This is a genomic window from Bradyrhizobium sp. Ses1 (assembly GCF_059512365.1).
Genome location: NZ_JCAMOQ010000058.1, coordinates 1 through 53,160, shown reverse-complemented (window position 1 = coordinate 53,160; position 53,160 = coordinate 1). Strand labels below are relative to the sequence as shown.

The 53,160-nt window shown below is 63.1% G+C and carries 52 protein-coding genes, 1 tRNA gene, 1 pseudogene and 1 riboswitch; of the genes and pseudogenes, 19 read left to right on the top strand and 35 right to left on the bottom strand.

The features are described from left to right. The first annotated feature begins 197 nt into the window (after window positions 1-197). Entirely contained in the window at window positions 198-422 is a 225-nt protein-coding gene (locus AC5ZG5_RS39140) for a DUF6429 family protein (RefSeq protein WP_456644779.1), read from the top strand. 232 nt (window positions 423-654) lie between these two features. Then, the gene (locus AC5ZG5_RS39135; RefSeq protein WP_130227381.1) at window positions 655-999 is read left to right on the top strand and encodes a hypothetical protein; all 345 of its coding nucleotides are present in this window, start codon (window positions 655-657) and stop codon (window positions 997-999) included. A gap of 179 nt (window positions 1,000-1,178) precedes the next feature. Here the strand turns inward: AC5ZG5_RS39135 and AC5ZG5_RS39130 are convergent, their stop codons facing one another. The 9 genes from AC5ZG5_RS39130 to AC5ZG5_RS39090 all read right to left on the bottom strand — a co-directional run bounded on the left by AC5ZG5_RS39130 (window position 1,179) and on the right by AC5ZG5_RS39090 (window position 9,563). Further along, entirely contained in the window at window positions 1,179-1,433 is a 255-nt protein-coding gene (locus tag AC5ZG5_RS39130; RefSeq protein ID WP_028168899.1) for a hypothetical protein, read from the bottom strand. 148 nt (window positions 1,434-1,581) lie between these two features. After that, window positions 1,582-2,145 carry a mismatch-specific DNA-glycosylase gene (locus AC5ZG5_RS39125; RefSeq protein ID WP_456644780.1) on the bottom strand — a complete coding sequence of 188 codons (564 nt, stop codon included), beginning with the start codon at window positions 2,143-2,145 and terminating at the stop codon, window positions 1,582-1,584. Further along, window positions 2,142-2,528, bottom strand: a complete 387-nt coding sequence (locus tag AC5ZG5_RS39120; protein ID WP_456644781.1) for a RidA family protein — start codon at window positions 2,526-2,528, stop codon at window positions 2,142-2,144. Before AC5ZG5_RS39120 ends, AC5ZG5_RS39125 begins: the two co-directional genes overlap by 4 nt. 1,494 nt (window positions 2,529-4,022) lie before the next feature. Further along, window positions 4,023-5,921, bottom strand: a complete 1,899-nt coding sequence (gene thiC, locus AC5ZG5_RS39115; RefSeq protein ID WP_456644782.1) for a phosphomethylpyrimidine synthase ThiC — start codon at window positions 5,919-5,921, stop codon at window positions 4,023-4,025. A gap of 137 nt (window positions 5,922-6,058) precedes the next feature. Beyond that, on the bottom strand, window positions 6,059-6,667 hold the full coding sequence (locus AC5ZG5_RS39110; RefSeq protein ID WP_456644783.1) for a thiamine phosphate synthase: 609 nt from the start codon (window positions 6,665-6,667) through the stop codon (window positions 6,059-6,061). Then, entirely contained in the window at window positions 6,654-7,436 is a 783-nt protein-coding gene (locus AC5ZG5_RS39105) for a thiazole synthase (protein WP_456644784.1), read from the bottom strand. The genes AC5ZG5_RS39110 and AC5ZG5_RS39105 overlap by 14 nt, the downstream gene beginning before the upstream one ends. A gap of 205 nt (window positions 7,437-7,641) precedes the next feature. Continuing rightward, a complete protein-coding gene (thiS, locus tag AC5ZG5_RS39100) occupies window positions 7,642-7,839 on the bottom strand; it encodes a sulfur carrier protein ThiS (protein ID WP_456644785.1) in 198 nt (65 codons plus the stop codon). Next, complete coding sequence (locus AC5ZG5_RS39095; protein ID WP_456644786.1) at window positions 7,830-8,843, bottom strand: FAD-dependent oxidoreductase; 1,014 nt, start codon at window positions 8,841-8,843, stop codon at window positions 7,830-7,832. The genes thiS and AC5ZG5_RS39095 overlap by 10 nt, the downstream gene beginning before the upstream one ends. Further along, a riboswitch (TPP riboswitch) is annotated at window positions 8,831-8,972 on the bottom strand. It overlaps the preceding gene by 13 nt. A 54-nt stretch (window positions 8,973-9,026) precedes the next feature. After that, window positions 9,027-9,563: a transglycosylase SLT domain-containing protein gene (locus AC5ZG5_RS39090; protein ID WP_456644787.1), complete on the bottom strand. Its 537-nt coding sequence runs from the start codon at window positions 9,561-9,563 to the stop codon at window positions 9,027-9,029. 282 nt (window positions 9,564-9,845) lie between these two features. On the opposite strand from AC5ZG5_RS39090, the gene AC5ZG5_RS39085 reads away from it, so the two are divergent. After that, complete coding sequence (locus AC5ZG5_RS39085; RefSeq protein WP_456644788.1) at window positions 9,846-10,046, top strand: hypothetical protein; 201 nt, start codon at window positions 9,846-9,848, stop codon at window positions 10,044-10,046. Window positions 10,047-10,048: 2 nt separating this feature from the next. On the opposite strand, the gene AC5ZG5_RS39080 is transcribed toward AC5ZG5_RS39085, so the two are convergent. Beyond that, window positions 10,049-11,377: an ATP-binding protein gene (locus tag AC5ZG5_RS39080; protein ID WP_456671222.1), complete on the bottom strand. Its 1,329-nt coding sequence runs from the start codon at window positions 11,375-11,377 to the stop codon at window positions 10,049-10,051. Between the two features lie 2 nt (window positions 11,378-11,379). After that, window positions 11,380-12,132: a response regulator gene (locus AC5ZG5_RS39075; protein ID WP_456644790.1), complete on the bottom strand. Its 753-nt coding sequence runs from the start codon at window positions 12,130-12,132 to the stop codon at window positions 11,380-11,382. 172 nt (window positions 12,133-12,304) lie between these two features. Here AC5ZG5_RS39075 and AC5ZG5_RS39070 point away from each other — a divergent pair, with 172 nt between their 5' ends. The 3 genes from AC5ZG5_RS39070 to AC5ZG5_RS39060 all read left to right on the top strand — a co-directional run bounded on the left by AC5ZG5_RS39070 (window position 12,305) and on the right by AC5ZG5_RS39060 (window position 14,130). After that, the gene (locus AC5ZG5_RS39070; protein WP_456644791.1) at window positions 12,305-12,865 is read left to right on the top strand and encodes a hypothetical protein; all 561 of its coding nucleotides are present in this window, start codon (window positions 12,305-12,307) and stop codon (window positions 12,863-12,865) included. A 209-nt stretch (window positions 12,866-13,074) separates the two neighbouring features. Next, entirely contained in the window at window positions 13,075-13,452 is a 378-nt protein-coding gene (locus AC5ZG5_RS39065; RefSeq protein WP_456644792.1) for a PRC-barrel domain-containing protein, read from the top strand. Window positions 13,453-13,596: 144 nt separating this feature from the next. Further along, window positions 13,597-14,130, top strand: coding sequence for a PRC-barrel domain-containing protein (locus AC5ZG5_RS39060; protein ID WP_130227369.1), 534 nt, complete (start codon window positions 13,597-13,599; stop codon window positions 14,128-14,130). 168 nt (window positions 14,131-14,298) lie between these two features. Here AC5ZG5_RS39060 and AC5ZG5_RS39055 read toward each other — a convergent pair whose 3' ends face one another. The 3 genes and pseudogenes from AC5ZG5_RS39055 to AC5ZG5_RS39045 all read right to left on the bottom strand — a co-directional run bounded on the left by AC5ZG5_RS39055 (window position 14,299) and on the right by AC5ZG5_RS39045 (window position 16,639). Next, window positions 14,299-15,600, bottom strand: coding sequence for a serine hydrolase domain-containing protein (locus AC5ZG5_RS39055; RefSeq protein WP_456644793.1), 1,302 nt, complete (start codon window positions 15,598-15,600; stop codon window positions 14,299-14,301). Next, window positions 15,584-15,737: pseudogene (locus AC5ZG5_RS39050) on the bottom strand (serine hydrolase); the annotation flags it as partial. The pseudogene AC5ZG5_RS39050 and the gene AC5ZG5_RS39055, both read right to left, overlap by 17 nt. Before the next feature lie 53 nt (window positions 15,738-15,790). Beyond that, complete coding sequence (locus AC5ZG5_RS39045) at window positions 15,791-16,639, bottom strand: DUF1499 domain-containing protein (RefSeq protein WP_130227368.1); 849 nt, start codon at window positions 16,637-16,639, stop codon at window positions 15,791-15,793. Between the two features lie 799 nt (window positions 16,640-17,438). On the opposite strand from AC5ZG5_RS39045, the gene AC5ZG5_RS39040 reads away from it, so the two are divergent. Next, window positions 17,439-18,254: a hypothetical protein gene (locus tag AC5ZG5_RS39040; RefSeq protein WP_456644794.1), complete on the top strand. Its 816-nt coding sequence runs from the start codon at window positions 17,439-17,441 to the stop codon at window positions 18,252-18,254. A gap of 230 nt (window positions 18,255-18,484) precedes the next feature. On the opposite strand, the gene AC5ZG5_RS39035 is transcribed toward AC5ZG5_RS39040, so the two are convergent. Continuing rightward, a complete protein-coding gene (locus AC5ZG5_RS39035) occupies window positions 18,485-20,113 on the bottom strand; it encodes a fatty-acid--CoA ligase (RefSeq protein WP_456644795.1) in 1,629 nt (542 codons plus the stop codon). An 82-nt stretch (window positions 20,114-20,195) separates the two neighbouring features. Between AC5ZG5_RS39035 and AC5ZG5_RS39030 the strand changes: the two genes are divergently transcribed. After that, window positions 20,196-21,344: an extensin family protein gene (locus AC5ZG5_RS39030; protein WP_456644796.1), complete on the top strand. Its 1,149-nt coding sequence runs from the start codon at window positions 20,196-20,198 to the stop codon at window positions 21,342-21,344. Between the two features lie 20 nt (window positions 21,345-21,364). Here the strand turns inward: AC5ZG5_RS39030 and AC5ZG5_RS39025 are convergent, their stop codons facing one another. After that, window positions 21,365-22,048, bottom strand: coding sequence for a L,D-transpeptidase (locus AC5ZG5_RS39025; protein ID WP_028168284.1), 684 nt, complete (start codon window positions 22,046-22,048; stop codon window positions 21,365-21,367). A gap of 345 nt (window positions 22,049-22,393) precedes the next feature. Here AC5ZG5_RS39025 and AC5ZG5_RS39020 point away from each other — a divergent pair, with 345 nt between their 5' ends. Further along, on the top strand, window positions 22,394-23,371 hold the full coding sequence (locus AC5ZG5_RS39020) for a magnesium transporter CorA family protein (protein ID WP_028168285.1): 978 nt from the start codon (window positions 22,394-22,396) through the stop codon (window positions 23,369-23,371). Window positions 23,372-23,534: 163 nt separating this feature from the next. Continuing rightward, window positions 23,535-23,753, top strand: a complete 219-nt coding sequence (locus AC5ZG5_RS39015) for a hypothetical protein (RefSeq protein WP_028168286.1) — start codon at window positions 23,535-23,537, stop codon at window positions 23,751-23,753. 361 nt (window positions 23,754-24,114) lie between these two features. Here AC5ZG5_RS39015 and AC5ZG5_RS39010 read toward each other — a convergent pair whose 3' ends face one another. Both AC5ZG5_RS39010 and pdxH read right to left on the bottom strand, forming a co-directional pair. Further along, window positions 24,115-24,867, bottom strand: coding sequence for an SDR family NAD(P)-dependent oxidoreductase (locus tag AC5ZG5_RS39010; protein ID WP_028168287.1), 753 nt, complete (start codon window positions 24,865-24,867; stop codon window positions 24,115-24,117). A gap of 117 nt (window positions 24,868-24,984) precedes the next feature. Further along, window positions 24,985-25,626 carry a pyridoxamine 5'-phosphate oxidase gene (pdxH, locus tag AC5ZG5_RS39005; protein ID WP_208825588.1) on the bottom strand — a complete coding sequence of 214 codons (642 nt, stop codon included), beginning with the start codon at window positions 25,624-25,626 and terminating at the stop codon, window positions 24,985-24,987. Between the two features lie 123 nt (window positions 25,627-25,749). Between pdxH and AC5ZG5_RS39000 the strand changes: the two genes are divergently transcribed. After that, on the top strand, window positions 25,750-26,154 hold the full coding sequence (locus tag AC5ZG5_RS39000) for an RT0821/Lpp0805 family surface protein (protein ID WP_130227363.1): 405 nt from the start codon (window positions 25,750-25,752) through the stop codon (window positions 26,152-26,154). Window positions 26,155-26,260: 106 nt separating this feature from the next. Beyond that, window positions 26,261-27,235: a DnaJ C-terminal domain-containing protein gene (locus tag AC5ZG5_RS38995; protein ID WP_456644797.1), complete on the top strand. Its 975-nt coding sequence runs from the start codon at window positions 26,261-26,263 to the stop codon at window positions 27,233-27,235. Between the two features lie 390 nt (window positions 27,236-27,625). On the opposite strand, the gene AC5ZG5_RS38990 is transcribed toward AC5ZG5_RS38995, so the two are convergent. Continuing rightward, complete coding sequence (locus tag AC5ZG5_RS38990; protein ID WP_028168291.1) at window positions 27,626-28,399, bottom strand: anti-sigma factor family protein; 774 nt, start codon at window positions 28,397-28,399, stop codon at window positions 27,626-27,628. A gap of 76 nt (window positions 28,400-28,475) precedes the next feature. Next, window positions 28,476-28,967, bottom strand: coding sequence for a sigma-70 family RNA polymerase sigma factor (locus AC5ZG5_RS38985; RefSeq protein WP_028168292.1), 492 nt, complete (start codon window positions 28,965-28,967; stop codon window positions 28,476-28,478). Between the two features lie 184 nt (window positions 28,968-29,151). Between AC5ZG5_RS38985 and fabI the strand changes: the two genes are divergently transcribed. From fabI to AC5ZG5_RS38965, 4 genes are all read left to right on the top strand, one after another. Then, complete coding sequence (gene fabI, locus AC5ZG5_RS38980; RefSeq protein ID WP_028168293.1) at window positions 29,152-29,970, top strand: enoyl-ACP reductase FabI; 819 nt, start codon at window positions 29,152-29,154, stop codon at window positions 29,968-29,970. Window positions 29,971-29,981: 11 nt separating this feature from the next. Further along, entirely contained in the window at window positions 29,982-30,581 is a 600-nt protein-coding gene (locus tag AC5ZG5_RS38975) for a histidine phosphatase family protein (RefSeq protein WP_456644814.1), read from the top strand. A 188-nt stretch (window positions 30,582-30,769) separates the two neighbouring features. Continuing rightward, complete coding sequence (aroC, locus tag AC5ZG5_RS38970) at window positions 30,770-31,855, top strand: chorismate synthase (protein ID WP_130227360.1); 1,086 nt, start codon at window positions 30,770-30,772, stop codon at window positions 31,853-31,855. Between the two features lie 23 nt (window positions 31,856-31,878). Then, complete coding sequence (locus tag AC5ZG5_RS38965) at window positions 31,879-33,060, top strand: adenylate/guanylate cyclase domain-containing protein (protein WP_456644798.1); 1,182 nt, start codon at window positions 31,879-31,881, stop codon at window positions 33,058-33,060. A 15-nt stretch (window positions 33,061-33,075) separates the two neighbouring features. Here AC5ZG5_RS38965 and AC5ZG5_RS38960 read toward each other — a convergent pair whose 3' ends face one another. Together AC5ZG5_RS38960 and clpS are read right to left on the bottom strand one after the other, a co-directional pair. Then, window positions 33,076-33,834 carry a hypothetical protein gene (locus tag AC5ZG5_RS38960; protein WP_456644799.1) on the bottom strand — a complete coding sequence of 253 codons (759 nt, stop codon included), beginning with the start codon at window positions 33,832-33,834 and terminating at the stop codon, window positions 33,076-33,078. A 99-nt stretch (window positions 33,835-33,933) separates the two neighbouring features. Further along, the gene (clpS, locus tag AC5ZG5_RS38955) at window positions 33,934-34,239 is read right to left on the bottom strand and encodes an ATP-dependent Clp protease adapter ClpS (protein ID WP_028168298.1); all 306 of its coding nucleotides are present in this window, start codon (window positions 34,237-34,239) and stop codon (window positions 33,934-33,936) included. A gap of 267 nt (window positions 34,240-34,506) precedes the next feature. Between clpS and AC5ZG5_RS38950 the strand changes: the two genes are divergently transcribed. Further along, window positions 34,507-35,358: a DUF1194 domain-containing protein gene (locus AC5ZG5_RS38950; RefSeq protein ID WP_130227358.1), complete on the top strand. Its 852-nt coding sequence runs from the start codon at window positions 34,507-34,509 to the stop codon at window positions 35,356-35,358. Window positions 35,359-35,549: 191 nt separating this feature from the next. On the opposite strand, the gene AC5ZG5_RS38945 is transcribed toward AC5ZG5_RS38950, so the two are convergent. The 12 genes from AC5ZG5_RS38945 to AC5ZG5_RS38890 all read right to left on the bottom strand — a co-directional run bounded on the left by AC5ZG5_RS38945 (window position 35,550) and on the right by AC5ZG5_RS38890 (window position 50,016). After that, entirely contained in the window at window positions 35,550-36,644 is a 1,095-nt protein-coding gene (locus AC5ZG5_RS38945) for an Acg family FMN-binding oxidoreductase (protein WP_456644800.1), read from the bottom strand. Between the two features lie 315 nt (window positions 36,645-36,959). Continuing rightward, complete coding sequence (locus tag AC5ZG5_RS38940) at window positions 36,960-38,204, bottom strand: class I SAM-dependent RNA methyltransferase (protein ID WP_456644801.1); 1,245 nt, start codon at window positions 38,202-38,204, stop codon at window positions 36,960-36,962. Continuing rightward, window positions 38,197-38,949, bottom strand: coding sequence for a TlyA family RNA methyltransferase (locus tag AC5ZG5_RS38935; protein WP_028168302.1), 753 nt, complete (start codon window positions 38,947-38,949; stop codon window positions 38,197-38,199). The genes AC5ZG5_RS38940 and AC5ZG5_RS38935 overlap by 8 nt, the downstream gene beginning before the upstream one ends. Beyond that, window positions 38,946-39,515, bottom strand: coding sequence for a nucleoside 2-deoxyribosyltransferase (locus AC5ZG5_RS38930; protein ID WP_456644802.1), 570 nt, complete (start codon window positions 39,513-39,515; stop codon window positions 38,946-38,948). The genes AC5ZG5_RS38935 and AC5ZG5_RS38930 overlap by 4 nt, the downstream gene beginning before the upstream one ends. Window positions 39,516-39,541: 26 nt before the next feature. Then, entirely contained in the window at window positions 39,542-41,467 is a 1,926-nt protein-coding gene (gene dxs / locus AC5ZG5_RS38925) for a 1-deoxy-D-xylulose-5-phosphate synthase (RefSeq protein ID WP_130227722.1), read from the bottom strand. A gap of 356 nt (window positions 41,468-41,823) precedes the next feature. Beyond that, a complete protein-coding gene (locus AC5ZG5_RS38920; protein WP_456644803.1) occupies window positions 41,824-43,122 on the bottom strand; it encodes a hypothetical protein in 1,299 nt (432 codons plus the stop codon). Window positions 43,123-43,300: 178 nt separating this feature from the next. After that, window positions 43,301-43,570: an exodeoxyribonuclease VII small subunit gene (locus tag AC5ZG5_RS38915; RefSeq protein ID WP_456644804.1), complete on the bottom strand. Its 270-nt coding sequence runs from the start codon at window positions 43,568-43,570 to the stop codon at window positions 43,301-43,303. Between the two features lie 88 nt (window positions 43,571-43,658). Next, entirely contained in the window at window positions 43,659-44,585 is a 927-nt protein-coding gene (locus tag AC5ZG5_RS38910) for a histone deacetylase family protein (RefSeq protein ID WP_130227725.1), read from the bottom strand. A 198-nt stretch (window positions 44,586-44,783) separates the two neighbouring features. Then, complete coding sequence (locus AC5ZG5_RS38905) at window positions 44,784-46,448, bottom strand: bifunctional metallophosphatase/5'-nucleotidase (RefSeq protein WP_456644805.1); 1,665 nt, start codon at window positions 46,446-46,448, stop codon at window positions 44,784-44,786. A gap of 46 nt (window positions 46,449-46,494) precedes the next feature. Further along, a complete protein-coding gene (locus AC5ZG5_RS38900; protein WP_456644806.1) occupies window positions 46,495-47,256 on the bottom strand; it encodes an enoyl-CoA hydratase-related protein in 762 nt (253 codons plus the stop codon). 170 nt (window positions 47,257-47,426) lie between these two features. Further along, a complete protein-coding gene (locus tag AC5ZG5_RS38895) occupies window positions 47,427-47,990 on the bottom strand; it encodes a DinB family protein (RefSeq protein ID WP_456644807.1) in 564 nt (187 codons plus the stop codon). 244 nt (window positions 47,991-48,234) lie between these two features. Next, window positions 48,235-50,016 carry an acyl-CoA dehydrogenase family protein gene (locus AC5ZG5_RS38890; RefSeq protein ID WP_456644808.1) on the bottom strand — a complete coding sequence of 594 codons (1,782 nt, stop codon included), beginning with the start codon at window positions 50,014-50,016 and terminating at the stop codon, window positions 48,235-48,237. A gap of 178 nt (window positions 50,017-50,194) precedes the next feature. On the opposite strand from AC5ZG5_RS38890, the gene AC5ZG5_RS38885 reads away from it, so the two are divergent. Then, a tRNA-Gln gene (locus tag AC5ZG5_RS38885) sits at window positions 50,195-50,269 on the top strand. 287 nt (window positions 50,270-50,556) lie between these two features. On the opposite strand, the gene AC5ZG5_RS38880 is transcribed toward AC5ZG5_RS38885, so the two are convergent. Then, window positions 50,557-51,777, bottom strand: a complete 1,221-nt coding sequence (locus AC5ZG5_RS38880; protein WP_130227728.1) for a hypothetical protein — start codon at window positions 51,775-51,777, stop codon at window positions 50,557-50,559. Window positions 51,778-52,664: 887 nt separating this feature from the next. Here AC5ZG5_RS38880 and AC5ZG5_RS38875 point away from each other — a divergent pair. Then, window positions 52,665-53,036: an RlpA-like double-psi beta-barrel domain-containing protein gene (locus tag AC5ZG5_RS38875; protein WP_456644809.1), complete on the top strand. Its 372-nt coding sequence runs from the start codon at window positions 52,665-52,667 to the stop codon at window positions 53,034-53,036. Window positions 53,037-53,160: the final 124 nt, after the last annotated feature.

Genomic DNA, 53,160 nt, shown 5'->3' with positions numbered 1-53,160 from the left:
GACCCGCCCCTCATCCGCCGTGAGACGCGCGGAGTTAAATCACTGATTTGCCCGACGGCGAAAGCGGAATATTTTTCGCTGATAGTCTGGACAGACTTTTGGTGATTTGCCCGTCGGGTTATCTTGTCGCAGTCAATTGCAGCCGGTGAAGCCGGTTCACGACAACACAAGACAAGGTTGGTTGCAGGAGGTTTGCGATGCCGCTCAACACCGAGAAGATCGACGATGCAGCGCTGGCGCTGCTCTATCTGACCCTGCACGACGACTATCGGGCATGGAAGGGTTTCGATTGGGATGTGCTCGGCCGGCTCCACGAGAAAGGCATGATCCATGATCCCGTGGGCAAGACCAAGTCTGTCGTGTTCACCCACGAAGGACGTGATCGGGCAAAGCAGCTCTTCGAGACGATGTTCAAGGAGTGAAGGACTTCGCCGCGCTCTCGTAGGGTGGGTTAGCGCAGCGTAACCCACCGAGCCTGCGGGAAGAAAGATGGTGGGTTACGCTGCGCTAACTCACCCTACGGTTCCTCCGCCTTCAAGGCTCGTCCGGCTTCTGCAATGGCTCGCGTGTTACGGAGCTTGTTAACAATTATAAATTGTATTATGGTGCTGCATTCAATTGATCATTGTTTGTTTGTACGAAGAGGAGTTTCCCATGCAAGAGCCTCAATTGAAAGAATTTGAAGGCCTGCCTCGCTCGTCATCTTGCCGCTTGATAGATTTTGATGAGGCGCAGGTTGTTCCCGGCATTGTCCCGAAGACATTCATTCTCATCGTCAGGGGCACCAAGCCCTGGGTGACGATGAAGGTGGATTTGTATCCCCTGATTTATATCAAGCAGCCGGTTTATTGGGGCATTGAGGTGATCGGATGCCAGAGCGGCATCGGGCTTCCCACCAAGGCGCCCTACGAGATTGCGCTGGACATTACGCACACGCTCGGCACCAAGGGAATCGAGGTTGTCGGTGCCGCACACGCGAAGCAGATCAACGTGCCGTAGCGGGCAAAAGCGCGCCCCGACTTCGAGAAGAATCCGGCGCGCAGCGCATCGCGCTGGTCGTGTCCGATGTAGCGTAGGCAAAGCGCAGTGAGCCCACCATCCACGGTTGGTGCAAGAAAGGTGGGCACGCCGCGATAGACGCGCCTTTGCCCACCCTACGCGTATTGCGATTCCACAACTCACAACGTGCAGCGGCGCTGCGTCCGCATCTGTTGCTGCTCGGCCATCGCGGCGGTGAAGGTCGGGACCGGCTTGCTGACGACCTGGTAGGTCGAGGGCCACTGCATCGGTTTCTGCTGCAGGTCCTCGTTCCAGATCTGGCAGATGCCAGTGTTCTCCCAGCGGATCACGTAATAGCCGGCCTCTGCGGGCCTGGCGGCGAAGGCCGCGACAGCGGAGCAGGTGGCGAGGCAGAGGGCGGTAGCGCGACGCATGACGTATCTCCTGTCGAATTGTTCTTTGGCTGCCTCCGCGATTGGCCGAGGCGCCGCCGATCTTTTGTGATCGTTTGTGGCGGTATTGGTACGTCAAGAGCCTGCTCCCTCGAAATCGGGAGGCTGCAATGATTTCATCAACAGCAGTTCACCGGCGGCTTCGAGCGACGGTATGTTGATCCTCCACTCGTTCGCCAGCCCGCAGCCAATCCGCCAGTTCCTGCCACGGCTGCAATGACCAGCTTCCCGAAGCCGCGCCCGATGGCGACGCCAGCACGAAGATATCTGGAAAATCGGGAAGCGCAGCTTGCCGGCCGAGCGCGATCGCCGGCGTCGGTCGTCCGAAGAACAGGGATGCCGCCTTCTTGCTGGTGAACGCGATCGTCTTCGGCCGATAGCGCAGCATCTTGTCCCGGAACGCCGGCACCTCGATAGGGAAGGCGAGCGCCTGGTGGTCCATGCCCGCGCCCGTCTTGCACATGTCGGTGAAGCCGATGCCGAGGTCGAGCAGCGCCGGAAATTCATGCGGCTCGAAGCGGCGCGGCGTGATGCCGACCTCATGCAGCGTGCGCCAGAAGCGATTGCCGGGATGCGCGTAGTAATGGCCGAGGTCGGCTGACCGCTGGCTCGCGGCGGTGCCGACGAAGACCATGCGCAGATCGGCAGCAAGCTGGTCGGGCAGCCGCTCGCGCGGAGCGGGCGCGCCGCTCATGAAGCGCGCAGGTGTGCGACGCCCTCGATCTCGATCAGCATCTTCGGATCGGGCAGCGCCACCACCACGCAGGTGGTGCGTGCAGGATAGGGCGCCGGGCCGAACGCCTCGGCATAGAGCTTGTTCATCGTCGCGACGTCAGACGCCCGCGTCAGCAGTACGTTGACCTTGACGAGATCGCGCACCGTCGCGCCGGCCTCGTCCAGCACGCGCTTGAAGTTGGTGATGACGTTGGCGAACTGTGCCTCGAACGTATCAGGCAGTCCGCCATTGGCGTCGAAGCCGGGGATGCCGGAGATGAAGAGGAGATCGCCGACACGGGCGCCGAACGAAAGCGGCGGCGCCTTGACGCCGGGCGGGGGAGGGAAGTGCTTTATGGACATGGGGGCATCCTCGCGAGGTCGTTGGACAGATGAGATGGAGGATAGACCAGTGGCGGGTATGAGCCAACGGATCGCGCGAATGCACGTTGATGAATAGGCTTCTCAATATGCGGGACGTGCCCGCCCGATCCAGGCAGCCAGCTCCTCAGGGCAGAACGGCAAAGATCGTCCGACCGACGACACAGCCCAGATCAAGCAGCGTTGATGGTGCCAGTCTGCGATGGTGAGAAGAACTAGAGGAGGCTTCTGTTGTCGGAGAAAAATCGCTCGCAGAACCTGCGGATGTGGTCCGGCAGATCGTTAACGGCAGATGACTTCCTGGACTCATCGCAGTCAAGGCGAGGTTGCGTTCCGGCTGCTCTGTTCGCGAGGTGCGCGCCGTCGCTCTCGGCTCGATCCTCAATCCGACGGCGAAATGCAGCTCTTGCTTTGGCGCGGAAGGCGCTATTCGATCGCATGTCGTTGTCCCCATGTCCGCCAATTGAGACCTGCGCGTGTTTCTAGGATGTCTGGAGAATCTGACTAGCTACCAAAATGGCTGGCAACGGCATCCGAAAGTTTGTCGTTAGGGGACCCCTTCAGGTTCGAACATTTCTCAGGCGCGCCACGGCTGCAACAGAACGACCGGGCAAGTGTCCGGCGGTTCTCGCGGCTGTGAATGTTCAGACTAGGTCCTGGATTCGGAGGCCCGCCCTCACCTTTGAATGCGGCTTGGCTATTCTGCCGCTCGGGCCACGCGCACGTCGTTGACGCCCTGCTGCTGGGAAATGACCGAGCAATCGGTTTGTCCTTGTCCTTCCACAGGTTGAAGGATGTGGGCGGCAACCAACATGGCACGGTCATCAGAACAAAACTCTGATGACTTACGATCCAACTCTTCGAGGCTTCTCGGAATGAAAGAATACAGGCATCGGGGCTTCGTAGGCCAGCGACCCGTGCAATTGACTTGAGGATCAGCTTGTATGCGCGCCTCGCGGTGATCTCGGCACCTCCGCGGTCCTGCTGCTGTGGGTCCGCGACGTCGAGCCGAGCCGTTGAAACCACGCCGACGTGATAAGGAGTAGTCTCATTGCCGAAACTCGTCGAGAAAACATAGCGCCAAGGGGATGCCTTGAGATCGAACGGAACGAGCAAGTATTTGAATGACCGCGGTCCCCCATCCGTAGCAGTTGCCCGGATGAACTGATCTCCAACCTTGTCCACGTCGAACTGGGTCGGGGTTGCGAGCAATTCAGGGCCGAGTTGAAGGTCCAATGTTTGCGTTGAAACGGGTGCAGATAGCACTCGTTGGAGAGCGCAAACCAGCGGCTGAACGAAATCGACGCTCTTCAAATCCGAATGGATATAAAGAATGACCTCGCTAGGTGCAGTGAGCCCGCTGCTCGCCACGTGTGGCAGTCCCTGCGCCCATGAAACGGTTACGCTGACGGGAAGCCAAACAGTGACGAACAGAGGCAATAGTCCGCGGGTCAAACCCTTGCGCATCGGTTACTGTCAGAGCGCCTGATTGCTCTCCTTCACCTTCTCCGCGTCAAGATACACATCCCCGCCCATCTCCTTGAACTTGGCACTCATCGCGGCCATGCCGTCTTCGATAGTCCCCTGCATCGACATACCGACGCTCGCCGGATCGTTCAGCGTCGCGGCGTAATCCCGGACGTCCTGGGTGATCTTCATCGAGCAGAACTTTGGGCCGCACATCGAGCAGAAATGGGCGACCTTGTGGGCTTCTTTCGGCAGGGTCTCGTCGTGGAAGTTCTTCGCGGTCTCGGGGTCGAGGCCGAGGTTGAACTGGTCGGTCCAGCGGAAGTCGAACCTTGCGCGGGACAGTGCGTCGTCGCGGAGCTGGGCGGCGGGGTGACCCTTGGCGAGGTCGGCGGCATGGGCGGCGATCTTGTAGGTGATGACGCCGGTCTTGACGTCGTTGCGGTCGGGCAGGCCGAGATGCTCCTTCGGCGTGACGTAGCAGAGCATGGCGCAGCCGAACCAGCCGATCATCGCCGCACCGATGCCTGAGGTGATGTGGTCATAGCCCGGCGCGATGTCCGTCGTCAGCGGCCCAAGCGTGTAGAACGGGGCTTCGCCGCACTCCTTGAGCTGCTTGTCCATGTTGATCTTGATCTTGTGCATCGGCACGTGGCCGGGGCCTTCGATCATGACCTGGCAGCCCTTGTCCCACGCGATCTTCGTGAGTTCGCCGAGCGTCTCCAGTTCGGCGAACTGCGCGCGGTCGTTGGCATCGGCGATCGAGCCGGGACGCAGGCCGTCGCCGAGCGAGAACGAGACGTCATACTTGCGCATGAGGTCGCAGATCTCGTCGAAATGCGTGTAGAGGAAGCTCTCCTTGTGATGTGCCAGGCACCACTTCGCCATGATCGAGCCGCCGCGCGAGACGATGCCGGTGACGCGGTTGGCGGTGAGATGGATGTAGGGCAGGCGCACGCCGGCGTGGATCGTGAAATAGTCGACGCCCTGTTCGCACTGCTCGATCAGCGTGTCCTTGTACAATTCCCAGGTCAGCTGGACCGGATCGCCGTTGCACTTCTCCAGCGCCTGGTAGACCGGCACGGTGCCGATCGGCACCGGCGAGTTGCGCAAAATCCATTCGCGGGTGGTGTGGATGTTGCGCCCTGTCGAGAGGTCCATCACGGTGTCGGCGCCCCAGCGGATCGCCCACACCATCTTCTCGACTTCCTCCTCGACCGACGATGTCACGGCGGAGTTGCCGATATTGGCGTTGATCTTGGTCAGGAAGTTGCGGCCGATGATCATCGGCTCGAGCTCGGCATGGTTAATGTTGCTTGGAATGATGGCGCGGCCGCGCGCGATCTCGCTGCGTACGAATTCCGGCGTGATGAAGGCCGGCACCGAGGCGCCGAAGCTTTCGCCGTCGGCGAGCGCCGCTTCCGCGCGCTCGAGCTGTTGCTTGCGGCCGAGATTCTCGCGCTCGGCCACAAAGATCATCTCCTTGGTGATGATGCCGGCGCGGGCGAATTCGAGCTGGGTGATCTTGTGGCCGTCGAGGCCGCGCAGCGGCTGGTGATGCGCGGTGAAGGCACGCGCCGCCTTGTCGGCGGAGAGGTTGCCGTTGTCCTCCGGCTTGATCGTGCGCCCCTCATATTGCTCGACGCCGCCGCGTTCCTTGACCCAGGCGAGACGATTGCGCGGCAGGCCGGCATTGACGTCGATCACGATGGACGGATCGGTGTACGGGCCCGAGGTGTCATAGACGGGAAGATTGGGCTCGCCGGCGCCTTCGCTTAAGATGATATCGCGCAGCGGCACCCGCACATCAGGCGCCGTGTCGGGGGTCGAGAAAATCTTGCGCGAGGACGGTAGTGGCCCCGTGGTGACGGCGGGAATGGTGGTGTCAGGGTTGGAACGGATGTTCATGGAGTTCCTCCTTCGAGAGCGTTGTTATTCCGTCATTGCGAGGAGCGATAGCGACGAAGCAATCCATTGGCGCCGCAAATCCGGGTGGCAATGGATTGCTTCGCTTCGCTCGCAATGACGGTGGGTGAGGCTTTGCATCACGCGGCCTTTGCGCTTTTGCCAAGCCATTGTCTGACCCGCGCATCGGGGTCGGCGTTCTGGGTGATGTCGGAGACGACAGCAATCGAGTCGGCGCCGGCGGCGAAGATCTCCGCGGCCTGCTCGAACTTGATGCCGCCGATCGCAACCAGCGGGATGTCACCGATGCGCTTCTTCCATTCGGTGATCTTCGGAATCCCCTGCGGGGCGAAGCGCATCGATTTCAGCGTGGTCGGGAAGATCGGGCCGAGCGCGATATAATCAGGCTCGGCTTTCAGCGCGGTCGCCAGCTCCTCGTCGTCATGGGTGGAGATGCCGAGCGTCAGCCTGGCGTTGCGGATCTCGGCGAGATCGGCGCCCTCGAGATCTTCCTGGCCGAGATGCAGATGCTCGGCGCCGGCGACGATCGCCGCGCGCCAATAGTCGTTGACGACCAGCTTTGTCGGTGTGCCCTTGGTCACCGCGAGCGCATCGGTGACGATCTGCAGCGCTTCGGCATCGTTCAAATCCTTGGCGCGGAGCTGGATCGTGCCGACGCCGAGTTTCGTCAGCCGCTCGACCCAGGCGGCGCTGTCGACGACCGGGTAAAATGGATCAGGATACGGCATGCCAGAACGGAGTCCCGATGACAGGAGTGGAGGGGGAGGCGAAATCGCGCGCGTCCATCAGCCCGGCCTCATAGGCGGCGCGGCCGGCCTCGATGCCGAGGCGGAATGCATTCGCCATCGCGACGGGATCGGCGGCCTTCGCGACCGCTGTGTTGAGCAGCACCGCGTCATAGCCGAGCTCGAGGGCGTGGGCCGCATGCGAGGGCGCGCCGATGCCGGCGTCGACCACCAGCGTGATGTCGGGCAGGCGGTCGCGCAGCAGTTTTAGCGCATCGCGGTTGGTGATCCCCTTGGCGCTGCCGATCGGCGCGGCCCACGGCATCACCACCTTGCAGCCGGCATCGACCAGCCGCATCGCCACCGAAAGATCTTCGGTGCAATAGGGGAACACCTCAAAGCCGTCCTTGACCAAGATCGAGGCGGCTTCGACCAGGCCGACGACATCGGGCTGCAGCGTGTCGTTGTCAGCGATGACTTCCAGCTTGATCCAGCTCGTTCCGAACAATTCGCGCGCGAGCTTTGCGGTGGTCACCGCCTCGCGCACGCTGCGGCAGCCGGCGGTGTTCGGCAGAACCGTCACATCAAGTTCGCGGATCAGCGACCAGAACGCATCTCCGGTTTTACCGCCGGCGGCTTCGCGCCGCAGCGACACGGTGACGATGTTGGCGCCGGACGCACGGATCGCGCCTTGCATGATCGCGGGCGAGGGATAGAGCGCCGTGCCGATCAAGAGGCGGGAGGAGAAGGTCTTGCCGTAGAAGTTCAGCACCATGCGTCTCCTCGATCTCGGTTAACTCCCTCTCCCCGTCCTTCACGGGGAGAGGGGTGGGGTGAGGGGCTACCTCCGCAAAAACGGTGGAAGTGAGACTCGCGGAGAGTCCCCCTCACCCGGATCGCATCTTGCGATGCGATCCGACCTCTCCCCGCAAGCGGGGCGAGGTGAAGTGCGGCACGCAGCTGCGTTTCCAACACCATCACCCTCCCTGCCGGGGCGTGATGATTTCGATCTCGTCGCCGGCTTTCAGCGCGGTCTCGGCCCAGCGGCTCTTCGGCAGCACGTCGTAATTCAGCGCGATCGCGAAATGGGTGCCTTCGTAATCGAGCTCGGCGAGCAGCGCGTCGATGTTCGCCGAAGTGATCTCCCGCGGCTCGCCGTTGACGATCACGCGCATCGCATCACCTCATTGTCGATCTGGCCGCGCTCGACATAGGCGAGCGTCAGTTCCGCCAGCGCCGGCGCCAGCAGGAAGCCGTGGCGGTAAAGGCCGTTCACCGAGATCTTCGTCCGGTCGATCGTGATCCGCGGCAGATTGTCGGGAAAGGCCGGGCGCAGGCCGGAGCCGAATTCGAGGATGCGCGCCTCGGCGAAGGCCGGGTGCACCGCATAGGCCGCGCCCAGAAGCTCCAGCGCCGAGCGGACGCTGACGCCGGTGTCCTCGGCCTCGATCGAGGTCGCGCCCAGCATGAACAGATGATCCTCGCGCGGAATCACGTAAAGCGGCCAGCGCGGATGGATCAGCCGCACCGGACGCGACAGCTCCACCTCGGCGGTCTCGATCAGGATCATCTCGCCCTTGACGCCGCGCAGCTCCGGCTCTCCGTCGCGCGCCGACAGGCCGCGGCAATCGATCACGATGCCCTCGAGATCCTCCGCGCTGATGTCGCTGTTGAACTTGATGATGCCGCCGGCGGCGAGGATGCGCTCATGCAGCCTGGGCAGCACGCGGCGCGGCTCGACATGGCCCTCGGCCGGGAAGAACAGCGCGTCGCGGAAACGGCCGTCGAGCGAGGGCTCGAGCTGCGCGACGCCTGACGCATCGAGCCGCTCGTGGCCTTCGGTCATCCGGGCAAAGCGCTCGAAATCGTTGCGCTCGCGCGCATGCGCCACCACCAGCGAGCCGTTGAACGGCGTATCCGGCAATTCGCGCCGCCAGATATCGAGCGAGCGCAGGCCGAGCCGGCTGATGATGGGTTCGGCGACCTCGGCCTCGCAATAGGGCGCCAGCATGCCACCGGCCCAATGGCTTGTGGATTCCGTCATCGCGGCGTCACTGCGCTCGTGCAGAGTGACGGCGTGACCGGCCTGCGCGAACAATAGCGCTTGCCAAGCGCCGGCGATGCCTGCGCCGATGATAGATACGGGGGAATCCCCCCGCGGACTCTTATTCTGGTACATCCCTGTCCCTTCGCCGGTATGACCCGGATCAGGTTCAAAGGGTCACCGCGGTCCCGGATATCGGCCGGAATGGCCAACGCCAAGCGTGCGGTATCTCAGCTCCTCCTCGGAGCACCCCTCGGAACGCGTCTAATGTAAGCGGATACGCCGACCTGTCAACGCCGCGCTTCGCGGCCGTGCCCCTCAGTTACCGGGGACCTGCTGTGCGTCGGCGTCGGCCGCGCTTTCCGGCGCCTCGGCCTCGGTCTGCTCTTTTTGCGCTGCGGCGGCAAGCGTCGGGCGGGATTCTCTCTTGGATTCCTTCAGGTGCTGCAGCCGCTGCTGCTTGGCGGCGTAATAATACCCGGCGGCGTAGTAGCGCACGGCGCGGTCATGGTTGCCGCCGGCGGCGCGATAGGCGCCCGCGAGATATTTGATGCCATAGGTGAGGTTGGTTTCGGGATCGCGCAGGCCCGCCGCATCGCCCTTGTAGCCAAGGCCGCGGGCGGTCGCGAGCTTGATCTGCATCAGCCCGATCGCGCCGCCGCGTCCGACCAGGTTCGGCTGATACTTGCTCTCGCGCACAATCACGCGGTGCACCAACGTATCAGGCACCAGATTGGCCTGGGCATGGGCGGCGACCAGCGCCTCATATTGCGAGCGCTGCTGCGCCTGCGCAGGCGTGCCCAGAAGCACTGCGGCAACAGCCGCAAGCAAGGTGAGGGCGAAAGGGAGTTTCATCGGGCGAGATCTCGGCGACGGAATGGTCTGTTCCACTTACGCAACCGAATTGTTGCGGCCGCCGGGCAGATATGTGGCGAAAGCGGGGCGTTATGCGACGGACTTTAGTAAAGTCTTAGACGACGATTTGCTGCACGGCCGCAAGCTTCTTGTCGCGCAAATGACTCAAAGCCGCGTTAGGATTTTGCATGGCAGGCGCGGGGTTCAGTGCGTTCTGCCGATAAATCAAGAAACGCCAATCAAGAAAACCGACCAAGAAAAGTCGATAACGGGAGACGCATCATGACCCACTTTGATTCCGCTGATCTGCCGCGTGGAAATCCTTGCGCACAATGCGGCAAGCCGATCGCGAAGCCGGACTGGGTCGAGCAGGATGGTGGCCGGATATTCTATCTCTGGCATTGCCGCGCCTGCGATTACCGCTTCGAGGCCATTGCGATCTATCCGGAGCACGGCAGCGAACGCGCGCCGCTCGCGGCCTGACGTCAGGCGGCTGAGCGTCGGCTCTCCGCGCGCATCGGCAACTCGATCCGCGCGAGGAGTCCGTGCGGCTGCTTGTCGTGCAGCGACAATGTCCCGCCATGCGCGAGCACGATCGCGTTGGTGATGGAAAGCCCGAGGCCGAAGCCTTCGGACTCGTCCATGTTGCGCGCATCGTCGCCGCGCACGAACGGCTCCAGCACATCGCGCTTGCGCGCATCCGAAATGCCGGGGCCATCGTCCTCGACTTCGATTGTGATGCTATCAGGCGCGGTGCGGAGCCGGATCGTCGCTTCGGCGCCGAAGCGCACCGCGTTCTCGACGAGGTTGGTGACGCTGCGGTGCAGGTCGTCCGGCCGCACGGTTGCCATCGCGTGTGCGGGGCCGTCGTAGCCCACCTTGTGGCCCATGTCGGAAAACTGGTCGGTGACGAGCTGCAGCGTGCTGGCGATATCGGTCAGCGTCATCGATTCCAGCCTGCGGTCGTTGCGCAGGAACGACAGCACCGATTCCAGCATTGCGCGCATCTGGTCGAGATCGGCAAGCATGCGATTGCGATGGGTCTCGTCCTCGATGAATTCCGAGCGCAGCCGCATCCGCGTGATCGGCGTGCGCAAATCGTGGCTGATCGCGGCCAGCATCTTGGTGCGGTCCTCGATCAGGCTGGTGATGCGCTCGCGCATGCGGTTCAATGCTTTCGCGACCGAACGGATCTCTTCCGGTCCACGTTCGGGCAGCGGCGGGGCGGCGCCGTCGAGGCTGAAGTTTTCGGCGGCGCGCGCGAAGGAGGACAGTGGCGCGGTCAATGCGCGTGCCGCCCACAGCCCGAGCAGCGCGACGCTGATGACCATGAACAGCAGCGTCATCATCCACGGACCGCCGAGGACTGGCGGCCGGTGCCGATCCGCAAGCAGTCTTGCCGAGATCATCGCGCCGTCGGGCAGCACGACGCCGATCTGCGCACCGTTGCCCGCCAGCGGAAACAGCCGATAGGTGCCGCCGAGCCGGCGGTAGAGCAGGTGCAATTCGCGCTCATTCAGTTCGCCGGCAGCAGGCGTGGTGCCGGGCGGCAGGCTTTCGACGCCGAGCTGCGGAAAGGCGTTGTTGATGTCGGCGGACAGCCGCGGCCGTTCCGACGCTGCGGCGGCGCCGAGAAGTTGGATCGCGCTGGCGAGCTGGGCATGTCCGCGGTCGCCCAGCGGCTCCGACTGGTCCGGCCGTGAGATGAGGAAGATCGTGGCGATGATGACGTGGATGGCGATGATCGAGGCGACCACCAGCGCCGCGATCTGCCCGCTGATGCCCCTGAGATTGAGGAAGCCGGAGAGCTTCATCGTCAATTGCCCGCCGCGGTCACCACTTCGATTGTTGCTGTTTCCACTCTTGGCGTGAACATGTAGCCGCCGGCGCGCACCGTCTTGATCATGGTGGCTTCCTGCGGATCGGGCTCGATCTTGCGGCGGATGCGGCTGACCAGGACGTCGATCGAGCGCTCCAACGAGCCCGCGTCGCGCGCGCCCGTGAGGTCGAGCAGGCTGTCGCGCGACAGCACGCGGCCGGGCCGCTCGCACAATGTCCTGAGCAGGTCGAACTCGGCGCTGGTCATGGCGACCTTGGCGCCTTCGGGGTTGCGCAACTCGCGCAGGCGGAAATCGATGCGCCAGCCCTGGAACGTCAGCACGGTCGCGCCTTCGATGGCGCTGGCGTTGCGCGCCGCCGCCTGCCGCCGCAGCACTGCGTTGATCCGCGCCAACAGCTCGCGCGGATTGAACGGCTTCGGCAGATAATCGTCGGCGCCCATCTCCAGGCCGAGGATGCGGTCGACGTCCTCGCCGCGCGCGGTCAGCATGATGATCGGCGTCTGCGAGGTCGCGCGCACCTTGCGGCACAGGCTGAGGCCATCCTCGCCCGGCAGCATGACGTCGAGGATCAGAAGATCGACGCGGTGATCGGTCATCGCGCGGACCATCTCGCGACCGTCGCCGGCGGTGGTGACGTTGCAGGCGTTGTTACGCAGATATTTCGCGATCAGGCTGCGCGTCTCGCGGTCGTCCTCGACGACAAGGATGTTCGGCTGCGGCTGGGCCATGCTGACCTTTTTGTCGATGATTCGGGGTAAGCGGCGAAGATTCTTGTTTCCAAATGTTTCTGACGGCTGCGCGGTAACAGCGGGCAACAGGCCAAAAGGCACTGTTAAGACCGTTAACCCTACCGTCGCGGCGAGTTTCACGCGTACCTATCAGAATCATTTGGAGCATTCCATGACCGCGATCTCGGCTGCCTCCGGCAGCACCTATCAGTCGCCTTTGCAGCGGCTGCAGGATGAACTGCAGTCTGAAATCAATTCCGGTGCCATCAGCTCGTCGGATCAGGACGCGCTGTCGTCGGCGCTGACGGATATCGATGCCTCGATGCAGGCGAGCCGCACCGGCGATCAGACCAGCGGCACGCGGCCGTCGCCGGACGAGATGAAGTCCAAGCTGGATGATCTCATCAACCAGGAAGTCTCGAGCGGCAAACTGACCAGCGATCAGGCGACCGAATTGCACGGCGTGTTCAAGGCCGCCTTCGCGCAGGGCCCCGGTGGTAGCCATGGCCCCCATGGCGGCGCCGGTGGGCCACCGCCGTCGGATGGTTCAACCTCGACCGATGAAGCTGGCGCCACGAGCAATTCCGTCAGCGACATCCTGCAGCAGTTCCTGCAGTCGCTGCAGGAGTCGCTGTCGGCGTCGGCGTCGAGTTCGTACAATTCGGCCGGCAGCGCGAGCACATCGGCTAACGGCAGTTCGTTCTCCGCGCTGCTGGTCGACTACCAGAGCTAAAGGCACGGCTCCTTCCCTACGAACAGCGCGTAGCCTGGGTGGAGCGCAAGTGTAACCCGGGGCCGCTCGTCAACGTTGACGCAGGTGTCCCGGGTTTCGCTTCGCTCCACCCGGGCTACAAAAGGGAAGGGTGGTTGTCTCGTCGATGGCGTAGGAACCAGTCGTCGAATGTGGCGTTGTCTCTCCCGATCATTTGCGGGGAGGGCCAGATGGCAGCCGACGCCAGCACCAAACCGCATCGGCTCATCGCCAGCGACCGTGTCGAGGGCACCGCGGTGCGGCGGCCGAACGGCGAGATGATCGGCCACATCGAACGGCTGATGATCGACAAGGTCACCGGTCAAGTGTGTTATGCCGTGCTCAGCTTCGGCGGATTCTTCGGCCTCGGAACCAATCTGATTCCCTTGCCCTGGGTGCGGTTGCGCTACAACACGCGTTTCGAGGCCTATGAGCTCGACATATCAGATGAAGAGTTGAAACGCGCGCCGTCGTTTCGCGCCGACAAGGATTTCGATTGGGGCGATCGGTCGCAGGAAGCCGAACTGCGTCGCTACTACGGTATACCGCCTTATTGGGGCGGTTTCTGAAAGCGCATGCTCATCGCTTAACTCTGAACTTTTCGACCTGGCGCTCTATTTGTTCGGCGCCACAAGTTCCGTGTCACTTGATACGGAACGCTTGCTGACGTGCCGGGTTCTCTCAGCATCGATTTCGAACTGGAGGATCCGATCATGTTAGCGAAGTATACCATCACTGGTCTCGCGGCTTCGGCCTTGCTTGCAAGCGTCGCGTTCGCGCAAACGCCGAATACGGCGACTGGCGATCGCCCGAGCACCGCGGCGACCACGTCAACCACCGCTCCGTCCTCGTTCCACGGCAACTGGCGCGCGTCGAAAATGGCCGGCCTGAATGTCTATAACGACAACAATGAGAGCATTGGCTCGATCAACGACATGTTGCTGGACAAGAGCGGCAATATCAAAGCGGTTGTGATCGGCGTCGGCGGCTTCCTCGGCGTCGGCGAGCATCTGGTCGCCGTGCCCTTCGAGAAGGTCAAGTTCGTCAACGAGCCGGTCGCATATACCGGCGCGTCGAACACCGGCGCAAAGCCGGCGAGCGGCGCTGGCTCTTCGACGACCACGGGCGCTGCCACAAGCTCGACCTCGAGCTCCAAGTCGAACCCCTGGTACCCGGATCACGCGGTCTACAACGCGAGCAAGGAAGAGCTGAAGGCGATGCCGGAGTTCAAATACTCGACTGATTAAGGTTCTCGCCTTTTCCGAGCAAAAACGCGCCCGGTTCTGCCGGGCGCGTTCTTGCATCAGGGCGCGTAGGTCCGAGAAGGTCCAATACGGACTCGATCTTGCCAGGCGCTGGCCTGGCGTAGGTGCGAAAGATCCGAGAAATGCGAAATAAAACGAGTTTGCGGTTGGTCACTTGCGCAGGCCCCTTCCCATCGCCTCGTAGATCATCGACTTCAAGTTCAGTTGGATCCGTCCCCCCTGTGTGGGCGACATCACCATGAAGACTCCAAGCATGTCGTCCACGGGGTCGACGAAATAGAAACTGCCGCCGGCGCCGTCCCAACGGTATTCACCGAGTGGCCAGTCCGTATTCGGAGGCGGCGAGGTGCGCACGGCAAAGCCAAGACCGAAGCCACTGGTGGGGCCTGGAAAATAGAAGGGATCATGAATGATCCCGGTTTCCGGTCCAATCTGATCCGACGTCATCAGTGCGACTGTCTCACGCTTGAGGTACCGCTTGCCGTCCAGTTCACCTCCATTCAAAAGCATTTGCAGGAAGCGGGCGTAGTCTCCTGTGGTCGAGGCCAAGCCCGCTCCACCGGACTCCCAGCGCCGTGGCAATGTAGGATCCTTGATTCCCGCGACTCGAAAGCGATCGACAGGAAATCCCCTGGCGATCAGCGGCCACTTCGCTTTATCCGTGACATAATACGCAGTGTCGGACATGCCGAGCGGATCGAACAACCGCTGCTTTTCGAATTGGTACAGCGTCTGCCCCGAGGCCACCTCGATGACACGGCCGAGCACGTCGGTCGAATGACTGTAATTCCAACGCGTTGCGGGCTGATCGGCAAGCGGCAGTACTGCGATCCGATCGGCGAAGTCGGCGTTGTTGAAATCCCCAGCATACAATAGAGGATTCGCATAGAGTTTCTGCACCTGGGTCTCGCCGTAGAAGCCGTAGGTGATACCTGAGGTGTGCCGCAATAGATCCCTGATCGTAATCGGGCGCTTCAACGGCTCGAGCTTGAGCGGATACTTTCCTGCTTCGTCGGACATATCGACGCCGACTTTGGCGTCTGCAAAGGAATGAATGTATTTCGATACTGGATCGTCGAGAGCAAGCTTGCCTTCGTCGACCAGCATCATCGCCGCAACCGACGTAACGGCCTTCGACATCGAATAGATCTGGAAGATCGTGTCCCGCGTCATCGGCAGCCCCGTGTCGGGGTCCCGCACGCCGAAGCATTCGAAATGGACTGGCTTGCCATGTTGCTGGATCAGCAGGATGCCGCCAGGAATCTTGCCGCTCGTGATCTCATTGCGAATGGTGTCGTCAAGCTGCTTCAGGGCCGCGGGTGAAAGAGTTGCTACAGCCGGCGTTTCGGATTCGGCACGCAGCTCGAACGCCAGGCCGATGACCAGGCAAAACCCGAACGCTGCCGCGGCAACGCAGCGCAGTGTGGTGTTTTTGGTTTGCCATTGCTTCATAGACGGGCAGCTCAAGGGGGCCGCTGGATGCGCTCGCGCTCCGTAGGGGTCTGCTCCAGCAGCACGAAGAAAGTCTCCTGCTTGCGGTTGATGACCATATAGCAGCCAACGACGTTTTCCAATTGATTGCCAAGGTCAACCGCGCTTCGCGACGAGCTGCCTGCTCGTTACCGGTGTCCGACCCGCCGCCTCACTTCTTCACCGTCTTTGCCTGCACCTTCGGCGGCGCCGGCGCCTTCTTCGGCGCGGCTTTCGCGTTGTCGACGGCGGTGTTGATGTCCTCAATCAGCTTCGACACGCGCGCAGCATTGCTGCCGAGGTCAGCCTCGAAATAGCGCGAGGCCGAGCGGATATCGACCCGCGAATCCTCGCCGTCGGGCATGATGCGGATCGCGACATCCTCGCGGAAGCCCATGATCGGCGTGCGCGCCACCGCCTCGATACGGCCGATGCGGCGCGGTGGCGTCGGCGGACGCTCATCGATCACGAGCCATTTGCGCCGGTTCACCAGTTGCAGCGTCACCGCGTAAGCGCGGTCCACCGGCACCTCGAGCTCGACGGTCTCGATATCGGGATAGGCGCGGCGCTGCTGATCGGCTGAATAGAGCCCGGCATAGACGGCCGAATTGGTGTCGTCGCTGGTGCGCAGGCGCGACAGCGCCTCGAACCGCGGCGGATCGATCGGGTCGGTGGTGATGTCGTGGATCGGCGGCAGCCGGCGATATTGCACGGCGAGATAGGCGGGATAGGCGAGCACCAGCGCGTTGATCAGGAAGGCCAGAAGGATGCGGCCCATGCCGCGCGAACCATTCTGCCAGATCGCGGCGAAGGCGGCGAAGCCAAGCAGGATCGAAAGTCCGGCACAGGCCAGCGCACCGAAGAAGGTCGCCAGCGCCGGCTTCATCTCCAGGAAGCCGAAGCGGACGATGAGGATCGAGACGATCACCGCGACTGCGGAGAAGATCGCGAGGTTGCGTGCCCAGGTGGCGAGGCTGGACACCGGCTCCGACTGATAGGGAACAGAAAACCTGCGGGCCATCGGTGAGAACTGCCGTGTTGTGGCTTGGCCCACTGCCAGGGGCCGGTTGAAAACTCTCAGCTTGAGACCACGGCGGCCCGGCAATTTCAAGGTTTGCGGCGATATGGGACAAGGTACGGGAAAATTTGGCAACCTCACCGATTAACCATTCAATCAAAGTGATCTCTAGTTGTCGATTGACTCGGCGGAACTTTGGGCTAAAGGCTCCACTCTAGGTTGTCGGAACCGCTGAAGCAAAGGGACCGTCCTGGCGAAGGACATCGGCCAACGGCAATCAAAAAAAGATAACGGCGGGCGTCAGCCGGAAGCGTTGCAAGAGGACCTAAGCTCACGGTCGTCGCCGCAGGCAGACCGGAGGTGCGCGGTTGCATCCTCATGGGCCGTAAGGATCGCGAACAGCGTAGCCGGCGTACATCAGCGGGGCTGGTGGGCAGCCGCCTCAGGGCGAGCGTTCAGTATGAATGGCGGCAGGGACGAAGGCTACGTTGATCCGAACGATCCGACCCATTACGCCCCGCGCGAGCCGTGGGAGCGGGCGATAAGCGGGCAGCCGGCGGCGCCGCTCAGACGGTCCGCGGAGCCTGCATCGTTGACTGTCGACGATCCGCCCTTGCAATCGCTGCGCAAGCCTCGACGTCGCGACCATTCGGAAATGTTCACCAAGGCCGTCGCCCAAGCCATGCAGGAAGCGATGGAGCCCATGGAGGCGCCATCCGTTCTCCGCAATTCGGGAAGGCGCGCGCTGCTCCGCGTGGGAGCGAGGTTCGCGATCGCGGCAGCGGTTGCGGCAGCCATCGCGATGATCGTCGTCATGGCGATTCCGGCGTCGCAAAGTCCTGGGGTTCAGTCGAACGCCATCGCATCGATCTCGTCTTCCTGGCAGTCGCTTAAGACCTCGCTGTTTCCGGCGCCGCAACGCAAGCGGGCTGCGACCCTCGCCGTCGAGGACAGCAGCGGGCTTGCCGACGACGCGCTGCCGCTCGGGCTGCGCGTGGGTGCTCCCCCTCCTGGTGCCGTCATCGCCATCAACGGATTGCCAGCCGGCGCGCGGCTGACGGCTGGCAAGCGCGTCGCCGCCAACGAGTGGCGCGTGTCCGCGTCGGAGATTTCCGCCGTGTCGGTCATTCCGCCGGACGGCTTCGTCGGCCAGATGGTGGTGACGGTAGAATTGCGTGACGGCGACGGTGCCGCGCTCGTGGGTAGTTCGATCCGGCTTTCCTGGAAAGCCGCTGCCAGCGTTGCGGCGCGGCCACCGGCGGCTGCCGTGGCTGCGGTGCCGGCTCGGCCTGCGGCCGCTTCCCCGCCGCCGCAGATGGACGCCGTGCGCAATCTGGATCCGAAGGAAATTTCCGTTGTCGTCAAGCGCGGACAGGATTTGCTCGCCAGCGGCGACATCGCGGCGGCGAGGCTACTGCTGCTGCGCGCCGCCGAAGCACGAGACGCGCGCGCCGCGCTGCTCCTTGCCCGGACTTACGACCCGATCGTGCTCAAGCAATTGGGCGCCAGTGGCCCGCTCGCGGACCTCGCGCAGGCCCGCAACTGGTATCAAAAAGCGAAAGAATGGGGCGAACCCGAAGCTCAGCGCCAACTTGATGCGCTCGCGCCCATCCGTTGATCCCTGCACTGCCCATCGCTCGCGCCCGTGAATCTCTGGCGATATTAGGGGAAGGCCTATCAACTTGCGCCGGCCGTAGGGGGGCAAAGCCAACGGGTCGCGCGAACGCGCGCCCGATGACAGGCTCCGCGTGCCCACCATTCACGGTCGGTGCAAGAGAGGGTGGGCACGCTGCGCTTTGCCCACCCTACGGGCTGTCGCCAAGCCGGGCATGACGGAGAGCCTGTTCGTTACGCGGCTGCGGTCGGGAGGCTGTAGGCCTTGAACTGATCGCGCAGCGCGGTCTTCAGGATCTTGCCGGTCGCGGTGTGCGGAATGCCGTCGACGAAGACGACATCGTCGGGCATCCACCATTTCGCGATCTTGCCGTCCATGAACTTCAGGATCTCCTCGCGCGTCGCCTGCTGGCCCTGCTTGAGCTGTACGATCAGCAGCGGACGCTCGTCCCACTTCGGATGGAACACGCCGATCACGGCGGCCTCGGCCACGGCCGGATGGCCGACCGCGAGGTTCTCCAGGTCGATCGACGAGATCCATTCGCCGCCCGACTTGATCACGTCCTTGGAGCGATCGGTGATCCGCATGTAGCCGTGCGCATCGATCGTCGAGACGTCGCCGGTGTCGAAATAGCCTTCCTCGTCGAGAATGCTGCTGTCGACGCGGAAATAGGCCTTGGCGATCGACGGGCCCGAGACCTTGAGCCGGCCGAAGGTCTTGCCATCCCACGGCAGCTCCTTGCCGGCATCGTCGGCGATCTTCATCTGGACGCCGAACGGCGGGTAGCCCTGCGTCTGCAGGACGTCGAGCCGTTCTTCGCCGGTGCGCTCTCCGAAGGGCGGTTTCAGCGCCGCGACCGTGCCGATCGGGCTCATCTCGGTCATGCCCCAGGCGTGGCGCGGCTCCACGCCCATGTTGAGGAAAGCCTCGATCATCGAGCGCGGCATCGCCGAGCCGCCGCATATCACCATCTCCAGGTGCGGCAGCTTCAGGTTGTTGGCGGCCATGTGCTGCAGCAGCATCAGCCACACTGTCGGCACGCCGGCGGTGTGCGTCACCTTCTCGGTGTCGAGCAATTCGTAGACCGAGGCGCCGTCGAGCTTCGGCCCGGGCATCACCAGCTTGGTGCCCATCGAGGGCGCGGAAAAAGCGATGCCCCAGCTATTGGCATGGAACAGTGGCACCACCGGCAGCATTGTATCGGTCGCGGATGTGCCCAGCGCATCCTTGTTGTTGGCCATGAGCGCATGCAGCACGTTGGAACGGTGCGAATACAATACGCCTTTGGGGTCGCCCGTGGTGCCCGACGTGTAGCACATCGCCGCTGCGGTGTTCTCGTCGAACGTCTTCCACTGGAACTTGCCGTCGGACGCCGCGATCCAGTCCTCATAGGCGACCGCGTTCTTCAGCGTGGTCTCTGGCATGTGCGCCTTGTCGGTCAGCACGATAAAGCGCTCGACGCTCGGAAGCTTGTCGGCGATCTTCTCCAGCACCGGCACGAAGGTGAGGTCGGTCATCACCACGCGGTCCTGGGCGTGGTTGATGATCCAGGCGATCTGATCGGGAAACAGGCGCGGGTTGACGGTATGGCAGATCGCGCCGATACCCATGATGCCATACCAGACTTCGAGATGGCGCCAAGTATTCCAGGCGATGGTGGCGACACGATCGCCGAGCTTGATGCCGTCGCGCTCCAGGCTCTGCGAGACCTTCAGCGCGCGCGCATGGATTTCCGCATAGGTGGTGCGATGGATCGGGCCTTCGACCGACCGCGTCACGACCTCCTGTGTGCCGTGATACTTCGCTGCGTGTTCGATAATCCGGTGACACAGCAAAGGCCAGTCCTGCATCAAACCAAGCATACGCACGTCCCTCCTCAGTGTTTTTCTCTCGCATGACCGGCCAGCCAGACAGTATAGCCAGCCGTCCAATCATGAAATTGACATGAACTGTAGCGCGGAGAAAGCAAGCCGAAAATCCAATTATGGTGCGTTTGGCCGCACCGGAATGGCACTGGTTACCGCCGTAGCCATATTGCTCGGAATGCTGGCCGAATCCGCCCTGGCGGCCCGCAGGTCGGTCCCGTTTCCCTTTGCCGACCTGTTCGCGCCGCCCCGGCCAAGGTCGCATCGCGCCGTCCATCGGGCAGTGATGGTGCCATTGCCAAAGCCGCGTCCGGCCGACGCGCCTGCCGCAAAGCCGCCTGAGCCGCCTGCAGCCGCCGAAAAGGCCCGTCCGGCCGATCATGGCAAAGCCGCCGATGAGCCTCCCGCAGAGAAGGCTGGCGAGCAAGCTCCTACGCCGCAGCCCTCAGCCTGCCGGCAGGCGCTGACGGAAGAGATTGCCATTGCGCCAAGCATCCCCGCCATTCATGGCAACGGCGGCTGCGGCGGCGACGATCTGGTGCGGCTGGAGGCGATCGTGCTGCCCGACAAGCGAAAGGTTGCGGTGAAGCCGGCGGCGATCCTCCGCTGCACCATGGCTACCGCGATCGCCGACTGGGTGCGCTCCGACATCGCGCCGCTGTCTGGCCCGCTTGGCGGCACGATCAGCGAACTCGACAATTTCGATTCCTTCGAGTGCCGCGGCCGCAATCGCGTCCCGGGCGCGCAGCTTTCCGAGCATGGCCGCGCCAATGCGATCGACGTCCGCGCCTTCAAGCTCGCGAACGGCCGCTCGATCTCGCTTACCGACCGTAGCGTGCCGCGCGATCTGCGCGAGACCGTGCTGCACTCGGCCTGCACCCGCTTCACGACCGTGCTCGGGCCCGGCTCCGACGGCTACCACGAGGACCACATCCATCTCGACCGGATGGAGCGGCGAAACAATTACCGGATCTGCCAGTGGGATGTCTGGGACCCGCTGCCGGCCGTCGCCCCGCTGTTGCCGGCCGAGCGCCCCGAGGAAGCGCCGCCGCGCGAGGTCGCCGCCAAGGAGGACCCAAAGAGCGGTGCCAAGACTGACACCAAGTCGGAGAGTACGAAGTCAAAAAATGCGAAGCCGGATGCCGGCGATTCCGACGCTACGGAGTCAAAGCCTGCGGCGACCAACCCGCAGCCAACAAAAAAGCGCCGGCAAAGCCGGCGCCATTGATCGCGTCTTCCGCAAGCGAACTATTGCACCATGGCGTTGCTGCCGCCGCCCTGCAGCGCCATCTTCGAGTTGAACGGCGAGTCGCCGTGCTTCGGCTCCAGCACGACCACGACGGTGCCGACGCCGACGCGGTCATAAAGGTCGATCACGTCCTCGTTGGTCATGCGGATGCAGCCCGAGGAGATCGAGGCCCCGATATATTCCGGCTGGTTGGTGCCGTGGATGCGGAACAGCGTGTCCTTGCCGCCGGAGTACAGATAGAGCGCGCGCGAGCCCATCGGGTTGTCAGGTCCCGGTGCGACATAGGTCGGAACGCCAAGCCTGGAGATTTCGCCGGGGGTCGGGTGCCAGGCCGGCCACTCGGTCTTGCTGCCGACCTTGGCAATGCCGGACCATGCCATGGCTTCTTCGCCGACGGTGATGCCGTAGCGGATCGCCTTGCCGTCCTTTTGCACCAGGTAAAGATAGTGGTTGTCGGAATCGACCACGATGGAACCCGGCGCCTCCTTGCGGTGGTAATCCACAATGGCGCGGCGGAACGGTTCGGCAACCGGAACTTTCGCGTAGGTGGTCTTCGCCAGCAGGTCCTTGTCGCGCTGCTTGAAATTGGCGGTGTTGGTGGCCTCGTAAGTTGTGGCCTGCATGCAACCCGACAACATCAGGCCGGCGGCCACAATCCCCAGCGTAACTTTCAGCGACGACATGGTACACTTCCGTTGCAAATCTGCGCTCGCAGCGCGAAAATGCGCCCCAATCGCCACGATTCCATCATCTCTTTGATCGTATTATTGCCGAAACCTGCCGCTATTCCCAGCGTTTAGAGACCTATCCCGCGTCGCGGGACCCCTTCTGTGGCTTTTTTGCCGCAAATCCTGCGATCCGGCGGCCGATTTCTGTGCAGATCAGCAACGGTTGCCGAGTCCGGGCCGCGCCGCCGCCATTTCGCCGCCACAAATATGGACAGGCGGTTAATGCGCCGGTCATGAAGCCCTTGCCAGAATCGCGTTTAGTCCTGTTGGGTGCGCCGGTGCCCTGTTCCGGAGTTGCTGATGCTGTCAGTGTTCGTTCCTGCCGATTTCACGCTGAAAAAGGTCGTTTCCGACGAGGTTGCGGCCTTGCCGGAGAATGCGGTCTGGATCGACATGGTCAGGCCGACGCCGGAGGAGGACCGCGCCGTGGAGCGGCTGGCCGGGATCGCGGTGCCGACCCGGGAGGACATGCAGGAAATCGAGATTTCCAGCCGGCTCTATATCGAGAACGGCGCGCGCTACATGACCGCGACGCTGATGTGCCATTCCGACACCGACATGCCCCACACCACGGCGGTCACCTTTATCCTGGCTGGCCACCGACTGGTGACCGTGCGCTACGACCAGCCGAAACCGTTCGCGCTGGTCGAGGCCAAGCTTGGGCGGTCCTGCGCGCCCACCATCAACGGCGAGATGGTGCTGATGGAGTTGCTCGATGCAGTGATCGACCGCTGCGCCGACATTCTGGAGCGGTGCGGCGCCGATATCGACCAGGTCTCCCACGACATCTTCGAACCGGAGGCCGAGCGGCACGGCCATGCCAAGCAATATTCGCGGATCCTGATCGAGATCGGGCGCAAGGGCGACCTGACCTCGAAAGTGCGTGAAAGCCTGGTCTCCATCGGTCGCGTCGTCACCTTCATGTCGGCGGTGATCGAAGGCGTCAAATGGTCCAAGGACATGCGCGAGCAGCTCAAGACCATGCAGCGCGACGTCGCCTCCCTGACCGACCACGCCTCCTATCTCTCCAACAAGATCACCTTCACGCTGGACGCCATGCTCGGTGTCGTCAATCTCGAGCAGAACAACATCATCAAGCTGTTCTCGGTGATGGCCGTGGTGCTGATGCCGCCGACGCTGATTGCCTCGATCTACGGCATGAACTTCAAGGCGATGCCGGAACTCGACTGGCCGCACGGCTACCCGATCGCGCTCGTGATGATGCTGATTGCAGCGATCGTGCCGTACTACCTTTTTAAATTGAAGAAGTGGCTCTAGTTCCATCGCTGCGTACGAATCGCGAGTTCCATTGCAGTCGCGATCGCGGCAATAAGGCTGCCGCAATTCCTCCGCGAATCCTCCGCTAAAATTTGAGTGTTGCACTGAACGTTTGAGCGAAACTTTGCTGCGATAACCCCCGCCTCAAGCCGGAGGGACAGCAATGGTTGAGAAGATCATAACGCCACGGCGTAACATCATCGACTTCGCGCGCTATCAGCAGGACCGCATGGTTGGAAGGATGCAGGCGCTATCGCCGCGCACCTGCCGTCACTGCGGCGCAGCCCTGCTCGATGGCGAAAACGAAGACGAGTGCTCGAGCGCCTACAACACCAGCGCGCAGCGAGTGGTTGAGAAGCCGCGGAAGTTCTACGCGGATTGACGGCCAGGACGGCCGCTTAACGAGTGCAAGCAAAGCAATCCAGAGGTCGACGGCGGAAACGGTCTGGATTGCTTCGTGCTCCTCGTTTGTTACGCACGATCCGATAAATTGGAAATCGCAGCCGTGGTCGCTCGCCCGCGAACAGGCGACGGTATACGTGGAGAGAACCCCTCACCCGAATGAGCCTGTGGTGATGGCGGAGCTGCCCTCTCCCACAAGGGGCGAGGGCACATCAACTGGCGTCGGCAAGGCGTTCTTCCCTTCTCCCCTTGTGGGAGAAGGTGGCGCGAAGCGCCGGATGAGGGGTTGTCTCCACGGGCGACAGTGTCTCTGGAGAGAGCCGTCAACTCAGCAATCTGTCCTACACGTGCTGGCCACCATTGATGTGGATCTCGGCGCCGTTCACGTAGGAACTGGTTTCCGTGCACAGGACGTAGATGATCTTGGCAACTTCGTCTGGAGTGCCCAGGCGATGCATCGGGATCTGCTGCTCGACGATCTTCTCGGTGCCCGGCGACAGGATCGAGGTGTCGATCTCGCCCGGCGCGATCGAGTTGACGCGGACGCCGACGCGGCCGAAATCGGACGCCATCTCGCGCGTCAGCGCCGCGAGCGCCGCTTTCGAGGTGGCATAGGCCGCGCCCGCGAACGGATGAACGCGGGAGCCCGCGATCGAAGTGACGTTCACCACCGCACCCTTGGCGGTCTTCAATTCGTTGATCAGCCCGCGCGCCAGCATGATTGGCGCGAAGAAGTTGACGCGGAAGACATGCAGCCAGGTGTCGATATCGGTGTCCATGGTACCGAGCCGCGTGCCGCCCGGCCCCTTGGGCGAGATCGCCGCATTGTTGACGAGCGCGTGCAGTTCGTCGTTCTCCAGCCGCCTGCGGATTTCCGAGATTGCGCGCACGGTGTCGTCATGGTCGCCGAAATCGACCTCGATGTGATCCTCGGGTCCGGCGCCCCAGGGGCAAACTTCCGGAAAGGCGTGCCGCGAGCAGGTGATGACGCGCCAGCCGGCCGAGGAAAACCGGATCGCGGTAGCATGGCCGATGCCGCGGCTGGCGCCGGTCAGGAGCAGCGTGCGTCGCGGCGCGTTGGAATGGTTCGGCATTGGACGGTTCTCTCGTTCTTCGTCATGCCGGCCTCGTGCCGGGCATCCACGTGTTCGGACTGGCTCGAAACTGAGACGTGGACGGCCGGGACAAGCCCGGCCATGACGGTCTGAGTCTTACGGATAAAGCCTTACTTTGGTCCAAGCTTGGCCTGGGCCCTCGCGCCGGAACTCGATGCGGTCGTGCAGGCGGTAGGGACGGTCGTGCCAGAACTCGATGCTGACAGGGCTGATGCGCCAGCCGCTCCACCCCTGAGGGCGCGGCACCTCGCCGATCACATATTTCGCGGCGACCTTCGCGATCGCCTGCTCGAAGGCGAAACGGCTCTCCAACGGCTGCGACTGCTTGCTGGCCCAGGCGCCAAGCTGCGCCTGCTTCGGGCGCGTCGCGAAATAGTCGTCGGCCTCGGCGTCGCTCACCGGCGACACGTTGCCGCGGATGCGCACCTGCCGGCGCAAGGATTTCCAGTGGAATAGTAAAGCGGCCTTAGGATTTGCGGCGAGTTCGCGGCCTTTGGCGCTGGCGACGTGGCTGTAGAACACGAAGCCATCAGCGTCATAGCCTTTCATCAGCACCATCCGCACGTCCGGGAGCCCGCCCGCGTCGACGGTTGCGAGCGCCATCGCGTTGGGATCGTTCGGCTCGGACTTGGTTGCTTCGGCAAACCATTCGGCGAACAGCGCAAATGGTTCTTCCGCAGCGGTAAAATCACCCGATGTTAACGGTGTAGGGTGTTTGATGGAGGTCGTGTCTGTCATGTCAGGAGTCCAGCGTTGCGTCCGTCGGCCTCAGAGCGCGCGTTACTCGCCCTATATAGGACGTCCTTATATAGGGCATGGGGACGCGTTGGCCTATCGGCGATCCGACCGGCGGGGACGGTGGTGACATTGGTTCTAATCGGCCTAGGGGCCGGCGGCTGCGCCCTGTCGCGCGGCGACAGTTTTGCCCGGCTGGACGACAGGGACTTGACGGGGTCGCTCGGCGCGCCCCACGTAAGGTCATCGGCGCCGACCGACAGCGACCTTGCCTTTGCCCGCAACGCCGCCTCAGACGTGCTGACCAAGGGCGACAAGGATTCCAGCCAGGCCTGGGAAAATCCCGAGACGGGCGCGCGCGGCTCGGTGACGCCGTTGTCGCAGGCTTACGCCGCCGAGGACGGTCGGACTTGCCGGGATTTCCTGGCAAGCTATGTCAACGGCCGGACCGAGAGCTGGCTGCAGGGTGCCGGCTGCAAGGCCGGACGCGGGAGGTGGGAGATCCATAGTCTGAAACCTTGGAAATCCTGAACGCCAAAGCAGTTGCAAAAATGCCACGGCGTCCCCAAATGACACCAAAGTGGGGCGACAAGCCCGAAAATTTCAGGTCTGATTTCCCGTGAAGGAGACGTGACGGATGCGCGACCCCTATGAGGTCTTGGGGGTGCCGCGGGGCGCCAGCGCTGCCGCGATCAAAAGCGCCTATCGCAAGCTCGCCAAGAAGCATCATCCCGACAGCAACAAGAACGATCCAAAGGCTGCCGAGCGTTTCGCCGAGATCAACTCGGCCAACGAGATCGTTGGCGACGAGGAGAAGCGCAAGCAGTTTGACCGCGGCGAGATCGACGCCGAGGGCAAGCCGCGTTTCCAGGGCTTCCCCGGCGGAGGCTTTGGCGGCGGCGATGCGCGCGGCCGTGCCGGTCCGGGCGGGTTCGAAACCTATACGTTCCGCAGCGGCTCTGGCGGCGGCATGGAAGGCGGCGGTGCAGGCGGCTTCGAGGACATCCTCAACAGCATGTTCGGCGCCGGTGCGCGTTCGCGCAGGGGCGGCGGCACCCAGTTTGAATTCGATACTGGCGGCGTCGGGCTCGACCTCGACCAGAGCGTCGCCATGACGGTGTCGCTGGAGGAGGCGGTGAACGGCGCCGAGAAGCGCGTCCGCCTGCCGACCGGCAAGGAACTCAATGTCAAGATTCCCGCCGGCGTCAGCTCCGGCCAGCAGATCCGGCTGAAGGGGCAGGGCGAGACGGCGCCCGGCCATCGTCCGGGCGATCTCCTGATCACAGTGACGATCGCGCCGCATTCCTTCTTCAAGGTCGACGGCAACGATCTCAGGGTCGAGCTACCGATCACGCTGTACGAGGCGGTGCTGGGCGGCAAGGTCCGCGTGCCGACGCTTGGCGGCGCGGTCGAATTGTCGATCCCCAAGAACACCTCGAGCGGGCGGACGTTTCGGCTGAAGGGCAAGGGACTGCCGAAGTCGGGCGGCGCGGGCGACCTCTACGTCACCACTCGCATCATCCTGCCTGATGGGAACGATGCTGAGCTGGAAGCATTGATGCAGAAGTGGCGCGACCAACATCCTTACAATCCCCGCAGCGATCTTGGCTGAGGGTGCGGCCTCGAGAGGGGGACCAGCGCAATACCAAACCCCAATCGAGGCCGCGAGCGCTGATCGGCGGATCGAGCGCTGCGCGATAACGCGGGAACATCCGGTGCGATTCTGAGACGCGCCGATGTCCTTATTCCAGATTTTCGATGACGGAATTGGGACATCGGGCAAGTGTGGCCCTTGCGTCACGAACGTCCGCGAATGCGGGCGTTTTCGCAAAACCCGGTATTGCCCGGTCTTTCGAATCGCTGTGCGCGAACTACATAACCTCGTGCGACGGCGCCTTGCGCTGTCGCAGCCCTCCTTGGGCGTTTCCTCCCTAGACTTGGGCCGCTTGCTGTCGCAGGTGGCCCTTTTTTCTCAGCGGTGGCCGGGGATGATCGTGCCGACTCAGCCGCCGGTCTTTTCCATCTGGTCGTAGACGGCTTGCGCGATCTGGGTCAGGCGGTTGCGATCGCTGCCGCCTGAGACGACGTAGCCGACGCCGCGGTCGGCCCAGAACAGCGCGCCCTCATTGCCGTGCGTGGCGTAACGCATTTGCGTGGTCTCCGCCTGCGCCTTGGAGGCGTAGACCGTGAAGCGCTCGCCGGAGGCGCTTTCATACATCAGGAAAGAAGCCGGCCGCCCGGTCGGGCCAGGCAGCAGCCGGCCGCCAACCAGCTTCAATCCCGCCGCCGACAGCTCCGGCGCGCGCACGTCCCAGCCGCAGCGCTTGGTCAGCCAGGCCTGCAGATGGGCGCGCTCATCGCCGGGCACCTCGACCGGATGGCGGACCTCGACCACATAGAGCCGGTGCGCGTCCATCGCATCGAGCGTGAAGCTCTGCAGCGGCGAGGGCTTGGCCGCCGCGCCATGCGCGATCCAGCCGACGCCGCCGCCGGCGATGAATGCCACCAGCGCCGCCGCAATGGCGCCATAGACCAGCTTGCGCGGCTGGCGCACCAATTGCTCGATCTCGAGCCGCTTCGGCACCGCCTCGTCTGCGACCGAATCGTAGCGCGCGTGCAGCACGTCGGCCATGGCGAGCCACGACCGCACCCGTTCGGCGTCATCGGGGTGCGCTGCCAGCCACGCCTCGACGTCGCCGCGGCGCTCCGCCGGCAATTCGTTGTCGACATAGGCATGCAGCTCGTCCTCGGTGACGGGAATCCTGGGGTTGGTCATCGCAGTCGTCTCTGTCTAATTCTCAACAATCCAAATCGCCTCAACCTGATGTCATGGCTATGCACAACGCCTGCCATCATTTCACCCGCCTCAGCGTCGTCGCCCGTTCGCCTTCGAGGAAGGCTTTAACGTGGGCGCGAGCGCGCGCAAGCCGGGACATCACGGTGCCGATCGGCACGCCCTGGATGTCGGCGACTTCGCGGTAACTCAATCCTTCCAGCATCACCAGAAGCAGCGCCGCGCGCTGCTCTTCCACCAGCGTCGCCAGCGCGCGCGCAATGTCGCGGCCTTCGGCCTCGGTGCCGCTGGCGTCCGGATTGTTGTCCAGCAGCGGCATGAATTGCGGCCGCCGCGCCAACGAGCGGCGGCGGTTCTTGTTGAGGTTGGTCAGGATCGTATAGAGCCAGCTCCGCACGTCGCCGCCGAGGAACAGCCGCTCGGAACGCAGCGCCCGCACCAAGGTGTCCTGCACCAAATCGTCGGCGATATCGGCATCGCGCGCCAGCGCCCGCGCGTAACGGCGCAGCGCCGGGATCATGGCTTCAACACTCTGCCGGAACGCGGTCATGACACCGGATCTTCATCCTGCTTCAGCTCGGACGCCTTGCCTAACATAACACCCGAATGACACGACTATTCCGTCGATCGCGACGGGGCCAAATCAGCGTTAACAGGAGGCGGATTTGGACTGTACCGCGGTGGAGCGCTGGTGTACCTCCGAATACCAAATGCAACGCGAGAATGGACAGCGGATGGCACAGAAATCGGGTCTGATGCAGGGCAAGCGCGGCGTGATCCTTGGCGTCGCCAACAACCGCTCGATCGCCTGGGGGATCGCCAAAGCCTGCCACGATGCCGGCGCCGAAATCGCGCTCACCTGGCAGGGCGATGCCCTGAAGAAGCGGGTCGAGCCCTTGGCGAAGGAATTGAACGCGCTCCTGCTCGGCCATTGCGACGTCACCGACGCTGCGACCATCGACGCGGTGTTCGACGTTATCAGGGAGAAGTGGGGCAAGATCGATTTTGTCGTGCATGCGATCGCCTTCTCCGACAAGGACCAGCTCGACGGCCGCTACATCGAGACCACAGCGGAGAATTTTTCCAAGTCGATGCTGATCAGCTGCTACTCGCTGACCGCGATCGCGCAGCGGGCCGAGAAGCTGATGACCGACGGCGGCTCGATCATCACGCTGACCTATTATGGCGCCGAGAAGTGGATGCCGCATTACAACGTGATGGGGGTCGCGAAAGCGGCGCTGGAAGCGAGCGTGCGCTATCTGGCCGCCGATCTTGGCGAGAAGAACATCCGCGTCAACGCGATCTCGGCAGGTCCGATCAAGACGCTCGCGGCCTCCGGCATCGGCGATTTCCGCTACATTCTGAAGTGGAACGAGTACAACGCTCCAATGCGGCGCACGGTCACGATCGAGGAGGTCGGCGACAGCGCGCTTTATCTGTTGTCCGATCTTTCCCGCGGTGTGACCGGCGAGGTGCATCACGTCGATTCCGGCTATCACATTGTCGGCATGAAGCGGCCCGATGCGCCTGACATTTCGCTCGCCAAGGAATAGCTGCTGCGTCGATAGCAATGCCAACAATCTACTACATCCGCCATGGCGAGACGGCATGGAACGCGGAAGGCCGGCTTCAAGGCACCCTGGATATTCCGCTGAACGATCGTGGGCGCGCGCAAGCGTCCCATGCCGGCCATGTGCTAGCCGACCTTCTCACGCGCGACGGATATGACAGGGCAACGCTGCCCTACGTCTCGAGCCCGCTCGGACGGGCGCGCCAGACTATGGAGCTGGCGCGTCGCGCGCTGGAATTGCCGCCTGGCGACTATTCGCTCGACGACCGGTTGCGCGAGATCGGCTACGGCGTCTGGGAAGGCTCGACGCTGGCGGAGATGCAACTCGCCGATCCCGAGCTCTACGCCAAGCGCCAGACCGCGAAATGGACGATGGCGCCGGAGGGCGGCGAGACCTACGCCGCGGTGCAGCTGCGGGTGCGCGACTGGTACGACTCGCTCCCGGGCGACACCGTCACCGTGGCCCATGGCGGCACCTGCCGCGCCCTGATGGTGTCGCTCGGCATCGAAACCCCTGATAGCGCCGCGGACCTCTACATCGAGCAGGGCGCCGTCTATGTGTTTCGCGATGGCGGGCTGGTGAAGTATAGTTAAGAACCGCGCTCCGCCGTCATGGCCGGGCTTGTCCCGGCCATCCACGTCTTGGCGGCGCGGAACGAAGCGCGTGGATGCCCGGGACAAGCCCGGGGCATGACGACCGAAGTTTGACGCTGTCGACTGCGCGCGTTACGACATGCTGACAGTCAACGTTGCATTACAACGCACAAGGCGGCGATCACCGGATGTCTCACAACACCTTCGGCCATTTGTTCCGCGTCACGACCTTCGGCGAGAGCCATGGGGTGGCGATCGGCTGCGTGGTCGATGGCTGTCCGCCGCTGATCCCGCTGACGGTCGAGGAGATCCAGCACGATCTCGACCGACGCCGGCCGGGCCAGTCCCGCTTCACCACCCAGCGCCAGGAACCGGATGCGGTGAAGATCCTGTCCGGCGTGATGGCGCATCCGGAGACCGGCGTGCAGGTGACGACGGGCACGCCGATCGGCCTCCTGATCGAGAACACCGACCAGCGCTCGAAGGACTATTCCGAGATCAAGGACAAGTTCCGCCCCGGCCATGCCGACTTCACCTATGAGGCCAAATACGGCCTGCGCGATTACCGCGGTGGCGGCCGCTCCTCGGCGCGTGAGACCGCGACCCGGGTTGCCGCCGGCGCGATTGCGCGAAAAATCCTGCCGGACATCAAGATCCGCGGCGCGCTGGTGCAGATGGGCCCGCACAAGATCGATCGCGATAAGTGGGATTGGGACGAGATTGGCCGCAATCCGTTCTTCTGCCCGGACCAGGACAAGGCGGCGTTCTTCGAAGATTATCTCGATGGCATCAGGAAGAAGGGCTCCTCGATCGGCGCGGTGATCGAGGTCGTGGCCGAGGGCGTGCCGCCCGGGCTCGGCGCGCCGATCTACGCCAAGCTCGATAGCGAGTTGGCGGCTGCGATGATGACCATCAATGCGGTGAAGGGCGTCGAGATCGGCGCCGGGTTCGGCGCGGCCGAATTGTCGGGCGAGGAGAACGCCGACGAGATGCGCACCGGCAATAACGGCGTGCGTTTCCTGTCCAACAATGCCGGCGGCATCCTCGGCGGCATCTCCACCGGCCAGCCGGTGGTGGTGCGCTTCGCCGTGAAGCCGACCTCCTCGATCCTGTCGCCGCGGCTGACCGTGGACCGCAGCGGCGCCGAGACCGATATCATGACCAAGGGGCGCCACGACCCCTGCGTCGGCATCCGCGCCGTGCCGGTGGGCGAGGCGATGATGGCCTGCGTGCTCGCCGATCATTTCCTGCGGCACCGGGGACAGGTTGGATAGAATCTGACAGCACAGAGGCCGTGATGCAGATCGACATCAGGGGGATCGCGGACTGGCTGATCGACGGCGCAAGGTCGACCCCTGTTGTCACCGACATGGTCTCCGAACTGTGCGGGCGCCTGGTTGCGGCCGGCATCCCGCTATGGCGGGTCGGATTCTTCATCCGGACGCTGCACCCAGAAATCTATGGGCGCAATTTCATCTGGAAGCCCGGCGAGCCTGTCGTCGTCGGCTCGGTTGACTACGACATCAAGCAAACGCCGGAGTTCATCGCAAGCCCGCTTGCGATCGTTTTTGGCGAGGTCAGGGAGGTGCGGTGCCGCACCGACGATCCCGAAAGCCGGCGATTTCCGTTCCTCGACGACATGCGCGCGGAAGGCGTGACCGACTATGTGGCCATACCGCTACGCTTCATCGATGGCTTCACGCATGCCTCCAGTTGGACCACCAAGCAGGCGGGCGGTTTCACCGACGAGCAGCTCGCCGCACTGCGATCGGTGCTGCCGGCGCTGACGCGTCTGATCGAGGTGATCGGTCTTCGCCGCGTCGCCGCGACCTTGCTCGACACTTATGTCGGCAACCGCGCGGGCACGCGCATCCTCGATGGTCAGATCCGGCGCGGGCACGGCGAGACCATGCACGCGGCGATCTGGCTCTCGGACTTGCGCGGCTTCACCGCATTATCGGATCGGCTCCCGGCCGAGACTGTCGTCGACATGCTCAATCGCTATTTCGACTGCCAGGTCGCCTCGATCCGCGCCCATGATGGCGAGGTGCTGAAATACATGGGCGATGGACTGCTCGCGGTTTTTCCGATCGATGAGTATGTCGGGGATGCGCAACAGGTTTGTTCGCACGTGTTGGAAGCCGCGCAGGATATGCGGGCCAGCGTCGAGGCGTTGCGGTATCCGGTCGGCGACATCGTCGAGCGTTTCCGTTTCGGCGTTGCGCTGCACGTCGGAACAATTCTCTATGGCAATATCGGCGGCGGCAACCGGCTCGACTTCACCTGCATTGGCCGAGCGGTGAATCTTGCCGCGCGACTGGAGAAGATCGCCGGCCGACTTGGCCGCACGGTCGTGGCCTCCGAAGGCTTTGCCGGCATCTGCCGCGGCGGCTGGGATGATCTCGGCGAATTTCCGATCGCAGGTTTTTCAAAGGCCCAGCGCGTCTATGGCCTGATGGGCGAAACGTCTGCGAGCTGAATTCCGCGGCGACCCCTAGTCGTGGACATAGGACTGCTTCAGGCCGTAGGTCAGGATCAACAGTGTCACCCACAACCGCAGCATTGCGAAGCTGAAGATGAATACGAAATAGACGAGATTCTTGACGAACTGACTGGACGTGGAGGTCTGCCAGAAAACCACAATCGCACTGCGGACCAAGCCCTGGCCAAAGCTCAGACCTAGATTGACCACCCCAAGAGCTATCACGGCGGCCCCCAGCCAGAACCACCGCCTTGCAAGCTCGCCAGCGGCTTCGAAGAATGCCACCCGACCGCCGTTTTGCTCGGCACCGACAACCATCAGAAGTGTCACGGCGCCGACTGCGGCGCTCCAGAATTTTCCTATGACGGTGAACTGATCGAAGGCCATGCCGTCGATTCCCGCCAGCATATGGGGCGCCAGGGATCCGTAGCCGGCCGCCGCAAGCGCGGCTGCTGCCGCGATCATCAACAGCGCTATCCGACACGCGATCGCGAGCGACAATTTGAATTGCTCCGCGATCCCAAGCTCGCCGAGGCTGCTTTGGCCACCGGTCATCTCGATGCAGCGTTGAGCTGCTACGAGAACGGCGTGAATGACGGCAAGGTTGGCGATGATGATTGCAGGCAGAGCAACTCCGCCGCCGCCGAAGGCAATGACCCGCATCGCCGCGGCCAGTATCAGCCATGGCAGCGCGAGAATAACAAATCGATACGGCCCGAACGAGATGTCCGGAAGGGAGGCCTGCCGTTGCTTGCGGAATGCGACCGTCATGAACGCGATCATGCCAGCAAAAACTGAACCGTCGGTCGCACCGGCAGCTAAAATTGGCAGGAAATCCGGTTACCAGAACCTTTCGGGTCTCGTCGCGGCCTATTCCTCTGGCTCGGTCGTAAACAGCAGCGGATAGCCCTTGGCGCGGCCGGCGTCGGTGGCGCGGGTCGCCTTTGTCTCGGCGACGTCCTTGGTGAAGACCGCAACCACGCAGACGCCGCGCTGGTGTGCGGTGAGCATCACCTTATAGGCTTGGTCCTCGGTCATGCGGAATTCCGCCTTCAGCACGGTGACGACGAATTCGCGCGGCGTGTAATCGTCGTTGATCAGGATGACCTTGTGCAGGCGCGGCCGTTCTACCTTGGTCTTGACCTTGGTTTTGGGGGTGGTGACGGTGTCGCTCATGGTGCGGCACTTCCTGCTGCTCTGCGAACCCGAAATAATATCGCCTTCCTGGCGATCCCGGAACCGGGGGTTTTTGCACGGGCTCCTTGCAGGAGCGGGATAATCGCGGGCAAGCGACAAAACCTCGCCAAAATCGGGGCGAGTACAAGGCGAGACTAGCAGAGCTGGACGGAAGGCTAACCTGAATGTGAAGGACAAATGATGTTCGCCCTTTGCGCCGCGCAGTTTGCGTGTCACCATTGTTGACGTTCGACGGGAGGGCAGCTCATGCGCTGGTATGTCTCGATCGGGGTTGTGCTTGTCGCCGGCTGGCTCGTCGGCGGCGACGGGGCCGGCATCGCCGCGCCGGGGCCGGGCAACCAGGGCACCCGCCAGGTGGTGGAGAAGGACGCGAACCCCACCGTCGATGTCGAACTGATACTTGCCGTCGACGTCTCCTATTCCATGGACATGGACGAACTCGCGATCCAGCGCGAGGGCTACGCGCAGGCAATCGTATCGAAGGAGTTCCTGCAGGCACTCAAGGCCGGCCCGAACGGCAAGATCTCGGTGACCTATTTCGAATGGGCCGCTTCCTCTGATCAGAAGATCATCATTCCCTGGCGGCTGATCGACGGCCCGGAAACGGCCGACGCTGTTGCCGCCGAGATCATGAAGACGCCGATCCGCCGGGCGTCGCGGACCTCGATCTCGGGTGCGATCAATTTTGCGGTGCCGCTGTTCGACGAAGATCCCTATCGCGGCCTCAGGCGCGTGATCGACATTTCCGGCGACGGTCCCAACAATAACGGCGCACCGGTCTCGACCGCGCGCGACGCGGCGCTGGAGAAGGGCATCGTCATCAACGGCCTGCCGATCATGGTGAAGGAGCCGTCTTATTCCACCATGGATATCGACAATCTCGATCAGTATTACGAGGACTGCGTGATCGGCGGTCCAGGCTCCTTCGTGGTGACGATCAAGGAGCGCGAGAAGTTCAAAGAAGCGATCCGCACCAAGCTGCTGATGGAGGTCGCCGGCCACACGCCCGAGCGCAAGATCGTGCCGGTGGCCGAAAAGGAGCCGCGCGTGAGCTGCATGATCGGGGAAAAGATCTGGCAGGACAGGTGGGGAAGGTAGCGTCCTTTCCTTCTCCCCTTGTGGGAGAAGGTGGCGCGCATGCAATGCGCGCCGAGGGGTTCTCTCCACGAGCGACCGTCCTCGTGGAGTGAACCCCTCACCCAAGCGATTTCGTCGCCAGCAGTGGAGCAGCCCTCTCCCACAAGGGGCGAGGGCACATCAACCGGCACCTCCAAACCGGCAGGCGTCCGCTACGACACCTCGCGCATCACCTGTTCCGGTGCCCGGCGCAGCGAGTTCGGCAGAGCGGGCCCTGTGCCGAAGCGCATGATGATGTCCGGGCGCCGACCGCCAAGATCCAGGAGCGAGGCGAATTGCGAGCGGATCGCGGGCACCTCGACCGGTTGGTTGACGAACGCATATTTCAGTCCGAGCGCGGTCGCCTGCAGTCCGAAACGCTGGCAGGCGCGGCCGACTGCGATCCAGTGGGCCTTGTCGCCGGCATCAGATGCAAGGACGACGACACCCGCCGAGCTTGCGATCTGCTCGCGATACTTCTTGTTCTCTGCCTCTTCGGTGAGGAAGAAGCTGAGAAGCGGCCGGGCAATCCACGCGGGCAGCGCGGGATTTCCAGAGCAGCGCGAGAACAGTCCGTCCATCTTCGCCATGGCGTCGGCTTCGCTGAATCGCAGCCAGCGTCGCAGTTCGTCGATGAACGCCTTGTCGCGCATCTGTGCCGAGTTAGCCTGAACAACGTAGTCGGTGACGTCCAGGATCCCATCCCGGTCGCTTATCATGATGGCCGAGACGCCAGGCTCCCGACATGCGCTCTCCAGCAAGCGCAGCGTCTCGGGTGAAACGGGCTTGCCGTCATAGATCGTGCGGGTGCTCTGGCGAACCGTGATCGCCTCGGCGAGCGGCGAGCTCAAGGAGCGGGCTGCTTCCAGATCAATCACGATCCGGTCGCCCTCGACAACCGCATTCGCCTTCAGCCCGAGCATCGACGCTGCCAGCACGAGGTTTTCCGCGGCACATCCCAGACTGACGAAGAGATGGTGGTCGTCCGGATCGACCGCGGGACATCTGCGCGTGTAGTCCGGCGTGATGACGATCCTGTCGGCGCTCGCGGTGAAGGTCCAGGGCTGAGTGTTGTGGCTGTTGGCCGCGAGGCTGGCAAAGCGCACCAGTTCTCGGTTTCGCGGCGTGGACCGCAACGGCGCTCTGGCGATGCCGGCCGCCTCCTCATACGTCATTGCTGCTGCTCCTGCCTGCGACGACAAGCCTATGATCGCCGCCGCGCCAAGCCCAAGCGCGGTTCCGAACATCTGTCGTCTATCGATGAGCATCGACCGCTTCCAACCAAGTTTTGCACGGAAGCAGTTAGCGCAAGCGGGAGCCGGAGCCGTTGACCAAGGTCAAAGCCTGTCGTCTTACTACGCGCTCGAAGACGCCGCGGCATCCTTCCCTTCTCCCCTTGTGGGAGAAGGTGGCGCGGACGAAGTCCGCGACGGATGAGGGGTTCTCTCCACGGACTCCTGTGCTCGTGGAGAGAACCCCTCACCCTAGTGAGTTCGCTGCTGGCGACTGAGCAGCCCTCTCCCACAAGGGGCGAGGGCACATCAACTGGCACCGCCAAGCGTGATGCTATTTGGCTACGGCGGTCAGCGCTTGCGCGTAAATCGCGCCACCAGCTCGACGTGCGGTGTGTGGCGGAACTGGTCGACAGGTGTGACGCCTTCGATCCTGTAGCCACCGTCGATCAGGATCTTGGCATCGCGGGCGAAGGTCGCTGCGTTGCAGGACACGGCCACGACGGTGGGCACCTTGCTTGCGGCAAGCTGGGTTGCCTGCGCCTGCGCGCCCTGACGTGACGGATCGAACACGACTGCGTCGTAGTCGCGCAATTCCTGCGGCACCAGCGGGCGGCGGAACAGGTCGCGTGGCTCGGCTTTGACCGGCTTCAAGCCCGCCGTCGAGGTCGCGGCCTTCTGCAGGCTCGTGACAGCGCCGGCGTCGCTATCGAAGGCGGCGACCCGCGATTTCGTCGCGAGGCGCAGGGCGAACGGGCCGACGCCGCAGAAGAGATCGGCGATGTGCTTGGCGCGCTGGCAGTGATCGCTGACGAGCCGCGCCAGCGTCTCTTCGCCGGCGATGGTCGCTTGCAGGAACGAGCCCGGCGGCAGAATCACCTGGGCCGTTCCGATCATCACCGCGGGAGGGGCGCGCATCAGCACCAACTCGCCATGCCGCGTCAGCCGCGCCAGGCGATGCTGTTCGGCGATGCGTGACAGGGCGGCGATCATGGTCGAGGGCAGGGCGCCCGAGCCGCGGACGTCGACGTCGAGGCCATTGAGGGTTGCAGTCACCTGGATGTCGAGCGGCTTGCCCATCGCTATCAACGGCTCGGCGATCGCCCAGGCGGCGTCGAGCGCGCCGCTGAGACCCGGATCGAGGATCGGACAACGAGCGACGGGGATGATGTCGTGGGAACTTGCTGCGGCGAAGCCGACCTTGAGCACCTCGTGCGTGCCCATCCGCGCGTGAAGCGTGATGCGGCGGCGCCCGAGGCCGTGGGCGTCGATCAACGGGGCGACCTCGGCCGCAACCTTGGCCTGCGCCAGCGCCTCGACGACGAGCTCGCGCTTCCAGGCCTGGTAGCTTTCATGATCCCAATGCTGGATCGCGCAGCCGCCGCAGACGCCGAAATGCGGGCAGAACGGCGCGATGCGTTCGGGACTGGCACGCTCGACCTGGAGCAATCGACGCCGGTCGGGATGGCCGGGAACGCTAGCCGCCTCGATCGTCTCGCCGGCGAGCGCATAAGGCACATAGATCGCCTGGCCGTTCTCCATCGCGACGCCGTCGCCGCGATGGCCGACATGATCGATCATCAGCCGTTCAGCCACGGCGCGCGCCGAGGAAGAATTCGATGTTGCCGTCGCCGCCGGTGATCGGGGACGGAAAGACCTGGATATCGGTGCAGCCCTGGGCAGCGGCAAAGGCCGCGATGTCGTCGCAGATTTCCTGATGCACCATCGCGTTGCGGATGATGCCATGCTTCAAATGCTTTCGCTGCGCCTCGAATTGCGGCTTGATCAGCGCGAGCAGGTGCATCGGCGCTGCCGCGAGCGACAACGCGACCGGCAACACCAACTTCAGCGAGATGAAGCTGACGTCGATGACGACGACGTCCGGCCGCGCCGGCAGGCGCTTGCCCTCGAACGAGCGGATATCGGTCTCTTCCATCGACACGACCCTGGGGTGGCCCTGCAGCGAAGGATGCAATTGGCCGTGCCCGACGTCGATGGCAAACACCAGGCTGGCGCCATTGGCGAGCAGCACCTCGGTGAAGCCGCCGGTCGAGGCGCCGACGTCGAGGCAGACGTGACCTTCGATGTCTACAGGATATTGTTCCAGCGCCCCGGCCAGCTTCACGCCGCCGCGCGAAACATAGGGGTGCGCGGGCTCCGCCGACAGCGTCGCATCGGACGCAAGCGTATCGGAGGGTTTCGCTACCTGTTTGCCGTCCGCGATCACGAGCCCGGCTTCGATCGCGGCGCGCGCCCGCGCCCGGCTCTCGAACAGGCCGCGCTCAACCAGCAGCACATCCGCGCGCTTGCGCGGGGCATGCTCGCTTTCGCTTTTCTTCATCGGCTTCGACCCGTCTTTCGCCCGTGGTCTGCGGCAAGGCGGACGCAGGCCTCGAAGCAGGTGAGGTCGTGCCAGATATCCGCAGGTGCAGCCTTCGGCGTCACGAGCGGGCAGCCGTGCAGGTCGAGGGCGTGCATCATCATCAGATTGTCGGGCAAGCCAAACTCTTCCACAGTGAGGCCGTGTCCATCGGCAAGGCGGCCGTCGGGCAACGTCGTCACTTCATATAGGCGCGCCACGCGAGTTGCATATGACGCGGGGTCGTTGGAATAGCCGAAGCACAATTTGCCGCGCCCCGCCATGTAGCCGAGCTCATAGACGGTGCCTGCGTCGGCACTGGGGCCACGAAACGGCGTCAAATTGGCGATGACGGCATCGGCTGCCTCCATCATCGCCTCGTTGCCCTTGAAGATGATGAGGGAAGCGTCTAGCGCCGACAGATCGACCGCGTTGTCGAGCGGATAGAGGCCACTTAAGCCGTGACGCGCGCAAAGCTCGGCCTTGCGCCGTCCGATCTCGATTGCATCCCGCAGGAACACGTCGGGACCTGCCAGATAGATCTTCATCGCGGAATCCGCAGGCAAGCCTGAGGTCAGGCGAGCTTGACGGTCTCGGTCTTGAAATCCTTGCCGAGGGTCTCGAACACCTTGGCGACGATGCTCTTGGCGTCGAGGCCTGCCTGCGCATACATCGCCGCCGGCGTGTCGTGATCGAGGAACACGTCGGGCAGCACCATCGAACGCATGCGCAGACCGCCGTCGAGCATGCCGTGCTCGGCGAGGAGCTGCATCACATGCGAGCCGAAACCGCCGATCGAGCCTTCCTCGATGGCGATCAGGATTTCGTGGTCGCGCGCGAGCTTCAGGATCATCTCTTCGTCGAGCGGCTTCATGAAGCGCGCATCTGCGATCGTGGCGGAGAGGCCATGCGCCGCCAGCTCGTCGGCGGCCTTCTCGCATTCGGCGAGGCGGGTGCCGAAGGAGAGCAGGGCGACCTTCTTGCCTTGGCGGATGATGCGGCCCTTGCCGATCTCAAGGGGGATGCCGACTTCGGGCATTTCGACGCCGCGGCCTTCGCCGCGCGGATAGCGCACCGCGCTCGGGCGGTCGTTGATCGCCACCTGCGTTGCGACCATGTGCACGAGCTCCGCTTCGTCAGAGGCCGCCATGATGACGAAGTTCGGCAGGCAGCCGAGATAGGCGTTGTCGAACGAGCCGGCATGGGTGGCGCCGTCGGCGCCGACCAGGCCGGCGCGGTCGATCGCGAAGCGGACCGGCAGGCTCTGGATCGCGACGTCATGGACCACCTGGTCATAGCCGCGCTGCAGGAAGGTCGAGTAGATCGCGCAGAACGGCTTGTAGCCCTCGGCGGCAAGGCCGGCCGCGAAGGTCACGGCATGCTGCTCGGCGATGCCGACGTCAAACGTTCGGTTCGGGAACGCCTTGTTGAAGATGTCGATGCCGGTGCCGGACGGCATCGCGGCGGTGATGCCAACGATCTTGTCGTCCTTCTGGGCTTCCTTGACGAGGCTCTGACCGAACACGTTCTGGTAGGCCGGCGCATTCGGCTTGGCCTTGGTCTGGGTGCCGGTGGCGACGTCGAACTTGACCACGGCGTGATACTTGTCGGCGGAGGCTTCTGCCGGGCCGTAGCCCTTACCCTTCTGCGTCACGACGTGGACCAGGATCGGGCCGGTATCCATGTCGCGGACGTTCTTCAGGACCGGCAGCAGGTGGTCGAGGTTATGGCCGTCGATCGGACCGACATAATAGAAGCCGAGTTCCTCGAACAGCGTGCCACCGTCCATCATGAAGCCGCGGGAATATTCTTCGACGCGGTTGGCGCGGTTGGCCAGCACCTTCGGCAGATGCTTGTTGATCTGCTTTGCCGCCTCGCGCAGCGAGCGGTAGGTCTTGCCCGAATAGAGCCGCGACAGATAGGCGCTCATCGCACCGACCGGCGGGGCGATCGACATGTCGTTGTCATTCAGGATCACGATCAGGCGCGAATTCATGGCGCCGGCATTGTTCATGGCCTCATAGGCCATGCCTGCCGACATCGCGCCGTCGCCGATCACGGCGATCACGTTGTTGGTGCCGCCGGAGAGATCGCGCGCCACCGCCATGCCGAGCCCGGCGGAGATCGAGGTCGAGGAATGGGCGGCGCCGAACGGATCGTAGTCGCTCTCGCTGCGCTTGGTGAATCCGGACAGGCCGCCGCCGGTGCGGAGCGTGCGGATGCGGTCGCGCCGGCCGGTCAGGATCTTGTGCGGATAGGCCTGGTGGCCCACGTCCCAGATCAGCCGGTCGCGCGGGGTGTCGAAGACATAGTGGATCGCGGTGGTCAGCTCGACCACGCCGAGCCCGGCGCCGAAGTGGCCGCCCGTCACGGAAACCGCGTCGATGGTTTCCTGCCGAAGCTCATCGGCGACCTGCCGTACCTGCTCCACCTTGAGCCGGCGCAGGTCGTCGGGCGTGCGGATTGTGTCGAGAAGCGGCGTCTTACTGTATGTGGTCACAGCGATATTCCAGTTCTTGAGGTCAGGGCCAGCGGCCCGACCGGAGATGGGGGCGCATCGATTGCGCCGTGAGAGTCCAGACGCCAGTTGCCGCCTTGGCAGGCCGGCGCCTGATTTGAAAGCCTAGATGCACTCCGGATCGAACCACGTGATATGCATCACGCTGGTAACTGCACCCGTCCCGGTCATTTTTTCAGCCCTTTAAGAGGTATCCGCTGCCGCCAAATCTGCGGCAAGCTGCCCCCAAACAGCCATAGAACGGCAAGCTTTACACCAAAGCCGACGACAAAGCCAAGCCGCCCAGCGGCTGGGTTCCCGGGGGAGCCCAAGCGGGGGAATTGAAAAGTCTAGGGTTTTTAACCGTGCCGGCGGGCGGAAGGTTCCAGCGCAAGCAAATTCCCGCCAGGCGTTGCCTCCGCGCCGCACATCTCGATCTGGCGCCAGGCCTGCTCGCGGGCAGCCGGATTGCCGGTCGCAACCTCCAGGGCAGCCTCCGGAAACGCCATCCGCTCCTTCAGCGGCACCGGACCGCACACGATCATGAAAAAATCGTAAGGATGCGGGCGTTGATTGGCCATCACGAACTGAAAATGCACCCGGAAGAACTGCCAGCGGAAGGTATTATAGTGCTCCGGCTTCACGATGTCGCGGAAGCGGACCGGCACAATGGTCGGATTGCGCCTGGTATCGCCGAGTTCGATGCCGTGGCTCGAGATCGGATCGAACTGGTAGAAGTTCATCACGTCCTTGCGGGCCTGGCAGTCGATCCATTCGATCGAGGGTTCCAGCGCCAATTGCCGCAAATGGTCACGAAAATCCTGCGATACCTTGTGAAAGCCGACAATCGGAAGATTGCCGCCAATGGTGAACAGCACCACGCGAGGGCCGTGGCGGCCCAATGACGGGTCGAGCCTCAGCGCCCGCGCCAGGATCTCGGTCCCTAAGAACGATCCCGAGCTGTGGCCGACCAGCACGATCTCGTCGGCATCGCTGCTGCGCGCGATGTTGACGAGGTGCCGTGCAAAACGGTCGATGCGCTCGTCCCACTCCGGACGCCGTCGATGCGAGAACTCCCAGGTCCAGATCGTGTCCGACAGGAGATAGAGCACGTAAGTGTTGTTCTCGGTGTATTTCAGCATGGTGCCGAGCACGGCCACGAAGATCGCGGTTGCCGCGGCAACACTGAAGAGATCGGGGACGCCGATCGCACTAAGCCCCTTTTCGAACACGAACGCGACTGCCGCAGCGCACAACGCTTCCAGCAGCAGCACGACGTGCGGATAGGTGATGAACGCCGTGAAACGCCAGTTCGCCCGCGTGAACCGGGCGATCGTGCCGGTGAAGACCAGCCCCCAGTAGATCCAGAGGGCATGAAACACGGTGCGCCAGATCGGCGCGGCGAGGTCGCGCTGGATGAAATCCTCGAACCGCAGGAAATCGTAGGACGTGCGGGTCTGCCAGTCGGCCGCCTTGGTCTCGATGGTCCAGGACGCGATCTCGTCGTCGTCGGCAACCTTCGGCCGGCTCATGGTGGCCGATAACCGGTAGAGACGGCTGAATTTCCGCAGTTCGGTCCTGAACATGCGGTAGTATTGCGCAAGGCCGCGCGGATCGTATCCCTGGATATAAATGATATGGCGGTGCCGAACGCGCACTTACTGTCCCCAGATGAGATCGGGACTATAGCAGCCAGCGCGATGCGCCAAGAGCTATTTCGGCCGACTCTGGGGAAGACCGGCAGATTCGCCTGAACCTGCTGCACGATTGCGACGCCACGTCGCGGTTAGATCATGATCCGATCAGACGGCACCGATCCATTTCTCGGATCATGCTCTATTGCAAGTCGAGCGGCTCGGTTCCCGTGGCTTGGCCGCTGGCGTCGGTCGTGATCTTGTCGACGCGCGCTTCGGCCTGCCGCAGCAGTTCCTCGCAGCGGCGCTTCAGCGCCTCGCCGCGTTCATAAATCGCGACCGATTCCTCAAGTGGCACCTTGCCGTCCTCAAGCCGTTTGACGATCGATTCAAGTTCCTCCATCGCGCGTTCGAAGGAGAGCTTCTTGACGTCGACCTTGTTGTTTTCGACTTGAGTGGTGTTTTCTGCCATTTACTCGCGTTCCCATTCGCGTTTTTCGGCTGCGCCGTTCCCAGTGCAGAATCAAAGCAATTCTCTGCGGAAGTAATGTGGCGCCGATTTACACGCCCATCAATGCGGTGACATGCGCGGCCACCGACTCTTTCAATCCCTGCAGATCATAGCCGCCTTCGAGCACGGAAACCACCCGTCCGCCGGCGTGCCGATCGGCGAGATCCAGAAGCTTGTGCGTCACCCAGCCGAAGTCGTCGGCCCTCAGGTTGAGCGAGGCGAGCGGATCGCGGTAGTGCGCATCGAAGCCGGCGGAGATGATGACGAGCTCGGGGCCGAATTTTTCCAATTGCGGCAGGATCAAATTGTCGAACGCCGAGCGGAATTGCGCACCGCCATCTTCGGGCGCGAGCGGTGCGTTGACGATGGTGTCGTGCTCGCCCCGCTCGCCGCGGCCGCCGGTGCCCGGAAACAGCGGCATCTGGTGCGTCGAGCAATACATCACGGTCGGATCGGCCCAGAAGATATCCTGGGTGCCGTTGCCATGATGAACATCGAAATCAACCACGGCGACGCGGCCGATGCCGAACTTGCGCTGGGCGTGGCGCGCGGCAATCGCGGCATTGTCGAAGAAGCAGAAGCCCATGGGACGGCTGGCTTCGGCATGGTGGCCGGGCGGCCGAACCGCGACGAAAGCATTCGGATGCTCGCCCGACATCACCGCATCGGTAGCCGCAACGGCGCCGCCGACGCCGCGCATCACCGCTTCCCAGGTGCCCGGCGACATCGAGGTGTCGCCATCGATGTAAACCAGGCCGGAGGTCGGAGCGATGTGGCGGAGCTCGCCGACATAAAGCTCGCCATGGCAGAGCATGACGGAATCGAGGCCGCCTTCCGGCGCTTCACCGCGTGCGAGCGGTGCGAACCGCTCTTCACCGAGCACCTCGGCGACCGCACGCAACCGGTCGGGGCGTTCGGGGTGGCCTGATGGTGTCAGGTGGTCGAGGCAGGCGGAATGCGTCAGAAGAAGGGTCATGCAGGTTTCCAGCGCATTCGCTGCGCGTTCTTGCGAGTAAGCCTCTATTTAGGCGCTTGGCGCCCACCGCGAAAGCCCTCTGTGGCTTTCGTAGCCCGGGTGGAGCGCAGCGCAACCCGGGAAACCCGTGCGATTTGCCGTGTGCTGATCGAAGATCCCGGGTTGCGCTTCGCTCCACCCGGGCTACGGGCCTGTGGGTCAGTTGATCCGCTGGATCCGGTTGCCGGGCGCGGGCCCAACCGGGCTGTTCGCCTGGAAATAGGCCTGGAGCGCATCGACATCATAGGGGCCGGTCAGCGGCGCCTGACCTTCTTTCAGGACCGTGAAGCCATCGCCGCCGAGCGACAGGAAATTGTTGACCGTCACCCGATAGGTCGCGGCGGGGTCGATCGGGACGCCGTTCAGCGTCATCTTCTCGGCGATGATGCGCTCGCCGTCACTCTTGTTCGCATCCCAGGCGTAAGCGAACCCCTTCGACACCTGCAGGATCCGCGGACGCTTCGGGTCAAGCCATTGTTGCTCGAGCGTGTCCTTGATCTGCTTGCCGGTGAGCGTCAGCGTGATGAGCTGGTTGCGGAACGGCTGGCTCGAGAACAGGTCGGCATAGGTGACGGCGCCGTCCTCTCTCCGCGCAATATCGGTGCGGACGCCGCCCGGATTGGTGAAGGCGATCACGGCGCCGCCTTTTTCCGGCGCCGACGTCGCGGCGAGCTGGGCGTCAGCAATGATGTCACCGAGCGCGCTTTCGCCTGCCTGGTTCGGCACGCGCGACAGCGTTTCCGTTACCGAGCCTGCCGGACGGTTGGCGATCGGTGCGGCCAGCCGGTCATAGGCCTCGATCAGCGCGCTCTGGCTCGCGTCCTTGGCCAGCGTCTGGCTGCGGACGATGGTGTTCTCGGCCTTGGCGCTGATCACGTCGCGGGTCTTGGGATCGAGCTTGAGGTCGATCGCGGTGACGAGCGTGCCGTATTTGTCGCCGGAAGTGACGAGCCGGCCGTCGATGTCGCAGACATAGGCCTGGTGGGTGTGGCCGGAGATCACGACGTCGACCGCGCGATCAAACCTCTTCACGATGTCGACGATCGGGCCGGAGATGGAGGGGCATTCGTTGTAGTCACCGGTCGGCAGGCCGCCTTCATGGATCAGGACCACGATCGCCTCGACGCCGCGCGCCTTCAGTTCCGGAACGAGCGCATTCACCGTCTCGGCTTCATCGCGGAATTCGAGGCCGGCGGCGCTCGCCGGCGAGATGATGTTCGGCGTGCCCCTCAGCGTCAGCCCGATGAACGCGACCGGGATGCCCTCGAATTGCCTGATCTCGTAGGGCGGAAACACGGTCTTGCCGGAGGCCTTCTCGAAGGTGCTCGCGGCGAGATAGTGGAATTTGGCGCCGGGGAAGGGATGAGGACCGCGGCACTTCTCGGTCGGACGGCAGCCGCCGTTCTGCATCCGCCGCAGTTCGTCCATGCCCTCGTCGAATTCGTGGTTGCCGACGGAGGCGACCTCGAGCCCCATCATCGACAGCGACTCGATGGTCGGCTCGTCATGGAACATCGCCGACAAAAACGGGCTCGCGCCGATCAGGTCGCCGGCGGCGACGAAGATCGTGTTCTTGTGTCCCTCGCGGAGCTGGCGCACCAACGTCGCCATGTGCTCGGCGCCGCCGGCGGGCACGACGATCTTCTTCGCTTTGTCGTCGGGATCGCTGATCCGGATGCCGCCCGGCGGCGGCCGCAAATAGCCGTGGAAATCGTTGATCGCGAGGATGCGCAGATCGACGGGCGAGGCGGTTTGGGCCTGGCAAGGGGCGAGGGCAAATCCAGCCATCAGCGCCAGCGCTGCAAGGATGTGATGGGTTCTCATGGGGTGAATATGGAGAGGCGCGGCAACGATTTTGCGACGTTCCGGTTCAATTCTGCTTGCGCGCAAAGAATGCCTTGAAGGCAGAGACTGCTTCCTTGGAGCGCATCCGCTCGCTGAACAGATGAGCCTCCTGGTCGATGCGGCGGGTCATATCTTCCGGCGGGAGTTTGATCAGCTTGCGGGCGATTGCGACCGCGTCGGCCGGCAGCGCGCAGATCTCGCGCGCCACTTTCCGCGCTTCCGTTTCGGTATGGCCCGGAGCCACCACCGCGTTGACGAAGCCGGCGATTCGGGCGTCGTGGGCGTCCATGGTGCGGCCCATCACCAGCATCTCGAAGGCGCGCTGGTGCCCCATCGTGCGCGGCATCAACAGGCTCGAGGCGCCCTCGGGCACCAGCCCCAGATGGATGAACGGCGTTGAGAAGGTCGCCGTGCTGCTGGCGAGCACGTAGTCGCAGTGGAACAGCATGGTGGTGCCGATGCCGATCGCGACTCCGTCGACGGCGGCGATAACCGGCTTCACGTTGTGCGCCAGCGAGTAGAGGAACTTGACCGCGGCGGCGGTGCGCACCGCGTCGGGATTGGCAGTGGCCTGCTTCAGGAAATCCTCGACATCATGGCCCCCGGTGAACACGCCGGAGCCGCCGGTGATGATGAGGCAACGGATATTCGGATTGTTCTGCGCGGTGTCGATCGCATCGCTCATCGCGCGATACATCTCCTCGGTGATCGCGTTCTTCTTCTCGGGCCGACGCATCGTGATCACGCGCGTTGCGGCTTCGTCTGATACGATGAGGTGCCCGGTCATCAAGCGGTCCCTTGCGGAGGCGGCGCCATTGCCGCCGGCGAACACCTCGCTATCCTACATGATCTCCGCCCGGCTCCCAATGTCCCTCACGGCTTTCCCACGCCCTTGTCATTCCGGGGTGCGTCAGGATCACGCAGGCGCGGAATGTATCGGGCGGCCGGAGCCGACGATCACGATCGCCACACGGTATCCTCGGTCCAACCAAGGCTCGCAAACTCGGCGGCCCTGAGGGGGGCTTCTCCGGCTGAAAAGAACTCGTCGAGCTGAGGTGGCTTGATCGCCGTTCCAGACAGCATCGCGTGCGCCTGGCCGCGATGGTGGATCTGGTGCTGGAAGAGATGCATGAGGAGGCGGTCACAGCGTTCGGTCTGTACGAACGTGTCGCGATTGACCCGCACGATCTCGTTGAGCAGCTCGGGCGTCAGGCCGTCACAGATCGCAATCAAGCGCTTGTCGACGATCGCTTGAGCGCGCTTCAGCTCCGCAACGGTTCGACATGGCACCTCGTTTTCCCAGGCCCGCGGTCCCAGCCATCCGCCTTCGAGCGCGTCAACGTAGAACAGATCGATGACGTAGACGTGGTTCAAGGTCCGCTGCAGGCTGGGAAAGAAACCCGTCCGCTCGGCCGCAAAATCCTCCTGGCTGAGATTTTTGCAGGCCGTGAGCAGCCGATAATTGGCCCACGCGTTGTTGTAGGCGAAAGCGCGATAGGTCTGAACAAATCCGGTGGGCACGTTTGTTCCCTCACTTGAGGCATCGCCTGGAAGGACTCGTATGCGAACGCGATTATACTGCGTTCTGCGTCCGCCCCACAGCAGGTCAATCGGAAGCGACATCCGTGCTCACGCCCGTCATTCCGGGATGGGTGCGCAGCACCCAGGCCCGGAATCCATCGGGCCACAGGCACAGGCGGAGAAATGGATTCCGGGTTCACGCTTCGCGCGCCCCGGAATGACAGAAAAAATGCGGATGCGCCGCTTACCCCAGCAACACCGCGTCTGCGCCGTTGGTGGCATCGGCGCTGTCGGTCACCGTCTTCTCGAGCGATGGTGCCTGGACGGTGACGTTCTCGGCGAAGAAGCGGGCCAGCGCGATATAGCGCTGCGGATCGCCGGCCTCGTCGCCGCTTTTCACGGCGAGCGCTTCGCCGGCCAGCATGCAGCCGCCGAGCGTCACGCCGAACAGGCGCAGGTAGGGCGTGGCGCCGGCAAGCGCATCGTTCGGCGCCGAGGCGAGGCGCTCGAGCAACCAGCGGCTGCTGCGTTCGAGGGCGCCGAGCGCATCGCGCAATTTGGCGCCGGTGGTGCCGAACGCGGGATCGTTGGAAGCTTCCACCTGCTTGACGATGGCGGAGAGCTCTTCCAGCAGCGCCCAGACCGAGGCGCCACCATTGGCCGCGAGCTTGCGGGTGACGAGGTCGATCGACTGGATGCCGTTGGTGCCCTCATAGATCGCGGTGATGCGTGCGTCGCGATAGTGCTGGGCCGCGCCGGTCTCCTCGATGAAGCCCATGCCGCCATGAACCTGCACGCCGAGATAGGCGACCTCGTTGCCGATGTCGGTGGAGAAGGCTTTCGCGATCGGCGTCAGCAGAGCGCCGCGCGCGGCCGCATCGCTGCGCACCTTCGGATCCTGCGCGCGCGTCGAAATGTCGAGTGCGACCGCAGTCGCATAGCAGATCGCGCGCGCGGCTGCCGTCATGGCGCGCATCTGCATCAGCATGCGCTTGACGTCGGGATGCGCGATGATCGGATCCGAGCCCTCGCCCTTCCTGCCGACGGCGCGGCCCTGGCGGCGTTCCTGGGCATAGGCGAGCGCCTGCTGGTAGGCGCGGTCGGCAAGGCCGACGCCTTCGAGGCCGACCGCGAGCCGGGCCTGATTCATCATCGTGAACATGCATCGCATGCCCTGGTTCTCTTCGCCGATCAGATAGCCGATGGCGCCGCCATGGTCGCCCATGGTCATGGTGCAGGTCGGGGAGGCGTGCATGCCGAGCTTGTGCTCGACGCCGGAGGGATAGATGTCGTTGCGTGCGCCGAGCGAGCCGTCGGGATTGACCAGGAATTTCGGGATCAGGAACAGCGAGATGCCCTTGGTGCCCGCGGGCGCATCTGGCAGGCGGGCCAGCACGAAATGAACGATATTGTCGGTCATGTCGTGATCGCCGTAGGTGATGAAGATCTTGGTGCCCTTGATGCGGTAGGTGCCGTCATCGGCGCGGTCGGCGCGGGTGCGCAGCGCGCCGACATCGGAGCCCGCCTGCGGCTCGGTGAGCTGCATCGTGCCGGTCCACTCGCCGGAGACGAGCTTGGCAAGGTAGATTGTCTTCAACTCTTCGCTGCCATGGGCGTCCAGCGCCTCGATCGCGGAGAGCGTGAGCAGCGGGCAGAGGCCGAACGCCGAATTCGACGCGCTCCAGATCTCGGTGCAGGCGGCATTGATCACGAGCGGCAAGCCTTGGCCGCCGAAGGCTTCCGGGCCCGACACCGCGTTCCAGCCCGCGGCCGCCCAGCGCTGATAGGCGTCGGGCCAGCCCGGCGCGGTCGTCACCTTGCCGTCCGCGAGCTTGACGCCGTTCTGGTCGCCAATGCGGTTGAGCGGCGCCAGCACGTCGCTTGCGAACTTGCCGGCTTCCTCCAGCACCGGCTGGGCGATGTCGCCGTCGAAATCGCCGTAATGGCCGGCGGCGAGGGCGGCCTTCAGTCCAGCACCATGGTTAAGGGCGAGCAGGATGTCGTCGATCGGCGCGCGGTAGGTCATGGCGTTACTCCCCGAGGGAACATTGGCGTCGTCTTCCCACGAAACCATGCTTCCCTCAACCGTCCGGATCACCGAATTGAGGGGGAGAAACAGTTGAAATGGTCCGACTCCCTCTGTAGACCGGCGTTGCCAGACCGAGGGGGCTGCGGCTATGTTCCGCGCCTTCCGGACCTGACATTGGGGCGTAGCCAAGCGGTAAGGCAGCGGATTTTGATTCCGCCATTCGGAGGTTCGATCCCTCCCGCCCCAGCCAATGCCAACGCGCTGATTTTGTTATGAAAACGGCCTCGCTCAAGACAGAATTTCCAGCGCATTTGGAAATTCCGTTTCCCTCGCATTTGGAAATTCTGTGCTGGCTTCGTTTTTGTGTCGAAGGCTGATGAAAGTCGTCGCCCGTTGAACGTCGCTAGACTTATCGAAATGCGAATTGAGCGGATGATGCTGTCTGCGCGTTGCAAGCTTCCGACCCCTGCCGTCGCGTGCGGGATCGACAGTTGCAGAACCCCGCAGCCTATTGCAGCGTTCAACGAAACGCGAAGTCTATCTTTGAGATCGGACGCTAGTCTTCGAAATTGGGGAGGTCTGCATTTCGTCTCGAGGTGATGCTGCTCCATCAGCGTTCTGCTGATCCAACTCCTTCTGCGCCAAGAGATGTGCATGCCGCTTACGGGTCGCAGCCAACGCTCGCATCATCGTTTCCTTGGCATAGCCGCGATAGGCCTGTGCGGTCTTGTGGCCCGAGAGCGCACGACCCTGGCCGTCCGTCAGCTCCGCTTCCTCGAGTTCGGTCATGCCGCCGTGTCGACAGGCATCAAGCGTGAACAGCTTTGACACGCCGTCGATCTTCTTGCGCATCTGCTGCACCACTTTTTCCATGCCGGGGTAGGACCACACTTTGGCATCGCCCTTGCGTTCACCCTTTTGGATCCGACGCATGATCATCGGGACGCCGAGCTTGGGCAGATGGCTCAAAACGTCTTCCGCTTCGGCGTAAAACTTGACGGTGTCTCCGTCGAGAGTCTCTTCGAGCGGATGCCAGACCAACGCCTTGTTCTTGTGGTGCTCAATGCGCACAGCGTGTGGCCAGTTTTTGCTGCGATAGTCGGGCCAAGTCAAAAACCCGGCCACCACGTTCTCCGGCCGTTGCAGCCATTCAAAACAGATCACCGCGACCGCCGCGGGTTCAGGCCGCCCTTCTTTGATGCAGCCCCATGCAAATTTATAGACCTCTTCTCGAGTGACCGCGTGCTTCTTGGTCTTGGTGCGGCTCTTGAGGGTGAAATCGTCCCAGGGGTTCGGGTGCTTCTTATCGAACAGCTCCGGGTGCAGCCGACGCATGATCCGCCATACTTTTCGGCAGAGCCCGACCACCTTTTCTCCCTGCCGCAGTCTGATGCCGTTCGGGCCGTTGATGATTTTGTCGTAGATCTTATCGGCGGCTCGTGGCGTAACTTCCATGATCTGCCGCTCGCCGATCCGCCGTCCGCTCTTACCGACGGTGTCGCAGATCATTTGCATGATCCGTTCGTAGTCGGGGCGCGACCGAGCTGAGACCTTCTCAGTATACGCCTTCTCCGTCTTGTATTGTCGGAACAGCCAATCGATCGTGCCATAGCGCGCGATCTTTCCCTGCTCGCCCGGCTGCCCTCTGCGCTGGTTGTTCCATTCATCGAACAAAGCATTGAGTGTGGCGGCGCGTCCGCCTTTTCCGTCGTCGCCGCATGCAGTTGCGTAGCTCGTCCCAAGTGGCTCATTCGCCATCTCGCAGCCGAGTTTCCTGTAATGTGTGGGGATGCGGAAGTAGAATGCGGTCGACCCGCGGGTAAGCCGCCGTACCTCCACGAAGCGTGGAAGTGGGCGCTCCAACGTCACAAATCCTCGGCGAGGTCGCCCGGCACGATGTCCGGCGCAATAGCTCGGTCCAAATCGTCTCTCAACCACAGCTGACGCCTCCCTTCTTTCACACGTGGTCGAGGATACTCCTTACCGACTCGTTTGAGAAAGGCTTCTACAGTTGTTTCGCCGCAATACCCGGCTGCGATTGCGGCTGGCATACGACGAGGCCAAGAGCCTGCAGGAATAATGGCAGAACGTGGCATTGCGATCGGTCTAAGCGCGAGCTGGTGGAGGCGGCTTCAGCCGTGTGGTGTGCCGGGGCATCATGCAGACCGCCCCAACGCTTGAAACCGCGACAGCAGCGAGATCGCGCGAGAACGTAGAAGATCGTACGAAAGGGATGCGTTGACCGCAGTCGCGGTCGCAGAGAGGCTGAGCGCTATTGGCCGAGGCATTCCGCCCTAGTTCCGGTTGTAAGCTAGTTCTCGATTTTGCGGACTCTTAATCAGCGGGTCCCAGGTCGAGCCCTGGTGCGCCCACCAAGTTCTTCAAGGACTTACCGTCGTAAACCGTTTGAGACCCCTCTCCATTTCGAAGTACGAAATGTCAGGACTGAAGTGGCGGAGGAAGAGGGATTCGAACTGGCGGTACACTCGGTCGACGCGTGGTGACTCAGCGGCCGTCCCGGTCAAAAAGAAGCCGCTTGTCGAACCGCCTTGTCCTGCCGATCACATTGTCGGGAGTGGACGTCCGGCAGGATCCAAAAAAATCGTTGGAAAAACCGTTTTAGTTCGGCCGTGAATCCAAGCGACATGACCGCAGCGCACCGTTCCAGACTGTTCGGCTCTCAAGTGACGGTCACCTCACGTTCGACCCGCCGAAGCGTTACAGTTCGAATAAATGACCGAGGCCCATTTGTGAAGGGACGGTGGATAGATCCTATCGAATGGAGCGGCCCGTGTGCTTGGCATGGATGGGACTGCAGTAGTTTCTCCACTGAGGCAGAAATGAGCACGAGTGGCTTCGGGTTGGTGCTCGCTCAACAGCTGATCACTTTGACCGGTGTTCGACCGACACTGGAAGTACCAAGGTCCCGCGGTCAGATGCAAAGCGATCGAGCTCTGGATAGACCTAGTGTTGGCTTCTTACCCGATGCCGACCTTAGCTCTCCCGTCCGAGGCTAAGTGTTGCGTAACTGATCGATCAGTGCGCGTGCTCTCTTTAGATCATTGGTCGCGAAACCTTCACTGAATTTGTTGTAGACCGATGATAGAAGCTGTTCCGCCGCGGCAGGCTTGTCCCGACCAC

What these genes read in the sequence shown, in the direction of transcription:
- AC5ZG5_RS38985 (WP_028168292.1), bottom strand. Translation starts at nt 28,967, where the DNA reads ATGACCGCGTTCCGGCAGAGTGTTGAAGCCATGATCCCGGCGCTGCGC.
- AC5ZG5_RS39020 (WP_028168285.1), top strand. Translation starts at nt 22,394, where the DNA reads ATGCTGTCAGTGTTCGTTCCTGCCGATTTCACGCTGAAAAAGGTCGTT.
- AC5ZG5_RS39070 (WP_456644791.1), top strand. Translation starts at nt 12,305, where the DNA reads ATGACCGCGATCTCGGCTGCCTCCGGCAGCACCTATCAGTCGCCTTTG.
- AC5ZG5_RS38880 (WP_130227728.1), bottom strand. Translation starts at nt 51,777, where the DNA reads ATGGCGAATGAGCCACTTGGGACGAGCTACGCAACTGCATGCGGCGAC.
- clpS (WP_028168298.1), bottom strand. Translation starts at nt 34,239, where the DNA reads ATGAGCGACACCGTCACCACCCCCAAAACCAAGGTCAAGACCAAGGTA.
- thiC (WP_456644782.1), bottom strand. Translation starts at nt 5,921, where the DNA reads ATGAACATCCGTTCCAACCCTGACACCACCATTCCCGCCGTCACCACG.
- AC5ZG5_RS38935 (WP_028168302.1), bottom strand. Translation starts at nt 38,949, where the DNA reads ATGAAGAAAAGCGAAAGCGAGCATGCCCCGCGCAAGCGCGCGGATGTG.
- AC5ZG5_RS38915 (WP_456644804.1), bottom strand. Translation starts at nt 43,570, where the DNA reads ATGGCAGAAAACACCACTCAAGTCGAAAACAACAAGGTCGACGTCAAG.
- AC5ZG5_RS38950 (WP_130227358.1), top strand. Translation starts at nt 34,507, where the DNA reads ATGCGCTGGTATGTCTCGATCGGGGTTGTGCTTGTCGCCGGCTGGCTC.
- AC5ZG5_RS39140 (WP_456644779.1), top strand. Translation starts at nt 198, where the DNA reads ATGCCGCTCAACACCGAGAAGATCGACGATGCAGCGCTGGCGCTGCTC.
- AC5ZG5_RS39055 (WP_456644793.1), bottom strand. Translation starts at nt 15,600, where the DNA reads ATGAAGCAATGGCAAACCAAAAACACCACACTGCGCTGCGTTGCCGCG.
- pdxH (WP_208825588.1), bottom strand. Translation starts at nt 25,626, where the DNA reads ATGACAGACACGACCTCCATCAAACACCCTACACCGTTAACATCGGGT.
- thiS (WP_456644785.1), bottom strand. Translation starts at nt 7,839, where the DNA reads ATGCGCGTGATCGTCAACGGCGAGCCGCGGGAGATCACTTCGGCGAAC.
- AC5ZG5_RS39095 (WP_456644786.1), bottom strand. Translation starts at nt 8,843, where the DNA reads ATGTACCAGAATAAGAGTCCGCGGGGGGATTCCCCCGTATCTATCATC.
- AC5ZG5_RS38905 (WP_456644805.1), bottom strand. Translation starts at nt 46,448, where the DNA reads ATGAGAACCCATCACATCCTTGCAGCGCTGGCGCTGATGGCTGGATTT.
- AC5ZG5_RS38965 (WP_456644798.1), top strand. Translation starts at nt 31,879, where the DNA reads ATGCAGATCGACATCAGGGGGATCGCGGACTGGCTGATCGACGGCGCA.
- AC5ZG5_RS38875 (WP_456644809.1), top strand. Translation starts at nt 52,665, where the DNA reads ATGACCGCAGCGCACCGTTCCAGACTGTTCGGCTCTCAAGTGACGGTC.
- AC5ZG5_RS39085 (WP_456644788.1), top strand. Translation starts at nt 9,846, where the DNA reads ATGACCCACTTTGATTCCGCTGATCTGCCGCGTGGAAATCCTTGCGCA.
- aroC (WP_130227360.1), top strand. Translation starts at nt 30,770, where the DNA reads ATGTCTCACAACACCTTCGGCCATTTGTTCCGCGTCACGACCTTCGGC.
- AC5ZG5_RS38930 (WP_456644802.1), bottom strand. Translation starts at nt 39,515, where the DNA reads ATGAAGATCTATCTGGCAGGTCCCGACGTGTTCCTGCGGGATGCAATC.
- AC5ZG5_RS39030 (WP_456644796.1), top strand. Translation starts at nt 20,196, where the DNA reads ATGAACTGTAGCGCGGAGAAAGCAAGCCGAAAATCCAATTATGGTGCG.
- fabI (WP_028168293.1), top strand. Translation starts at nt 29,152, where the DNA reads ATGGCACAGAAATCGGGTCTGATGCAGGGCAAGCGCGGCGTGATCCTT.
- AC5ZG5_RS39015 (WP_028168286.1), top strand. Translation starts at nt 23,535, where the DNA reads ATGGTTGAGAAGATCATAACGCCACGGCGTAACATCATCGACTTCGCG.
- AC5ZG5_RS39090 (WP_456644787.1), bottom strand. Translation starts at nt 9,563, where the DNA reads ATGAAACTCCCTTTCGCCCTCACCTTGCTTGCGGCTGTTGCCGCAGTG.
- AC5ZG5_RS38890 (WP_456644808.1), bottom strand. Translation starts at nt 50,016, where the DNA reads ATGACCTACCGCGCGCCGATCGACGACATCCTGCTCGCCCTTAACCAT.
- AC5ZG5_RS39110 (WP_456644783.1), bottom strand. Translation starts at nt 6,667, where the DNA reads ATGCCGTATCCTGATCCATTTTACCCGGTCGTCGACAGCGCCGCCTGG.
- AC5ZG5_RS38960 (WP_456644799.1), bottom strand. Translation starts at nt 33,834, where the DNA reads ATGACGGTCGCATTCCGCAAGCAACGGCAGGCCTCCCTTCCGGACATC.
- AC5ZG5_RS38995 (WP_456644797.1), top strand. Translation starts at nt 26,261, where the DNA reads ATGCGCGACCCCTATGAGGTCTTGGGGGTGCCGCGGGGCGCCAGCGCT.
- AC5ZG5_RS39065 (WP_456644792.1), top strand. Translation starts at nt 13,075, where the DNA reads ATGGCAGCCGACGCCAGCACCAAACCGCATCGGCTCATCGCCAGCGAC.
- AC5ZG5_RS39010 (WP_028168287.1), bottom strand. Translation starts at nt 24,867, where the DNA reads ATGCCGAACCATTCCAACGCGCCGCGACGCACGCTGCTCCTGACCGGC.
- AC5ZG5_RS38900 (WP_456644806.1), bottom strand. Translation starts at nt 47,256, where the DNA reads ATGACCGGGCACCTCATCGTATCAGACGAAGCCGCAACGCGCGTGATC.
- AC5ZG5_RS39130 (WP_028168899.1), bottom strand. Translation starts at nt 1,433, where the DNA reads ATGCGTCGCGCTACCGCCCTCTGCCTCGCCACCTGCTCCGCTGTCGCG.
- AC5ZG5_RS39075 (WP_456644790.1), bottom strand. Translation starts at nt 12,132, where the DNA reads ATGGCCCAGCCGCAGCCGAACATCCTTGTCGTCGAGGACGACCGCGAG.
- AC5ZG5_RS39045 (WP_130227368.1), bottom strand. Translation starts at nt 16,639, where the DNA reads ATGGCCCGCAGGTTTTCTGTTCCCTATCAGTCGGAGCCGGTGTCCAGC.
- AC5ZG5_RS39040 (WP_456644794.1), top strand. Translation starts at nt 17,439, where the DNA reads ATGATCGTCGTCATGGCGATTCCGGCGTCGCAAAGTCCTGGGGTTCAG.
- AC5ZG5_RS39120 (WP_456644781.1), bottom strand. Translation starts at nt 2,528, where the DNA reads ATGTCCATAAAGCACTTCCCTCCCCCGCCCGGCGTCAAGGCGCCGCCG.
- AC5ZG5_RS39060 (WP_130227369.1), top strand. Translation starts at nt 13,597, where the DNA reads ATGTTAGCGAAGTATACCATCACTGGTCTCGCGGCTTCGGCCTTGCTT.
- AC5ZG5_RS39135 (WP_130227381.1), top strand. Translation starts at nt 655, where the DNA reads ATGCAAGAGCCTCAATTGAAAGAATTTGAAGGCCTGCCTCGCTCGTCA.
- AC5ZG5_RS38990 (WP_028168291.1), bottom strand. Translation starts at nt 28,399, where the DNA reads ATGACCAACCCCAGGATTCCCGTCACCGAGGACGAGCTGCATGCCTAT.
- AC5ZG5_RS38910 (WP_130227725.1), bottom strand. Translation starts at nt 44,585, where the DNA reads ATGACCCTTCTTCTGACGCATTCCGCCTGCCTCGACCACCTGACACCA.
- AC5ZG5_RS38945 (WP_456644800.1), bottom strand. Translation starts at nt 36,644, where the DNA reads ATGCTCATCGATAGACGACAGATGTTCGGAACCGCGCTTGGGCTTGGC.
- AC5ZG5_RS39125 (WP_456644780.1), bottom strand. Translation starts at nt 2,145, where the DNA reads ATGAGCGGCGCGCCCGCTCCGCGCGAGCGGCTGCCCGACCAGCTTGCT.
- AC5ZG5_RS39025 (WP_028168284.1), bottom strand. Translation starts at nt 22,048, where the DNA reads ATGTCGTCGCTGAAAGTTACGCTGGGGATTGTGGCCGCCGGCCTGATG.
- AC5ZG5_RS39035 (WP_456644795.1), bottom strand. Translation starts at nt 20,113, where the DNA reads ATGCTTGGTTTGATGCAGGACTGGCCTTTGCTGTGTCACCGGATTATC.
- AC5ZG5_RS39080 (WP_456671222.1), bottom strand. Translation starts at nt 11,377, where the DNA reads ATGAAGCTCTCCGGCTTCCTCAATCTCAGGGGCATCAGCGGGCAGATC.